The following is a 57,671-nucleotide window of genomic DNA, read 5'->3' on the forward strand; positions in this document are numbered from 1 at the left end:
TCGCATGGGCCAATATGCGACTGGTCGCCCCGGCCGTTATCAGCTGGCTGCTGGCCAAAACTCTGCTGTTGCTGTTTGCGCCGAATTTTGCGGTGTTAACGCCAAACGTCGGAGCGGTTGTCGCCAATACGCTGAGCAATCTGATTTCAGCCGTGCTGCTGGTCTATTTGTTCCGCCTGTACATGTTAATTCGTCAGTAACTGGGATCGCAGAATGAAGCAGTTTCTTGATTTTTTACCGCTGATCGTATTTTTCGCTTTTTATAAGCTGTACGACATTTATGCCGGCACGCTGGCGCTGATTGTGGCAACGGCTGTGGTGCTGATTTACAGCTGGGTTCGCTATCGCAAAGTTGAAAAGATGGCGCTCATCACCTTCCTGATGGTGGCGGTGTTTGGTGGTCTGACGTTGTTCTTCCACAATGATGAATTTATCAAATGGAAGGTCACGGTGATTTACGGCCTGTTTGCGGGCGCACTCCTCATCAGCCAGTGGGTGATGAAGAAGCCGCTGATCCAGCGCATGCTGGGGAAAGAACTGACCCTGCCGCAGGCTGTGTGGGGGCGTCTGAATATCGCCTGGGCACTATTTTTTATTCTGTGTGGTCTGGCGAATATCTATATCGCATTCTGGCTGCCGCAGAATATCTGGGTCAACTTCAAGGTGTTTGGCCTGACGGCGCTGACTCTTATCTTCACCCTGCTCAGCGGCGTTTATATTTATCGCCACATGCCGCAGGATGACAAGCACTGATCCTTCTGGCCAGATCGCCGCGCGGTCTGGCCTCTTTTCCCGCCTTCTCTTTTCTCTACATCCTTCCTGCGAAAATGTCTGAATCATGAAGATTTTATGGAGATTGCTGTCACTTTATTGTAATGAGAATGACTATCATTAATATTCGTCATCGCATTTTAACAAATGGAAATGAGTTGATGAATAACATAATAAGATTTGCCCCGGCTACACTTACGCTCGCCATTCTTTCAACGCTTTATCAGAGCGCACACGCAGCGGAAGATCCTCTCGCCGATGGTGAAACAATGGTTGTTCAGGCCACCGCTGAAGAGGCGCTGAAGCAACAGCCGGGGGTTTCCATCATCACGGCAAAGGACATAGAAAAGGATCCACCGGTGAACGATCTTTCTGAAATTATTCGCAAAATGCCCGGGGTTAACCTCACCGGAAACAGCGCGACAGGCAGCCGCGGTAACAACCGCCAGATCGACATCCGCGGTATGGGGCCGGAGAACACGCTGATTCTGATTGACGGTGTGCCGGTGTCGTCACGTAACTCGGTGCGCTACAGCTGGCGCGGGGAGCGCGACACCCGCGGGGATACCAACTGGGTTCCGCCAGAGATGGTTGAGCGCATTGAAGTGCTCCGGGGACCTGCTGCCGCCCGCTATGGTTCGGGGGCGGCCGGCGGCGTCGTCAACATCATTACCAAACGCCCGACCAACGACTGGCACGGCTCGCTCTCCCTGTACACTAACCAGCCTGAAAATGATAAAGAGGGAGCGACGAAACGCGCTAATTTTGATCTGAGCGGCCCCCTTGCGGGCGATGCGTTAACGATGCGCCTGTACGGGAATATCAACAAAACTGACGCAGATGCTCAGGACATCAACACCGCGCAAAACGGCTCTTACGCCGCCGGACGTGAAGGCGTGCGCAACAAGGACATTAATGCCCTGCTCTCCTGGAAACTCACGCCACAGCAGATTATCGATTTCGACTACAGCTACAGCCGCCAGGGCAATATCTACGCGGGTGATACTCAATACAGCAACAGCAACGTCAGCCCTGACGGTCTGGTGTCGTCCCTGTATGGACACGAAACGAACCGAATGTACCGCCAGTCCTATGGCATTACGCACAACGGCATCTGGGACTGGGGTCAGTCTAAGTTCGGTGTTTATTATGAAAAGACCAACAACACCCGCCTGGAAGAAGGCTCTACGGGCAAAGTTGAGGGGATGATCAATAGCGATAAATACGATACCAGCCGGCTGGAGTCATACCGTTCAACGGGTGAACTGAACATTCCTTTCTTCTGGCTGGTCGAACAGACGCTAACCGTGGGTGCAGAATGGAACCGTGATGAACTGAACGATCCGGCCTCAATGCAGGCGACAAATGTGTCGGGAGAAGTGATTAACGGCGTTCCCGGTACGGCTTCTGAGCGCAACAGCAAAAACAGCGCTGACCTCACTGGCATCTATCTTGAGGACAATATTGAAGCGCGCCAGGGCACCAACCTGATCCCAGGGCTCCGCTTTGATTATCACAATCAGTTTGGCAGCAACTGGAGTCCTAGCCTGAACCTCTCTCAGGATTTGGGTGACATGTTCAAGGTTAAAGCGGGTATCGCTCGGGTATTTAAAGCGCCAAACCTGTATCAATCCAGCGAAGGCTATCTGCTTTCCACCCGCGGCAATGGCTGCCCGAACAACGTTTCCGAAGGAAGCTGTTACCTGTTAGGTAATCCGGATCTGGATCCTGAAATCAGCGTGAACAAAGAGATTGGCCTGGCCTTCGCGCTGGAAGGCTACGAGGCTGGCATAACCTGGTTCCGCAACGATTACAAAAACAAGATTGTTTCAGGAACGGATGTGCTGGGCCAGACAAGCAGCGGCGCAAATATCCTTCAGTGGCAGAACGGAGGAAAGGCTGTTGTTGAGGGGCTGGAAGGCAACCTCACCGTCCCGGTTATCCGCGACACGCTAACCTGGCGTACCAATGCGACGTATATGATTCAGTCTGAAAGTAAGGACACCGGCAACCCTCTGTCGATTATCCCAAAATATACCGTCAACACGATGCTCGACTGGCAGGTTAACAGCAAACTTTCAGCGAACATTGGCTGGACGATGTATGGTCGCCAGAAGCCAAGAGAAAATGCTGAAATCCGCAAAGAGCAGAATGCGATGTCAGATAAAGAGATTGGCGCCTATTCCATCGTTGGGATCGGTAGTAACTATCAACTGACAAAAGATCTCCGCCTGAATGCCGGGATCAGCAACCTCTTTGATAAGCAGATTTACCGAGAAAATGACGGTGCATCGACCTATAACGAACCAGGCCGTGCGTATTACGCAGGCGTGACCCTGTCCTTCTGACCCGCTGGCGCCTGCTCTGCGGGCGCTAACCCTATTCTCTCCAGCCAGAAATCATAGTAGCATCCCGCCTGAAGTCTTCAGTTACGAGTTTAAAAACAATGACAACAAATGACGCCCCACAGGGCGAACTGGTTTTACGCACACTGGCAATGCCTGCGGATACGAATGCCAATGGCGATATTTTTGGCGGCTGGTTGATGTCGCAGATGGATATGGGCGGTGCAATCCTGGCAAAAGAGATTGCACACGGGCGCGTGGTGACAGTCCGGGTCGATGGCATGACCTTTCTGCGCCCTGTCGCGGTGGGGGACGTGGTGTGCTGTTACGCACGCTGCGTAAAACGCGGCAATACGTCTGTCTCCATCAACATTGAAGTATGGGTGAAAAAAGTCTCTTCTGAGCCGATTGGTCAGCGCTATAAGGCGACGGAGGCATTATTTATCTATGTGGCGGTGGATAGCGACGGTAAGCCCCGCCAGCTCCCACGGAGCTGATCCTCAGGTAAAAAAAAGCCTCCTTGCGGAGGCTTCTTTTATTCCATCTGTGCCCCGCCGTTCAGGCGGAAGACAATGTTCACAATCAACCCATTGCCGGGTTTACCGGCTTCATAGCGCCACCTGCGCATGGCCGATTTAACTTCGCGTTCAAACATATTCGCCGGCTGTGCGGACAGGATTTCCACGTTATCGACACGTCCATCGGCCGTAACGTCGAATTTCACCCGTACACGCCCTTCAATACGTAACGCCTGAGCACGTGCCGGGTACTGCGGCTGGTTACGGCTCAGCGCGCGCGGGCCCGCGGGCGCCGTTACCGTCGGTTTTGTCGCGGTCGTGGTGTTATTCATCAGCGGACGTGACGGGGCGGCATTTTCAACCGGCTGCGTGGCGCGTGGCTCAACCGGACGCACTTCGCGTTTCGGACGCTCTTCCACCTTTTTGACCGGCTTGGGTTTTGGCTTCGGCTTAGGTTTCGGCTCCGGCTTATGGATCACTACCGGCGCTTCTTTCGGCGGTTCAGGAACCGGCTCGGGCTCTGGCTCCGGCTCGGGTTCAACAACGGGCTGTGGCGGCGGCGGCGCAACCTGCGGCGGCTCAAGATCCGCAGGCGATACCATGGTCACAGAAATTGGCTGCGCTGGCGCCGGCATTTCAATAACCTGATGAACCGAGGTATAGAGCAGACCCGCCACGACAGCACCGTGAATAACGACGGAAAGCAGCGTCGGCCATGGAAAGCGGCGAGGTAAATCAAGGGTCATCGAAGTCATAATCATCAACGTTAAAAAACCGAACCTCGATTTTAAATGCAAATAGCAATCATATTCAATAAGACACTTTGTCCTGGCGCAATTTAAGCGTACATGAGGGCAAAAAAGGGGCATCCAGATCAGGGTTTTAACATTGTTATTATCTTTACATTGCAGTCATTTGCGCTTTCACATAACGTAATTGTCACTTTTACCGGTTAAGGAGCTTTGCCGTGCTTTACGTGATTTACGCTGAAGATGTACCTGATTCTCTGGAAAAACGTCTTTCCGTTCGCCCTGCTCATCTGGCGCGTTTACAGTTGCTACAGGATGAAGGTCGGTTGCTGACCGCAGGCCCGATGCCTGCCGTTGACAGCAACGATCCGGGCGCGGCGGGTTTTACCGGCTCCACGGTGATTGCCGAGTTTGAATCTCTGGAAGCCGCGCAGGCCTGGGCAGAAGCAGACCCGTACGTCGCAGCCGGCGTGTACGAGAAAGTCACGGTTCGTCCGTATAAAAAAGTATTCTGAAACGAAAGGCTCCCTCGGGAGCCTTTTCTTCATTCAGTGCAGCGACGCCAGCCTCGCCGCAAATCCGACAAACAGCAGCCCTATCAACCCGTTCCCCAGCTTCGCCAGTTTCTTTTTGGTTTTCAGGTAACGCGTGACAAACGCGCCTGAGAAAATCAGGAAGCTCATGTACATGAAGCTGATCAGCTCAAGCGTTGTGGCGAGGATCAGGAACGACGTGCCGGTATTCTTCGCATTGACATCAATGAACTGCACGAAGAACGACACGTAAAAGAGAATCGCTTTCGGGTTCGTCAGGCTCAGCACCAGCGAACGCTTAAGGATTGCGCTTGCCGGTTCGGCGCTACTTTCGTGCGCATTTTTTTGACGCGTCATAACGGACCAGAGCATTTTTCCGCCCAGCCACAGCAGATAAAACGCGCCCAGATAGCGGACAATATTAAATAAAACCGGAGTGGTCTGGATCAACGCGGCGACGCCCGCCCAGGCCAGAAACATCAGCACGGCATCACCAATAAACACACCGGTGGCTGCCAGATAGCCTTTCTTAACGCCGTGGCCAATCCCTGTTTTCAGCACAAACAAGGTGTTCGGTCCTGGAACCAGCACGATAAAAAATGCGCCGACAACATAGGTCCAGAAATTCAGTACACCAAACTCCGCAAACACGTCTCACTCCTTTCGCTCAAAAACAGCGGGGATACCGGTAATTACGGTATCCCCTGAATCAGTTGCGCTATTGTACGCCGTTATAGCCATCAAGATAAGTCGCGGCCAGTTCGTTACCAAATAATATGGCGTCTTTACTGTCCATGTCCGAAGACCATTTATCCTTCGCGTTGCCTGCGAACAGTTCCTGCGACTTCGCATTTTCTTTTAGCTGATCGCGAATGCTTTGCGCGTATTCACTGGCTTCAGCCTGAGTCCGCCCTTCCGCGCGGTCAGCTTTGCCCCGGGCATAAAGCTCGCGGAACTGCGCCACGTTCAGCTGATAATTTTTCTGCACGCTGGAGGTGTAATTGCCGCCAGTAAAGCTGGACTGATGCGACACGAAATAAAACGCGTGCCGTTCGGGTGAGGTTTTGCTACTGGCACAACCGCTTAATATCGCAATCCCAAAGAGTGCTGCCATTACTTTTCCGTTCATCCTTTTTTCCTTTAATAAAAATGTATTCCCCATGCGAAAACATAATCTGCCAATGAGGAAAATGACGAAAGTCCTAAATCTTCCCTGAGCGCATCCAGCGCCAAAAGTACAATAAAAATCCAGAGATAAGGATTCATCTTTTAATATCATGACGTTATGGGGACTTAGTATATCGCGGAAAGCAGATGGGAAGAGACTGCAAAAATTGATAGCCTGGATATTTAATGGGCACCTTTACGGTGCCCTTCATGCTTTTCAGATGTCCTGGACCGCGAACAACAACGCGTTACGGTGTCTGTTCAGGCCACATTTTCTGATGGCGTGGATACGCATATTGCGGCGGGATTGTGCTTCCAGCCAACGAGCCTTACGACGACTCACCTGTCGCAACATGCGCCAGCGCCCAACTTCAGTTCTACTGCGCTTCATGTCTACAACTCTTTCTCTAACAGAGATGCCATTATATGCCTAAGCAGGCGGCAAACCAGCGCTTTTATCTGCCGTTTTTATTTGCCAGATGAATCCTGATGCGTAAACTCATAACAATACGCTTTCAAAAGGATTTTTTATTTATGACAACCTTCTACACCGTGGTGAGTTGGCTGGTCATTTTAGGATACTGGCTGTTAATTGCCGGGGTGACGTTGCGCATTCTGATGAAACGCAGAGCGGTACCTTCCGCCATGGCCTGGCTTCTGATTATCTACATTCTGCCGCTGGTGGGCATCATCGCCTATCTCTCTTTCGGTGAACTTCATCTGGGTAAACGCCGCGCCGAACGCGCCCGCGCCATGTGGCCCTCCACGGCGAAATGGCTTGCCGACCTTAAAGCCTGCAAGCATATCTTCGCTGAAGAGAACAGTAGCGTGGCCGCATCTCTGTTCAAGCTGTGCGAACGCCGCCAGGGGATTGCTGGGGTAAAAGGCAATCAGCTGCAACTGATGACCTCTTCTGATGATGTGATGCAGGCGCTGATCCGTGATATCCAGCTCGCCCGGCATAATATCGAGATGGTGTTTTATATCTGGCAGCCGGGCGGCATGGCGGACCAGGTCGCCGAATCGCTAATGGCCGCTGCACGTCGCGGTATCCACTGCCGCCTGATGCTGGACTCCGCCGGCAGCGTGGCCTTTTTCCGTAGCCCGTGGGCAGGCATGATGCGCAACGCCGGTATCGAGGTGGTCGAGGCGCTGAAAGTGAATCTTTTCCGCGTCTTTCTGCGTCGCATGGATCTCCGCCAGCACCGGAAAATGGTTCTGATCGATAACTATATCGCCTACACCGGCAGCATGAACATGGTTGACCCCCGCTTCTTCAAGCAGGAATCCGGCGTGGGGCAATGGATCGATCTGATGGCGCGGATGGAGGGACCGATCGCGACCTCAATGGGCATCGTCTACTCCTGCGACTGGGAAATTGAAACCGGGAAACGCATTCTTCCCCCGCCGCCGGATGGCAATATCATGCCGTTTGAGGAAGCCAGCGGGCACACTATCCACACTATCGCCTCCGGTCCTGGCTTCCCGGAAGATCTGATCCATCAGGCACTGCTTACCGCCGCCTACTCCGCGCGGGAATATCTGATCATGACCACGCCCTATTTCGTTCCCAGCGACGACCTTCTGCATGCCATCTGTACAGCGGCACAGCGCGGAGTGGATGTGAGCATTATTATGCCGCGCAAGAACGATTCGCTGCTGGTCGGGTGGGCAAGCCGCGCGTTCTTTAGTGAGCTGCTGGCCGCAGGCGTTAAAATTTATCAGTTCGAAGGCGGCCTGTTACACACCAAGAGCGTGCTGGTGGACGGAGAGCTGAGCCTGGTGGGTACTGTCAACCTCGATATGCGCAGTCTGTGGCTGAATTTTGAAATTACGCTGGTCATTGATGACGCCGGGTTCGGTGGCGATCTGGCAGCGGTTCAGGACGATTATATCTCCCGCTCACGCCTGCTGGACGCCAGACTGTGGGCGAAACGTCCGCTGTGGCAGCGAATTGCCGAACGACTGTTTTACTTCTTTAGTCCGTTGCTGTAAAACGTGCCCAACGATGTTTAACAGGTAGTCATCATGGAAATGGATCTGAACAATCGCCTGACCGAAGACGAAACGCTCGAACAGGCCTACGATATTTTTCTCGAGCTGGCGGTCGATAATCTCGACCCTGCTGACGTCATTCTTTTCAACCTGCAATTCGAAGAGCGTGGCGGTGCTGAGCTGTTCGATCCGGCTGAAGACTGGGCCGAACATGTCGATTTTGATCTCAACCCGGACTTCTTCGCCGAGGTGGTGATTGGCCTTGCAGATGAAGACGGCGGAGAAATTAACGACATCTTTGCCCGCGTCCTGCTGTGCCGCGAGAAAGATCACAAACTGTGCCATATCCTCTGGCGCGAATAATAAAAAAGGCTGCCCGCGCAGCCTTTTTATTTAATCCGGTAAGGCATTTCCACAGCGGTGACAAAACCGCGCGCCGGGTTCATGATTCCCCTGCTGACAATTCGGACATTTGCGTTGCTGCTTACTGTTCTGGAAGGCGCTGCTCATATGGGTGGTAATTAACCCCGTCGGAATCGCTATCACCGAATAGCCGATCAGGATAAGAACCGATGCCACAATACGTCCGAGCGGCGTATGCGGGGTAATATCGCCATAGCCCACGGTGGTCACCGTGACGATAGCCCAGTAAACAGACGCATTAAGCGTGGTAAACCCGTATTTCGGCCCTTCGATTAAATACATAAGGGAGCCAAAAACGATCATCACGATAGCAATAAACGAATAGAAGAGAATCAGCTGGTGGCGGGCGCTGACAATGGCAACCCAAAAAACCCGCAGCGACGGCATAAAGCGCAGCAGTTTGAGAATCCGTAACACACGAATCGCCCGCATTGCACGCCAGGCAAACACATAATTCAAGCTGATCTCAGGCCACAGCCACATGACATACAGCGGCAGGATGGTGGCTAAATCAATAAATCCCCAGAAGCTGAAAACGTATTTCGCCGGATTTGGCCAGCTAATGACCCTCAGCACATATTCCGCAGTAAACACCAGCGTGACAATCAATTCCAGCCAGACGAAAACGTGCCACTCCTCATACGTCATGTGGTACTGCGTTCCGGCGCCGGATTCGATAAAGATAATAATGACGCTAATCAGCGCAAATAAACCACACAGACCTTCGAAGCGGCGACCGGAAACCGTTTCAGGATCAAATAAAAGGTGATACAGCCGCTGGCGGGCCGACGTGAATAATCGCGACACATTAACCTCGAAAAATAAGGGCTGACATCATGTCAGCCCTTGCGATTATAACGGGTCTACTTTCAGGCAGGAAACCGCATGTCGGAAACTGCCCTCCAGAACCGGCCGTGTTTTCGCACATTCCGGCCCGGCTATTGGGCATCGAGTACGGAATACGCAGCCTGAAGGCGGGTTGATTGGCGAAGGCAGTTCACCTTCCAGAAGCTGAATGGTTTTATTTTTTTCCAGATCGGGGTCCGGAACGGGAACCGCAGACATCAGCGCTTTGGTATAAGGGTGCAGAGGATTGTGGTACACCTCATCATACGTGCCCAGCTCTACGGCGTGGCCCAGATACATGACCAGCACACGGTCCGAAATGTGTTTTACCACCGCCAGATCGTGGGCGATGAAGATCAGCGACAGCCCCATTTCCCGTTGCAGTTTCTGTAGCAGGTTAACCACCTGGGCCTGGATGGAAACGTCCAGCGCCGAAACCGGCTCATCACAGATAATCAGTTTTGGTTCAAGGATCAACGCGCGTGCGATACCGATACGCTGGCACTGACCGCCGGAAAACTCGTGTGGGTAGCGGTTGATGAGGTTAGGCAGCAGACCCACCTTGAGCATCATCGCTTTCACCCGATCGCGAATTTCCTGGCGCGGCATCTTCGGATGATAGGTGCGCAGCGGCTCGGCAATGATTTCGCCAATGGTCATACGCGGGTTCAGGGACGCAAGTGGATCCTGGAAAATCATCTGGATGTCGCTGCGCACGTCGCGCCATTCATCCGGCTTCATCCCCAGCAGATCTTTGCCAAGCCAGGCCACTTTCCCGTCGGTGGCCTTCACCAGGCCGATGATCGCACGCGCAAACGTCGATTTGCCGCAGCCGGATTCGCCTACCACGCCCAGGGTCTCGCCTTCGTACAGGCGTAGCGTGACGCCATCCACCGCTTTCAGGGTTTTGGCAGGCTGCCAGAACCACTGTTTACCGTCTTTGATATCGAAATGGACCTTCAGGTCAGCGATTTCGAGCAGCACATTTCTTTTTTCGTCGATCGCGTTCATACCAGCTCCTCCAGCGGCTTAAAGCAGGCGCGCAGACGGCCTGGGGCAAACGCTTCCAGCGGCGGTGCGCTGTTACAGATTTCCATCGCATGCGGACAACGCGGCTGGAACGGGCAGCCTTTTGGCAGACGCAGCAGGTTTGGCGGGTTACCCGGGATAGTCAGCAGCGACTCCCCTTCCGCATCAAGACGCGGAACGGCATTCAACAGCCCGATAGAGTACGGATGGGCTGGCTGGTAGAACACATCGCGAGCATTACCGTATTCCATCGTGCGGCCTGCATACATGACTAACACTTTGTCGCAGATCCCGGCAACGACGCCTAAATCGTGGGTAATCATGATGATGGCGGTGTTGAACTCGCGCTTCAGCTCATTCAGCAACGTCATGATCTGCGCCTGAACGGTCACGTCCAGGGCGGTGGTCGGTTCATCAGCGATCAGCAGTTTTGGCCGGCAAAGCAATGCCATCGCGATCATAACGCGCTGACGCATACCGCCGGAAAACTCGTGCGGATACATGCGCATGCGCTTGCGTGCTTCAGGCATTTTCACCGCATCCAGCATTTTGACGGACTCTTCAAACGCTTCGGCTTTGCCCAGCCCCTTGTGGAGCATCAGCACTTCCATCAGCTGTTCACCCACCCGCATATAGGGGTTCAGGGACGTCATCGGATCCTGGAAAATCATTGAAATCTGCTCGGCGCGCAGCTTGTTCAGCTCATGTTCCGGCAAATTCAGGATCTCTTTCCCGTTAAACGTCGCCGAACCGCCGATCACGCCGTTTGACGCCAGCAGGCCCATCAGCGCGAATGCGGTCTGGGATTTACCGGAACCGGATTCGCCCACAATGCCCAGCGTTTCACCGGCACGCAGGTCGAAGTTGAGATCGTTAACGGCAGTAACATCACCGTCGGGGGTTTTAAACGTCACGCGGAGGTCTTTAACGTCCAGCAGTGCGCTGGTCCGCTGTTGCGCCTGTGGCGCGGTTGCCGTTTCAATAATGGTCATGACGGCGCTCCTTAACGGTCTTTCGGGTCGAGGGCATCACGCAGGCCATCGCCGATAAAGTTGAAACAGAACAGGGTGACGACCAGGAAGCCCGCCGGATACAGCAGTAACCACGGTGACACTTCCATGGAGTTTGCGCCATCACTTAACAGAGCGCCCCAGCTACTCAACGGCTCTTGCGTACCTAATCCCAGGAAGCTCAGGAAAGATTCAAACAGGATCATACTTGGCACCAGCAGGGAGGCGTACACCACCACCACGCCCAGCACGTTAGGAACGATATGACGCACCACAATATTGGCGGTAGAAACGCCGCCAACATGTGCGGCTTCGATAAACTCCTTACGTTTGAGGCTCAGCGTCTGGCCGCGCACAATACGCGCCATATCCAGCCAGGACACCATCCCGATCGCCACGAAGATTAGCAGGATATTTTGACCAAAGAAGGTCACCAGCAGAATGACGAAGAACATGAACGGGAAGGAGTTCAGGATTTCTAGCAGACGCATCATCACGGAGTCCACTTTCCCGCCGAGGTAACCGGAAAGCGAGCCGTAAAGCGTGCCGACAATCACCGCCACCAGCGCCGCCGCGATGCCAACCATCAGGGAGATACGGCCGCCAATCGCCACACGCACCAGCAAATCACGCCCGGAGGAGTCGGTGCCGAAATAGTGCCCGGATTCCATATCCGGCGCGCTGGACATCATGCCCCAGTCCGTATCGAAATAGGTGAACTGAGAGAGCATTGGTGCCAGGGTTACGAACAGCGCGATAAGCACCAGCACGACCAGGCTGGCAACGGCGGCACGGTTATGCATAAAACGACGGCGGGCGTCCTGCCAAAGGCTACGACCTTCGACCTCCAGCTTTTCACTGAAGTTTTCCAGCGCCTCGCTGTTTTTCTTACTCAACATCATGGCGTGCTCCAGTTAGTAACGGATTTTCGGGTCGATAACGGCATACAGCACATCGACAACGGCATTAAACAGAATGGTCAGCGCGCCCACGAGGATCGTCAGGCTCAGCACCAGCGAATAGTCACGGTTAAGCGCCCCGTTAACAAACAGCTGCCCGATGCCCGGCAGACCATAAATGGTTTCAATCACCATTGAACCCGTGATAATGCCGACGAAAGCCGGACCCATATAGGAGAGTACCGGTAACAGTGCAGGCTTGAGGGCATGACGGAAAATAATCCGGCGCATCGGCAGCCCTTTCGCACGGGCGGTACGGATGAAGTTCGAGTGCAGGACTTCAATCATTGAACCGCGGGTAATACGGGCGATGCTGGCGATGTAGGCCAGAGATAATGCCACCATCGGCAATATCATGAACTTCAGCGCCCCGCCGTTCCAGCCGCCCCCGGGAAGCCATTTCAGGGTTATGGCGAATATCATGACCAGCAACGGCGCGACAACGAAGCTGGGGATAACCACCCCGGTCATTGCGACCCCCATTACGGCGTAATCCCATCGGGTATTTTGTTTTAGCGCAGCGATAACGCCCGCAGTGACACCGAGAACAACGGCCAGGATAAATGCAGCAGCCCCTAATTTAGCCGATACCGGGAAGCTGGACGCCACCAGGTCGTTAACGGAATAGTCTTTATATTTAAATGACGGACCAAAATCACCGTGTGCAAGTTGCTTCAGATAGTTGAAGTACTGCGTGGTGATAGGATCGTTTAAATGGTATTTCGCTTCGATGTTGGCCATAACTTCTGGCGGAAGCGTGCGTTCACCGGTAAAAGGACTGCCCGGTGCAAGACGCATCATGAAGAAGGAAATTGTAATTAGAATAAATAACGTTGGAATCGCTTCAAGACAGCGACGCAGGATAAATTTCAACATTGCCCGTACCTTCTGGCGTGTGCCTGATGAATGTTACAAAATAGACACAGTGGGGCAAGCTCGCTCGCCCCACGTATTGCCATTAATGCTTGATAATATAAAGATTCTTAACGGAAATATTATCCAACGGGTCTTTACCGGTATAACCCCCTACCCATGGTTTCACCAGGCGGGCGTTAACGTAGTAGTAAACCGGAACGATCGCAGAGTCTTTATCGAGCTGTTGTTCTGATTTCGCGTACAGATCGGCGCGCTGGGCGTCATCTGCCACCTTCAGGGTTTCGCCAATCAGCTTATCAAACGCCGGGCTCTTATAGTGTGCGGTATTGTTCGAACTGTCGCTCAGCATGGTGTTCAGGAATGAGGTCGGTTCGTTATAGTCCGCACACCATCCTGCACGTGCCACGTCAAAGGTTCCCTGGTGGCGCGTATCGAGGAAGGTTTTCCATTCCTGGTTTTCCAGCTTCACGTTCACGCCGAGGTTTTTCTTCCAGATTGACGCGACGGCAATAGCCAGTTTTTTATGCAGATCGGAGGTGTTGTACAGCAGGCTAAAGGTCAGCGGCTTGTCGGCGGTATAGCCAGCCTCAGCCAGCAGTTTTTTCGCTTCTTCGTTACGTTTTTCCTGGGACCATTTGAACCATTCAGGTTCAACCAGCTTCATACCGTCGGTGTAAGGCGGGGTGTAGCTGTAAGCCGGCAGGTCGCCCTGATTCTTCACTTTATTCACGATAATGTCGCGATCCAGAGCCAGCTTCAGTGCGGTACGAACACGTACGTCGGTGAACGGTGCTTTCTGGTTGTTAATTTCGTAATAGTAGGTGCACAGATACGGATCGACGTGAACTTCTTTAGGGATCTCTTTTTTCAGCTTCTGGAACAGTTCAATCGGCATATTGTTATAGGTCATGTCGATTTCACCGCTGCGGTAGCGGTTTACGTCCGTCACTTCAGAAGAGATTGGCAGGTAGGTGACCTGATTGATAACGGTCTTCGCATTATCCCAATACTGCGGGTTGCGCTCCAGCACCATACGTTCGTTAACGACCCAGTCCTTCAGTTTATATGCACCGTTGGTCACAATATTCGCAGGCTGCGTCCATTTTTCACCAAATTTTTCTACTGCGGATTTTGGTACCGGGGAGACGGACGGGTGAACCAGCAGCTTATAGAAGTACGGAACAGGTTCGCTCAACGTCACTTCAAAGGTGTTGGCATCGATGGCTTTTACGCCCAGGTCGGTAACTGGCTTTTTACCCGTGATGATGTCATCGATATTGGCAATATGGCCATACTGGAGGTAACTCGCATACGGGGAGGCGGTATTCGGATCCGCCAGACGCTGCCAGCTATAGACGAAATCTTCGGCGGTAACCGGCGTACCGTCGGACCATTTCGCATCTTTACGCAGATGGAAGGTCCAGACTTTAAAATCTTTGTTGTCCCATTTTTCCGCCACGCCCGGAGCCGGGTGGCCGTCTACGTCAGTCACCAGCAGACCTTCAAACAGATCGCGGTTAACGTTAGACTCTGGAACACCTTCAATTTTGTGCGGATCAAGAGACTGCACTTCCGCACCGTTATTACGTACCAGCGTTTGCTTCTCAGCCAGCTGAACACCAGCAGGAACGTCCGCAGCCATTGCAGCGTTGCCCGCGATTAGCGCAGTTAAAATCCCCGCCGCTACCAGATTTTTTTTTGTGATGATGGACATTGTGTTGATACTCCACTCATTATAATGACCGGCCTTCGCCAGTTGTGTAATCCCCTGTTGGGGCCTGTACAGCGCAGGAGTTTTTTTTGCTACTGTCAGGTTCTTTTTTTACTTCTTGCTATCACCGACTTCATTATTACTGACCGCTCGTACGGCGGTCTTGCGTCGATTCTTTACACCTCTCCCCTGTCAGAGAGATGCGTTGGATATCTTATGTGAGGGCTATATGAAAATAGTTCTCATCAACTTGTTTAATGCTGCAAAATATAAGGCCGGAAAGTACCAAATGGTGCCAACTCTCGCCAATACATTTTGCAAATTTGTTAAGCATTTCTCTTTTACGATGGCTGGCATAACTATGGTGCCAGCCCTGGCTTACGCCGAAATCAACAAAAAGAGATGTAATTCATACAGATAAGAAATTTTGTTGCTACAAACGCGACGACAAAGCTTGGCTGAACGATTTTTCACGATAATTTAACAATTGATTATTATTTAGCACATTCGTCTGAGTCAGCGTCGAAATTACTAATATCATTTCGGTTATCTGTCAGCAAGCCCCAGAGTATCATGTGAGTAAAATAACAGAGGGTTTGAGGGATTTATGCGCGGCAAGGGGAAATGAAAATAAACAACCCCTTGAAAAACAACAAAAGAGGATTATTAGTAGAACTTATTATGACTGGCGCCTATTTCAACTTTATTTATATGATTTGCAGATAATCACGTAAAAAAAACGGAGCCGCTGGCTCCGCTCTTTCAAATGAAAGTCAGTGTACTAACCCGGGGAATATACTTTTTATACCGGTAACGATAAATTCGATGCCCAACGCCATTAACAACAGACCCATGATACGGGTAATCACGTTGATGCCCGTTTGTCCCAGCAAGCGAACCAGCCATGGCGCCATACGAAATACGCCCCAGCAGCACAGCGCGAACAGCGCAATGGCAACAGAAAAGCCAATCAGGTGCATCAGGCTGTGGTAGCGCGTTCCCCAGACAATAGTGGAACTGATCGCCCCCGGGCCCGCCATCAGCGGCAGCGCCAGTGGCACAACCCCGATGCTCTCGCGGATAGCTGTCTCTGATTTTTCCTGCTTGTTCTGTTTATCCTCCCCCAGCTTGCCGCTGATCATCGACATGGCAATCGTCACCACCAGGATCCCGCCTGCTATACGGAACGAATCAATTGAGATGCCGAAGACCTGAAGAATGGCGTCTCCGAGATAAAGAGAGGTAAGTAGGATGATCGCCACCGACAGGTTTGCCGTCAGGTTGGTTTTATTTCGTGCCGCAGCCGTCTGATAGCTGGTCATACTAATGAAGACAGGGATGATCCCTACCGGGTTAACCAGAGCAAACAAGCCGATAAAAAACTTGAAATATGTAGGGAAATCAAAGAGCGTTTGAATCACATTAAGCTCCGCAATTGAGCATGGCCAGGGAGAAACTGCATGTCATGATAAATCCGCGCTGAAGATACGCTTTTTAGCCGCATACTTCACCAGAAATCTGTTCTTAAACGTTATCAATTCATGATGTTAAACATTTGTGTAATCAATGATATCGCTGCTTCCAATAGTTACTTAATTATTTAACAGTAGAATAATTAGCACAAAATAACCCTGCTGAAAGGTATCAGCTTAGGACAAAATTGATCTCGATCATAATTTTCGTACTCAGAAGTGAGTAATCTTGGTTACGCCGCCAGGGAGATCACCTATCAAAAAGGTATGATGCTAAGGTAAGGCTCTTTTAGTAAATTAGTGAGCTGGAGCAGTGAGTAATCCTTTGTTTTACTGTGTGTTACGCAAGTGGGATCGGCTCTGACTATACTGTCAGACGTATCGAGCGCTGGTTTACTAAAAGAGTTTAAACATTATCAGGAGAGCATTATGGCTGTTACCAATATCGCTGAACTGAACGCCCTCGTCGAGCGCGTAAAAAAAGCCCAGCGTGAATATGCCAATTTCACCCAAGAACAGGTTGATAAAATCTTCCGCGCGGCCGCTCTGGCTGCTGCTGATGCTCGAATCCCTCTCGCTAAAATGGCCGTTGCCGAATCCGGCATGGGTATCGTTGAAGATAAAGTGATCAAAAACCACTTTGCTTCAGAGTATATCTACAACGCCTATAAAGATGAGAAAACCTGCGGTGTGCTGTCAGAAGACGATACTTTCGGCACCATCACCATCGCAGAACCGATCGGCATCATTTGCGGTATCGTTCCAACCACTAACCCAACCTCTACCGCCATCTTCAAATCTCTCATCAGTCTGAAGACACGTAACGCAATCATTTTCTCCCCGCATCCACGTGCGAAGGACGCCACCAACAAAGCAGCAGATATCGTGCTTCAGGCTGCCATTGCGGCGGGTGCGCCAAAAGATCTCATCGGCTGGATCGACCAACCTTCTGTTGAACTGTCCAACGCACTGATGCATCACCCGGACATTAACCTGATTCTGGCGACCGGTGGTCCTGGTATGGTTAAAGCTGCGTACAGCTCCGGTAAACCAGCCATCGGCGTAGGCGCAGGTAATACCCCTGTGGTGATCGACGAAACGGCTGATATCAAGCGTGCTGTTGCCTCTGTGCTGATGTCTAAAACCTTCGATAACGGCGTTATCTGTGCATCTGAACAGTCTGTTGTCGTGGTTGATTCGGTATACGACGCCGTTCGTGAACGTTTCGCCAGCCACGGCGGCTACCTGTTGCAAGGTAAAGAACTGAAAGCCGTTCAGGACGTGATTCTGAAAAATGGTGCGCTGAACGCGGCTATCGTAGGTCAGCCTGCGTATAAAATCGCTGAGCTCGCTGGCTTTAGCGTCCCTGCTACCACCAAGATTCTGATTGGTGAAGTGAAAGTCGTTGATGAAAGTGAGCCGTTTGCTCACGAGAAACTCTCCCCGACGCTGGCAATGTACCGTGCGAAAGATTTCGATGACGCGGTAGATAAAGCAGAGAAGCTGGTGGCGATGGGCGGTATCGGCCACACCTCTTGCCTGTACACCGACCAGGATAACCAGCCTGAGCGTGTTGCTTACTTCGGTCAGAAGATGAAGACGGCACGTATCCTGATCAACACCCCTGCTTCTCAGGGTGGTATCGGTGACCTGTACAACTTCAAACTCGCACCTTCCCTGACTCTGGGTTGTGGTTCCTGGGGTGGTAACTCCATCTCTGAAAACGTTGGTCCAAAACACCTGATCAACAAGAAAACCGTTGCTAAGCGAGCTGAAAACATGTTGTGGCACAAACTTCCGAAATCTATCTACTTCCGCCGCGGCTCTCTGCCAATCGCGCTGGATGAAGTGATTACTGATGGCCACAAACGTGCGCTCATCGTGACCGACCGTTTCCTGTTCAACAATGGCTATGCAGACCAGATCACCTCTGTTCTGAAAGCGGCTGGCGTCGAAACTGAAGTCTTCTTTGAAGTTGAAGCTGACCCAACCCTGAGCGTTGTACGTAAAGGCGCTGAACTGGCGAACTCCTTCAAACCTGATGTGATCATCGCACTGGGTGGCGGTTCCCCAATGGACGCCGCGAAAATTATGTGGGTGATGTACGAACATCCGGAAACTCACTTCGAAGAACTGGCGCTGCGCTTTATGGATATCCGTAAACGTATCTACAAGTTCCCGAAAATGGGCGTGAAAGCGAAAATGATCGCCGTCACCACCACTTCCGGTACTGGTTCAGAAGTGACGCCATTTGCCGTTGTGACTGATGACGCAACCGGTCAGAAATACCCGCTGGCTGACTACGCACTGACGCCAGATATGGCTATCGTTGACGCCAACCTGGTCATGGAAATGCCGAAATCACTGTGTGCGTTCGGTGGTCTGGATGCGGTAACTCACGCTCTGGAAGCTTACGTTTCCGTACTGGCTTCTGAGTTCTCTGACGGTCAGGCTTTGCAGGCGCTGAAACTGCTGAAAGAAAACCTGCCAGCTTCTTACAACGAAGGTTCGAAAAACCCTGTTGCGCGTGAACGTGTACACAGTGCGGCAACCATCGCGGGCATTGCGTTTGCTAACGCCTTCCTGGGTGTCTGTCACTCCATGGCGCACAAGCTAGGTTCACAGTTCCACATTCCTCACGGTCTGGCGAACGCCCTGTTGATCAGCAACGTTATCCGCTATAACGCCAACGACAACCCAACCAAGCAGACTGCATTCAGCCAGTACGACCGCCCACAGGCGCGCCGTCGTTATGCTGAAATCGCAGATCACCTGGGTCTGAGCGCACCGGGCGACCGTACTGCCACGAAGATCGAGAAACTGCTGGCATGGCTGGAGAGCCTGAAGGCTGAACTGGGTATTCCTAAATCTATCCGCGAAGCAGGCGTTCAGGAAGCTGACTTCCTCGCTCACGTAGATAAGCTGTCTGAAGATGCATTCGATGACCAGTGTACTGGTGCTAACCCGCGCTACCCACTGATTTCCGAACTGAAACAGATCCTGCTGGATACTTATTACGGTCGTAACTTCACTGAAAGCGATGTCGCTGCCGTAAAAGTTGAAATCCCCGAAGTTGTAAAGGCTGACAAGAAAGCGAAGAAAAATGCTTGATTGACAGTATGATAAAAAAACCCGCCGCTGGCGGGTTTTTTTATATCTGAGGATCCGTAAAACATTCTTATTATTTTCGATTGTCGCCCTGTAACGCCGTCAGCGAGCCTACAGCCAGCGCCTCTTTATAATGCTTGCGGCAGACCGAGACATAACGTTCATTGCCTCCTATCACCACCTGCTCGCCATCAGCATAGGGTTTACCCGACTGGTCCAGGCGAAGAACCATACTTGCCTTGCGGCCACAAAAGCAGATTGTTTTCAGCTCAACCAGCTTATCCGACCAGGCGAGCAGATACTGACTGCCGGCAAATAACTCCCCACGAAAATCGGTACGTAATCCATAGCAAAGAACGGGAATATCCAGCTCATCAACGACCTCTGAAAGTGCATGGACCTGCTCTCGGGTCAGGAACTGGCTTTCATCTACCAGCACGCAATGGACAGGCTTAGAGGCATGCTCGGCACGAATGTCCTCCAGCAGGTCCGTTTCAGGGTTAAACAGCCTTGCAGGCGACGAGAGCCCTATTCTTGAGCTCACCTTCCCTGCCCCAAAGCGATCGTCGATTTCGGCGGTATAAACAACGGTACGCATCCCCCGCTCCTGATAATTGTATGAGGATTGCAGTAACGCCGTCGATTTCCCTGCATTCATTGCCGAATAGTAGAAATAAAGTTGTGCCATTGGCCGAAGAACCCTAATCAATGTGTAATATTCCCGATGGATCATTGTACCATATTTTGTACCGTCATCAGCGGCGGGCTGCGCTCTCCAGCCTGCCATGCATCAGTAAATCCTTCGCGAATAGCGCAAAATAATGCGTTAAAACAGGCAGTAAAGGCATTAAACACTGACAATAAGGTGAGTCCGCAACCAGAGATAACACTTCTTTTTATAGTGTCTTCTTCGTTCATTAAAATTCACTATTTATTAACTATTCTTGTCTTCGCTGCGCTTACTCGGGGTAATACAAAAGGCTGATATTTATCAACCGCAACTATAATTCCTGAGGTAAAAGTCACAAAACATACACGCAAATGACGCGCTTTTGCCGTTTGAAACGATATCTCACAGACCCAACAAACAATGAAATTTAAGTTAGCGTAATTAATAATAGCGTCGTTTATTTTGTATTTTTTGAATTCCTTACATTCCCACCTATTGCACAAGTGAAATTAAGGCTCTATTATTAGGACAACAAACCCACCCCCATTATAAGTTTGAGATTACTACAATGAGCGAAGCACTTAAAATTCTGAACAACATCCGTACTCTTCGTGCGCAGGCAAGAGAATGTACCCTTGAGACGCTTGAAGAAATGCTCGAAAAATTAGAAGTTGTAGTTAACGAACGTCGTGAAGAAGAAAGCGCTGCTGCGGCTGAAATCGAAGAACGTACACGTAAACTGCAACAGTATCGTGAAATGCTGATTGCCGATGGTATCGATCCAAACGAATTGCTGAACAGCATGGCTGCGGCTAAAACCGGTACCAAAGCAAAACGCGCGGCACGTCCTGCTAAATATAGCTACATCGATGAGAACGGCGAAGAGAAAACCTGGACCGGCCAGGGCCGTACTCCTGCTGTAATCAAGAAAGCAATGGACGAACAAGGTAAACAACTGGATGACTTCCTGATCAAGGATTAATCTGGAAAGATTCTGAAAAATCCCGCTTAATGCGGGATTTTTTATGCCTGTAATATTTGCCCGAACATCTCCTTACATTCTGTCATATTGTGAGGCTCCCTATTTAACGTCCCTGACAATCCCCCGCCAATTACGGAGCGACAGGCATAAAAAAACCGGTGGGCATCGCTCCACCGGTCTTGTTCACTGGGCTGTGAGTTTATTACTTAATACCCACGCTACCTTTGAGCCAGGCTTTAAATTCTTCACCCAGGCTGTTATGGCGAATACCATATTCGACGAATGCCTGCATATAACCGAGCTTATTCCCGCAGTCATGGCTCTTACCTTTCATATGGTAGGCTTCCACGGTCTCTTTCTCGATCAGCATATCGATAGCATCCGTCAGCTGGATTTCATCGCCCGCACCCGGAGGCGTTTTCGCCAGCAGAGCCCAAATTTCAGCGCTCAGTACGTAACGACCAACGACAGCAAGGTTAGACGGCGCGACGTCCGCTTTAGGTTTTTCAACAACGCCAACCATCGGTACGCTTTCGCCAGGTTGCAGGTCAACGCCTTTGCAGTCAACCACGCCGTAAGCGGTCACGTCGTCGACTGGCTCAACCATAATCTGGCTGCTGCCGGTTTCGTCGAAGCGTTTAATCATTTCCGCCAGGTTTTCCTGGGAAAGATCGGACTCGTACTCATCAAGAATCACGTCAGGCAGAATAACCGCGACCGGCTCATCACCCACTACCGGGTGTGCACACAATACTGCGTGCCCCAGGCCTTTCGCCAGGCCCTGACGAACCTGCATAATGGTAACGTGTGGAGGGCAAATAGACTGCACTTCCTCCAGCAACTGGCGCTTAACGCGTTTTTCCAGCATTGCTTCGAGTTCGAAACTGGTATCGAAATGGTTTTCGATAGAGTTTTTAGATGAATGCGTCACCAGCACAATTTCGGTGATACCTGCTGCAATACATTCATTCACGACATACTGGATTAATGGCTTATCAACCAGAGGCAGCATCTCTTTTGGGATTGCCTTCGTCGCTGGCAACATCCTGGTACCCAATCCCGCCACCGGGATAACGGCCTTTCTGACTTTCGAATTAAGGGCAGCCATTGAAATTCTCCTGAACTGTTCAAGTTTTGAACTTTTATGCATTGAATAACGCGTTGAGTATACAGTCTCAGCCACTAATACGGGTCTGAAAAGAACGCGTTGCCGATCAATTAAGACAAATACGCATGAAACTTGCAGCGATAGTAGCACTGCCAGCAAAAACACAGGTAAAGCAATCTGAAAAATAAAATCTGACTGCTTACTCCGTGGACAACATTAAGCGTAACCGCCCTCCGGCACCCCAAATTTGGCACTGCCAGGAGGTGCAGCGATGGCTAATTTGATTAAGGTAAGTATTTCCCAGCGTACCCAACGGCACACCGTTACTCACCTGAATATGGTGTTCGCCAGTATTCAGCGTGGCATTTAAACCCGCAGAGACCAGAATAAGGTTATTCAACCCGCTGTGATAATAGCCAACCAGAAGCGGGAACTGCCCCGGCAAATTGGCCTGGCGAAAAAGTTGGTTGACCTGTTTTAGTAAACTGCCTAACTCAGGAAGTCGTTGCCCCTGATGGGATAAATGTTCCTGTAGCAATCCATTAAACAGCGCACGGAGTAATAAGGCCGCCAGAACGCCGTTATCTCCCGCCCGGGTAACATCCAGGCAATAAAAAGCGAGGTCAGAATCTGATAGCGGCGCAATATCCAGCACCAGTCCAGGCTGGTCAGCCGCTACCAGCTGGCGATAATTTACTCTGCAATGAGAGATATTTTGCTGCACCGGCGGCTGAAGTTCCTGAAGCAGCTTCGCGGCCGCGAGCGGATTACTGACTAAAGCATCCCAGTCCTGGAAAAGACGTTCTTCTTCTTCCACCCGGGAATTAAACATATTGGGATACAGGCAGGCCAACACCGTTTCACGCAGACGGTTCAAATCTTTAACCGGTTTGAGCAGAATATCCTGCACACCTAAACGCAACGCCTTAGCAATATCCGCCATATTTTCGGTGGCCGAGATCACCAGTATCGGTGTCTGATAACCTTCATTACGCAGGTTTTCCACCAGCATTAATCCGTCCATGCGCGGCATCTCAAGGTCGCAGATCATCAGATCAGGCGCCATGCTGGCCATTTTTTCCAGTGCCTCGACGCCATCTTCGGCAAGGGACGTGGTTGCACCCAGTGAGGATAACCACGAATCCAGTAGCGATCGGAAAACGGGCTCGTCTTCTACTATCAAAATATGTTTTCCGGCCAATGGCTGTGTCATGGTTCCTCCCCTGGCTGACAGTTACTCAATAGTGGCATGCTATTGGTACTATCGCCTGTCAGATTTTGCTGAAGTAATCAAAAAAGTGCTCAACGTGCTGTACGCACAAAAGGCAACAGTTCATCTATTTTCTTTTCGACGGCTAACGAGCCCGCTGCTATGGCGGCCTCAGCCCGGTGGAAATCAAGGGTAGAGATTTGTGGACAATAGGGTTGAATAAGAATATCCGGAGGATCGCCAGCCATACGGTTTCGCTTCAGGCGATTCTCAAGGATCTGAATAGAGGTCGTCATGATTTCAATGGCGTTCGGCGCGGTCACCGCGCGACGGGCGGTCAGGCGCCCTATTCTGCCGCGTAATCGCGCATGCCAGGCAAGTTTCTCTTCTTCCGCGTCATCGCTCTGAAGATTAACCGGCATCAAATCTTGCTGCATAAGGTGTGCGTCGTGCTGTAAATCCACGGCAATAACGATATCCGCCCCCAAGGCGCGGGTCAGAGAGATGGGTACAGGATTCACTACGCCCCCATCAACGAGCCAGTAGCCGTTGTGAGGCACAGGCGCCATTAACCCCGGCATGCTACAGGATGCGCGAACGGCGAGATGAATATCCCCTTCGGTGAGCCATAACTCCCTGCCCGTACTGAGGTTGGTTGCAACGGCACCGAAAGGCATTTGGCAGTGGCTGAAGTCAGCGAGGGGCATTATCTTACGAAACTGATTGAACACGCGTTCGCCGCGCAGCAGGCCGCCACGCTGCCAGGAGAGATCCATCAGGCGCAGCACATCCCAGTAACTGAAGGAGCGCACCCAGCTTTCAAGCTCCGGGAGCTTACCGCAGGCGTACGCGGATCCGACCAGCGACCCGATAGAACATCCTGCGACAATATCAACGTCAATCCCCATCTGGTTTAAGGTATTGATAACGCCAATATGTGACCAACCCCGGGCTGCACCTGAGCCCAACGCCAGTCCAATTTTTACCTTTCTCATTAGCCCTGTTTTACTTCCCCTGGATTCCCGACATAGCGTCAACGCACCTGCTCAGTTAACATATTGCTACCTTAAGCGTTTAACGCCTTATTTTTTGTTCCAGGAAGAGAATCGTGTCTCAACTCTGCCCCTGTGGTAGCGCTCTGGAGTATAGCCTATGTTGCCAGCGATATCTTTCTGGCGAGCAGGTTGCACCAGAGCCGTCACACCTTATGCGCTCGCGGTATACTGCTTTTGTGATCAAAAACGCAGACTACCTGATTAAAACCTGGCATCCGTCCTGCCATGCTGCCGATTTTCGCCAAGAGATTGAAGCCGGATTTGCCAACACCGTCTGGCTGGGCCTCACCATCTTTGAAGCCGCTCCCGGCCGCGATGCCAACGAGGGCTATGTCAGTTTTGTCGCCCGCTTTAGCGAACAAAACAAGCCCGGCGCCATCATTGAACGCTCACGGTTCTTAAAGGACAGCGGGCAATGGTATTATATTGACGGCACACGTCCGCAATTCGGTCGTAACGATCCCTGCCCCTGTGGTTCAGGAAAAAAATTTAAAAAGTGTTGCGGCAGTAATGCCTGACAACTCAGACTTCGCAAATACATAAACAGGATTTCCCGGCGATGCAATCATTACAACGTAAAGTTCTGCGCACTATCTGTCCCGATCAAAAAGGGCTGATCGCACGAATTACCAACATTTGCTACAAGCATGAACTGAATATCGTGCAGAACAACGAGTTCGTTGACCACCGTACCGGTCGCTTCTTTATGCGTACCGAACTGGAAGGCATTTTCAACGACACAACCCTGCTTGCCGATCTGGACAGCGCCCTGCCGGAAGGCTCGGTGCGCGAGCTGAACCCGGCGGGCCGTCGCCGCATTGTCATTCTGGTCACCAAAGAGGCACACTGCCTGGGCGATCTGCTGATGAAAGCCAACTACGGTGGCCTGGACGTCGAAATTGCCGCCGTCATTGGCAACCACGAGACGCTGCGTACGCTGGTTGAACGTTTTGACATTCCGTTTGAGCTGGTCAGTCACGAAGGCCATACCCGTGAAGAGCACGACAACCTGATGGCAGCTGCGATTGAAGCGCATAACCCGGACTACGTGGTGCTGGCGAAATATATGCGCGTGCTGACGCCATCCTTCGTGGCGCGCTTCCCGAACAAGATTATCAACATCCACCACTCCTTCCTGCCCGCCTTTATTGGCGCGCGTCCGTATCACCAGGCATACGAGCGTGGGGTGAAGATCATTGGCGCAACCGCGCACTACGTGAATGACAATCTGGACGAAGGTCCAATCATCATGCAGGACGTGATTCACGTGGATCACACCTATACAGCAGAAGATATGATGCGTGCTGGCCGTGACGTTGAGAAGAATGTACTGAGCCGTGCGCTGTATCAGGTACTTGCTCAGCGCGTCTTTGTGTACGGCAACAGAACGATTATTCTTTAATCCCTCGGAAAATGAATTGATTAGCTTTACGCCTTTACGAATAAAAAGCAGGCAAACAGCTTCATTTTCCTAAAGGAATGCTTTACAGGGGCGTCTCATTTGATATGATGCGCCCCGCTTCCAACAGGAAGCAGGCCAGTTAAAAGCATTACCCCGTGGTGGGGTTCCCGAGCGGCCAAAGGGAGCAGACTGTAAATCTGCCGTCATCGACTTCGAAGGTTCGAATCCTTCCCCCACCACCATCTCCAGCTTTACCTCAAAATATGAATTACCCCTGGTGGGGTTCCCGAGCGGCCAAAGGGAGCAGACTGTAAATCTGCCGTCATCGACTTCGAAGGTTCGAATCCTTCCCCCACCACCATCACTTCCAGATTCTTAAGCACTCACTCAAGCACAATGCTCCATATTTCTCGATGCCGGGAGTAATCCTTCCCTGCCTGTTTTCCCCGGTGGCGCTTCGCTTACCGGGGCTACGAATAGGGTCTGTAGGCCGGGTAAGGCGCAGCCGCCACCCGGCATCCGCACGCCCCCCTGGATCGGGGACAAAAAAAACCCCGCAAATGCGGGGTTGTATTAATACAGCGAATCAGCGACGGGCACGCACAACCTGATATTTGCGCGTCAGGTACTCCACCGGCGCACTCCAGATGTGCACCAGGCGAGAGAATGGGAACAGCACAAACAGGGTCATACCCAGCACCAGGTGAACGCGGAAGATAAACGCCACGCCGTCCAGATGCTCAGAAGCGCCCCCGCGGAAGGTCACGACAGACTGCGCCCATCCAACCAGCTTCATCATCTCGCTGCCGTCCATATGCTGCGCAGAGAATGGAATGGTCAGCAGACCAAGCGCACACTGCACCATCAGCAGGGAGAGGATCAGGATGTCCGCTCCGGTCGTGGTAGCCCGCACGCGTGGGCTGAACAGACGTCGTTTCAGCAGCAGCAGACCACCCACCAGGGTCATCACGCCACAGGCGCCGCCGGCAATCATCGCCATCTTCTGCTTCACGTCAATCGGCAGCCACGCTTCGTACATCCAGTGCGGGGTCAGCATCCCCAGGAAGTGGCCGGCGAAAATTCCCAAAATCCCGATGTGGAACAGGTTTGACGCCAGGTTCATCCCTTTACGATCCAGCATCTGGCTGGAGGCAGCACGCCAGGTGTACTGGCCATAGTCATAACGCAGCCAGCTTCCCACCAGGAACACGGTGCCCGCGATATACGGGTAAATGTCAAAGAAGAACATATTCAGGAAGTGCATTAGTGCTGTCCTCCGTTAGAGATATTCAAATATTGCGGAGCCACCGCTCCGGCAAAACGACGCTGATGCGCGGAGATTTCAGATTCGCCACAGCTCTGGTCAGCAAAGAATTTCACCTGCTCTTCTTCCCAGACGGCATCCAGTGCTTGTGGGGTATCGTCACGGGCTTCATCCGCAATTTTTTCCGCCACTTTTTGACTGTCAACCGAGGCGTTAGCCAGTTTCACCAGCAGATCGAACAGGACTGCATAGCTGCTCTCACGTTGCTGGAGACGCGCGCCGAGCAACGCCAGAATGGGAGCAATGTTCTGCAACCCGCCCAGCGCTTCCTCTTTCGGCAACTGCGCCAGATATTCCAGATACAGCGGCAGGTGATCCGGCAGCTCGCGGCTGTCGAGTTGCAAACCGTGCTGCTCGTACTGGCCCATCAGATCCACCATCGCCTGACCACGGTCGCGGGATTCACCGTGAACGTGTTCGAACAGCAGCAGAGACGTGGCACGGCCCCGGTCAAACAGCTGGCTGTAGTCCGCCTGCGCATCAAGAAGATCGCGTGCCAGCAGATCGCGGAGGAAAACGCCCAGCTTCTGGGCATCCTCTTTATCCAGGTTTTCAGATGACGCGAGTGCATCAAAGAGTTCCTGTTGATGCTGCACAAGCGCAGCATCAGGGTACTCGAGCAGACGCGAAACAATGACGAGTTCAATCATTGGTGCGGCTCCGTTTTGCTGGTCACATCCATCGCGTCAATGCGGCGGCTGTTGAACAGGTTGAATTTGCTGTCTGACCCGTGGCAACCGTCGCCAAAGGTAAAGCCACACCCACTTTTCTCCGGGAAGGCCTCGCGAGCCAGTTCACGGTGGCTGCTCGGCACCACGAAACGATCTTCGTAGTTAGCGATTGCCAGATAGCGGTACATCTCCTGCGCCTGCGCCTCGGTCAGGCCGACCTCCTCCAGCGCGCGGGTATCGTTAACGCCGTCAACGGTTTCCGCACGTTTGAAGTGACGCATCGCCAGCATACGTTTCAGCGCGAGCAGTACCGGCTGGGTATCCCCTGCGGTGAGCAGGTTGGCCAGATACTGAACCGGGATACGCAGGCTTTCCACGTCCGGCAGAATGCCGTTGCTGCCCAGTTCACCCGCGTCCGCCGCAGACTGAATCGGAGACAGTGGCGGCACGTACCAGACCATCGGCAGCGTGCGGTATTCCGGGTGCAGCGGCAGGGCCAGCTTCCAGTCCATCGCCATTTTGTACACCGGGGACTGCTGTGCGGCGTCAATCACGCTCTGCGGAATACCGTCTTTCAGCGCCTGCTCAATAACCTTCGGATCGTTTGGATCGAGGAAGACGTCCAGCTGACGCTGATACAGATCTTTCTCGTTCTCGGTGCTTGCGGCATTTTCAATCGCGTCCGCGTCGTACAGCAGCACGCCGAGGTAGCGGATACGACCTACGCAGCTTTCTGAGCAGACTGTCGGCATACCGGCTTCGATACGCGGGTAGCAGAAGATGCACTTCTCAGACTTACCGCTCTTCCAGTTGAAGTAGATTTTTTTGTACGGGCAGCCGGTGATGCACATACGCCAGCCGCGGCACTTGTCCTGGTCGATCAGCACAATGCCATCTTCTTCACGCTTGTAGATGGCGCCGCTTGGGCAGGTCGCCACACACGCCGGGTTAAGGCAGTGTTCGCACAGGCGCGGCAGGTACATCATGAAGGTGTTTTCGAACTGGCCGTACATCGCCTTCTGCATGTTCTCGAAGTTCTGGTCTTTGGCGCGTTTTTCAAACTCGCCGCCCAGAATCTCTTCCCAGTTTGGACCGCTGGTAATTTTGTCCATGCGCTGGCCGGTGATCAGCGAGCGAGGACGGGCGATCGGCTGGTGTTTGCTTTCCGGCGCGTTGTGCAGATTCTGGTAGTCGTAATCAAACGGCTCGTAGTAATCATCAATGCCCGGCAGATGCGGGTTAGCGAAGATTTTTCCCAACAACATGGCACGGTTACCCATGCGCGGTTGCAGTTTGCCGTTGATTTTACGGATCCAGCCGCCCTTCCACTTCTCCTGGTTTTCCCAGTCGGTCGGGAAGCCGGTGCCCGGCTTACTTTCCACGTTGTTGAACCAGGCGTACTCCATACCTTCACGGCTGGTCCAGACGTTTTTACAGGTGACTGAGCAGGTATGACAGCCGATGCATTTATCCAGATTCAGCACCATGCCGACTTGTGAACGAATTTTCATTTTACGCTCTCCTGTACCTGGTCATTACCTTCGCCATCTAACCAGTTAATATTCTTCATCTTACGTACCACCACGAACTCATCGCGGTTCGATCCTACGGTGCCGTAGTAGTTAAAGCCGTAGGCCAGCTGGGCATAACCACCGATCATGTGGGTCGGCTTCGGCGTAATACGGGTCACGGAGTTGTGAATACCGCCGCGCTGCTCGGTGATCTCAGACCCCGGCAGGTTAACGATACGTTCCTGCGCGTGGTACATCATGGTCATCCCGGCCGGTACACGCTGGCTCACCACCGCACGTGCCGTCAGGGCGCCGTTGCTGTTGAACACTTCGATCCAGTCGTTATCTTCGATACCCAGATCTTTGGCGTCCGCTTCGCTCATCCAGACGATTGGCCCCCCGCGCGACAGCGTCAGCATCAGCAGGTTGTCGCTGTAGGTGGAGTGGATACCCCACTTCTGGTGCGGCGTCAGGAAGTTCAGCGCCTTCTCAGGGTTACCGTTCGATTTCGCGCCCATCACCGCTTTCACGGAGCGGGTGTCGATTGGCGGACGGTAAACCAGCAGGCTTTCACCGAAGTCACGCATCCACTGGTGATCCTGATACAGAGACTGACGGCCAGAAAGCGTGCGCCATGGGATCAGCTCGTGAACGTTGGTGTATCCGGCGTTATAGGACACATGTTCATCTTCGAGGCCAGACCAGGTCGGGCTGGAGATAATCTTGCGCGGCTGGGCCTGAATATCGCGGAAGCGGATTTTCTCTTCCTCTTTATTCTTCGCCAGGTGCGTGTGGTCACGACCGGTAAACTCGCTCAGGGCCGCCCACGCTTTCACCGCCACGTGGCCGTTGGTTTCCGGGGCCAGGGTCAGGATCATCTCTGCCGCATCAATTGCCGTGTTCAGCATCGGCTGGCCTTTCGCCGGGCCGTCTGCTTTGGTGTAATTGAGCTTGCGCAGCAGGTCCATTTCGCTCTGGGTGTTCCAGGCGATGCCTTTACCGCCGTTACCGATCTTCTCTATCAGCGGGCCGATAGAGGTAAAGCGCTCGTAGGTTGCCGGGTAATCGCGTTCAACCGGAATAATGTGCGGCGCGGTCACGCCCGGGATCAGGTCGCACTCGCCTTTTTTCCAGTCCTTCACGTCCAGCGGCTGCGCCAGTTCGGCAGCGGAGTCGTGCTGGATTGGCAGCGTCACCACGTCGGTCTCTTTGCCCAGGTGCCCTACACAGACTTCAGAGAATTTCTTCGCGATGTCTTTGTAGATTTCCCAGTCGCTTTTTGATTCCCATGCCGGGTCAACGGCCGCAGACAGCGGATGAATAAACGGATGCATATCCGACGTATTCATATCGTCTTTTTCGTACCAGGTGGCAGTAGGCAGCACGATGTCGGAGTACAGGCAGGTACTGGACAGACGGAAGTCCAGCGTCACCACCAGATCCAACTTGCCGTCGAGACCGTTGTCTTTCCACTCCACCTCTTCCGGCTTTACGCCGCCCTGCTTGCCGAGATCTTTACCCTGAATACCGTTTTCGGTACCGAGCAGGTATTTCAGCATGTACTCGTGGCCTTTACCGGAAGAACCCAGCAGGTTAGAGCGCCAGATGAACAGGTTACGCGGATGGTTTTTACCGTTCTCCGGCTGTTCTGCCGCGAAGCGGATTGAGCCGTCTTTGAGGGATTTAACGGTGTAGTCCACCGGTGACATGTCCGCTTTCTTCGCCGCTTCCGCAATACGCAGCGGGTTCGTACCCAGCTGCGGCGCAGACGGCAGCCAGCCCATACGCTCAGCGCGCACGTTGAAGTCAATCAGGTGGCCGCTGTAGCGGGATTTATCCGCCATCGGCGACAGCAGTTCCTGGGCGGTAACCGTCTCGTAGCGCCACTGGCTGGAGTGGTTATAGAAGTAGGAGGTGCTGTTCATGTGACGAGCCGGACGCTGCCAGTCAAGGGCAAACGCCAGCGGTTGCCAGCCGGTCTGCGGACGCAGTTTTTCCTGGCCCACGTAGTGCGCCCAGCCGCCGCCGCTCTGCCCGACGCAGCCGCAGAAGATCAGCATGTTGATCAGGCCGCGATAGTTCATATCGAGGTGATACCAGTGGTTCAGACCGGCACCGACGATGATCATGGAGCGACCGTGGGTTTTGTCGGCGTTTTCCGCAAATTCGCGGGCGATACGGGTGATCTGGGCGCGTGGCACACCGGTGATCTGCTCCGCCCAGGCTGGGGTATAAGCCTTCACGTCATCATAGCTGGTCGCGCAGTTTTCGTCGTTCAGGCCGCGCTCCAGGCCGTAGTTCGCCATGGTCAGATCGTAGACGGTAGTGACCAGAGCAGTAGAACCGTCCGCCAGTTGCAGGCGCTTCACCGGCAGCTTGTGCATCAGAACGTTTTGCAACTCAACCTTGTTGAAGTGCTCGGAACCTTCACCACCAAAGTACGGGAAGCCGACATCGGCGATCTCGTCCTGGCTGCCCAGCATGCTGAGACGCAGCTCCGTCTCCTCACCCGTGGTGCCGTTACGCTGCTCCAGGTTCCATTTGCCTTTTTCGCCCCAGCGGAAGCCGATAGAACCGTTTGGCGCCACCAGCTCGCCGTTGCTGTTGCAGGCGACCGTTTTCCACTCCGGGTTGTTTTCCTGACCCAGCGCATCCACCAGATCCGCGGCACGCAGCATACGGCCTGCGGCGTAATAGCCGTCACGCTCTTCGAGCATCACCAGCATTGGCATGTCGGTATAGCGACGCACGTAATCGGTGAAATACTGGCTTGGCTTGTCGAGGTGGAATTCACGCAGCATGACGTGGCCCATCGCCAGCGCCATTGCGGCATCGGTACCCTGTTTCGGCGCCAGCCACAGGTCGCACAGTTTGGCGATTTCGGCGTAGTCCGGGGTCACGGCGACGGTTTTGGTCCCTTTGTAACGTACTTCGGTAAAGAAGTGCGCATCCGGGGTACGGGTCTGCGGAACGTTAGAGCCCCAGGCGATGATATAGCTGGAGTTGTACCAGTCAGCGGACTCCGGCACGTCGGTCTGCTCACCCCAGGTCTGAGGCGACGCTGGCGGCAGGTCGCAGTACCAGTCGTAGAAGCTCAGGCAGGTACCGCCGATGAGTGACAGGTAGCGCGCGCCGGAGGCGTAAGAGACCATCGACATCGCCGGGATTGGCGAGAAGCCTGCCACACGGTCAGGACCGTAGGTTTTCACGGTGTAGACGTTAGAAGCCGCAATCAGCTCGTTCACCTCTTTCCAGGAAGAACGAACGAAACCACCGCGACCACGCGCCTGTTTGAAGCTTTTCGCTTTGTCGGCATCTTCAATAATGGAGGCCCAGGCATCAACCGGATCGCTGTGCTGCACTTTCGCTTCACGCCACATTTTCATCAGGCGTTTACGCATCAGCGGGTATTTCAGACGGTTGGCGCTGTAGAGATACCAGGAGTAGCTGGCCCCACGCGGGCAGCCGCGCGGCTCGTGGTTCGGCATATCCGGACGGGTACGCGGATAATCGGTCTGCTGCATTTCCCAGGTCACCAGACCGTTTTTAACGAAAATCTTCCAGCTACATGAGCCAGTGCAGTTTACGCCGTGGGTAGAACGGACAACTTTGTCATGCTGCCAGCGTTGACGGTAACCGTCTTCCCAGTCCCGGTTGGTATCCAGAACCTGGCCGTGCCCATCGGCAAAAGTTTCACCCTTCTGTTTGAAGTAGCGAAACCGGTCCAAAAATTTGCTCATCGGGTATCTCCTGTGTGGAGCCTGTGGCTCTCTAAATCGACATTGCTGATTTGCAGCGAAGGTAACGCTATGAAAGATGGTGAGAATTGATAACGATCAAGACGAAGGGGGTCTCTGAAGGGGGGTATTAGATCAAATACCACCAAAGCGGTAGCCGTTAATATTTTTTAACTTTATGATTTATATAGATATATTTTATTTATCGTACAATAGTCGAGGCAAAATTTAACATCTTAGGTATTAAGGGGTAGACACACCTGTAAAGCGATGGCGATCACAGCGTTACCTGCGGGTGATCACGGGTAACGTCGATAGTATGTTGTAACTATTCAGTGTTTAAAAAAAGCGCGGCACTCAGGCCGCGCAAACGGATAATCAAGCTTACTTGTTTTTCTTGGTATTACGGCCATATACCAGCCACGTGATGACCACGCAGGCGATATAGAAGACGAGGAATACCTTCATCGCACCCGCCGGAGAGCCGGTCAGATCCAGTGAGATACCGAACGCTTTTGGAATAAAGAAGCCGCCAATCGCGCCAATCGCAGAGATAAACCCAAGCGCCGCAGCGGTATCGGTGGCGGCTTCACGCATTGCCTGCTCGTCGCTCCCGCCCTGCGCTTTCACGCGGTCCATGGTCAGCTTGCGGAAGATGACAGAGATCATCTGGAAAGTAGACGCACTGCCCAGCCCGGCGGTCAGGAACAGCACCATGAAGACGCCGAAGAAGGCAAAGAAGTTACCCCCCTCACCACCCGCAGGCAGCGTCAGGAACAGCAGCGCACAGAAGATGGCCATCACAACAAAGTTCACCAGCGTAACGCGCGTTCCCCCCAGACGGTCGGAGATCATCCCGCCCAGCGAACGTGCCAGCGCGCCGATAAACGGACCGAAGAAGGCAAACTGAAGGATCTGCACGTCCGGGAACTGGGTTTTAGACAGCATGGCAAAGCCTGCGGAGAAACCGATGAACGAGCCGAAGGTCGCCAGATACAGCAGCGCCATCACCCACAGGTGGCCACGCTTCAGCACTGGCAGCTGCTCGCTCAGTGACGCTTTGGACGCGGACAGATCGTTCATGAAGAACCACGCCGCCAGGGTAAAGACCACCAGGAACGGTACCCAAATCCAGGAGGCGTTTTGCAGGAACAGCACGGAACCGTCGGGCTGCGTCACACCGCCGCCGCCAAAGGCCGCAAAGATGGAGACAGAGATCGCCAGCGGGGCAATCAGCTGCATCACGCTCACGCCCATATTACCGAGGCCGCCGTTAATGCCCAGCGCACCACCCTGCTTCGCTTTCGGGAAGAAGAAGCTGATGTTTGCCATACTGGACGCAAAGTTCGCCCCCGCAAAACCGCACAGCAGAGAGATAATCACGAATACGCTAAACGGTGTGGAGGTATCCTGCACCGCAAAACCGAGCCACACGCACGGTACGATCATGATCCCGGTACTGAAAGCCGTCCAGCGACGACCACCAAAGACCGGCACCATAAACGCGTAAGGAACGCGCAGCAGTGCGCCTGAAAGCGACGGCAACGCGGTCAACATAAACAGCTGATCGGTGGTAAAGGTAAAGCCCACTTTTGGCAGGTTAACCGCAACCGCACTGAACAACATCCAGACGCAAAACGCCAGTAACAGACATGGAACGGAAATCCACAGATTACGACTTGCTACACGATGGCCGCGCTGTTGCCAGAACGCCGGATCCTCTGGACGCCAGTCTGTAATAACGGCACCAGTTTCCCTTTCGGGAGCGGAAGAGTGACTCATAGACACCTCTGATTCTCGAATGATGCTGCAAACATTAGGGCTTTAGAGCGGCGGTAAGTTGATATAAATCAAAGGAAAAGTGGGAGGTTTTGCGGCGAAAAAAAAGCCATCACTCTTAATGAGTAGATGCAAAACGTAAAAAAGGTGTGGTTTTTCACGGTGCTGACGCATCCCTGCTTCGTCCACCCACTAACCGTTACCCCTCTGGCAATTTAGAGGTAATCCTTTATTGGTATGGGTATACTCCAGGGTATGCACCAGAATAGCGCCATTCCTGCAATCAGGTCACGTCAGGAGCCCGGCAACTCTATGTTAAAAAGATGTTTATCTCCGCTGACGCTGGTTAACCAGCTGGCGCTTATTGTTCTGCTGTCCACCGCTATCGGTGTGACCGGCATGGCTATTTCTGGCTGGCTGGTACAGGGTGTACAGGGTAACGCGCATGCCATCAACGAGGCAGGCTCGCTACGTATGCAGAGTTACCGGCTGCTGGCGTCGGTGCCGCTGACGCAGGCTGACCAACCGCTTATCGACGAAATGGAGCGTACCGCATTCAGCCCTGAACTGGAAAGAGCCGCCATCCGTGACGGTCAGCAATCTCAGCTTAAGGCGCTTCAGGGCTACTGGCATACCCAGCTGGAGCCTGGGTTAAAGCGGGCGGAAGACCGGGAAACGGTCGCCCGGGACGTCGCCGGGTTTGTGTCACGCATCGATCATCTTGTCTCCTCATTCGATCGCACCACAGAGTTACGCATTGACCGTGTGGTGATGGTTCACCGCGCAATGGCGCTGTTTATGGGTTTGCTGCTGATTTTCACGGTTATCTGGCTACGCGCGCGGTTGCTTAACCCCTGGAAACAGCTCCTGGCGATGGCCCGCGCCGTCACACAGCGCGATTTTACCCAGCGCACGCACATCAGCGGGCGCAACGAAATGGCGATGCTCGGCGAGGCGCTCAACACCATGTCGGCAGAGCTATCAGAAAGCTACGCGGTACTGGAACAACGCGTCCAGGAGAAAACCGCCGGGCTTGAGCAGAAAAACGAGATCCTCTCTTTCCTCTGGCAGGCGAACCGTCGCCTGCATATGCAGGTCCCGCTTTGCGAACGTCTCTCGCCGGTACTGAACGGCCTGCAAAATCTGACTCTGCTCCGCGATCTTGAGCTTCGGGTTTACGACGTTGAAGATGAGGAAAACCATCAGGAATTTACCTGTCAGTCGGACATCTCCTGCGACGATAAAGGGTGTCATCTTTGCCCGCGCGGCTTGCCGCCGCTTACCACCAGCGGCACGACCCTCAAGTGGCGGCTGATGGACAGCCATACCCAGTACGGTATTTTGCTGGCCACCCTGCCCGCCGGACGTCACCTGAGCCACGACCAGCAGCAGCTGGTCGATACGCTTGTTGAGCAGCTCACGGCCACGCTGGCGCTCGACCGCCACCAGGAGAAACAGCAGCAGCTGATCGTGATGGAGGAGCGTGCCACCATCGCCCGCGAGCTGCACGACTCCATCGCCCAGTCACTCTCCTGCATGAAGATGCAGGTGAGCTGCCTGCAAATGCAGGACGAAGGCATGCCCGAGAGCAGCAAACAGCTGCTCAGCCAGATCCGCAACGAGCTTAACACCTCGTGGGTTCAGCTTCGCGAGCTGCTGACCACCTTCCGTTTGCAGCTCACCGAGCCGGGGCTGCGCCCTGCGCTGGAATCCAGCTGTCAGGAGTTTAGCGCCCGGCTGGGCTTCCCGGTGAAGCTGGATTACCAGCTGCCACCGCGTTTTGTCCCCTCTCACCAGGCGATCCACTTGCTGCAAATTGCCCGCGAAGCCCTGAGCAACGTGCTCAAGCATGCCGAGGCGACGGCCGTCACGGTCACCGTCAGCTGCCAGGATAATCAGGTGAAGCTCAGGGTTCAGGATAACGGCCGCGGCGTGCCGGAAAATGCCGAACGAACGAACCACTATGGTTTAATTATTATGCGAGACCGCGCGCAAAGCCTGCGCGGTGATTGCCAGGTTCGCCGGGGAGAGTCAGGTGGCACCGAAGTTGTGGTCACCTTTATACCCGAAAAGCCCCTCATAACTGCTCAAGGAGAAAACCATGACTAATCAGGAACCGGCATCTATCCTGTTGATTGACGATCATCCGATGCTGCGCACTGGCGTTAAACAGCTTGTCAGCATGGCGCCAGATATCACCGTCGTCGGGGAAGCCAGTAACGGCGAACAGGGTATTGAACTTGCCGAATCGCTCGATCCTGATTTGATCTTGCTCGATCTCAACATGCCGGGCATGAATGGCCTGGAAACCCTCGACAAGCTGCGGGAGAAATCCCTCTCTGGCCGGGTGGTGGTCTTCAGCGTCTCAAACCATGAAGAAGACGTGGTCACCGCCCTCAAGCGAGGGGCAGACGGCTATCTGCTGAAAGATATGGAGCCGGAAGATCTGCTCAAGGCGCTGCAACAGGCTGCCGCAGGCGAGATGGTGCTGAGTGAAGCGTTAACGCCGGTACTGGCCGCCAGCCTGCGTGCGAACCGCGCCACGTCTGATCGTGACGTCAGCCAGTTGACCCCGCGCGAGCGTGACATTCTGAAGCTGATTGCCCAAGGGCTGCCGAACAAAATGATCGCCCGCCGTCTGGACATCACCGAGAGCACGGTCAAAGTGCATGTCAAACACATGCTGAAAAAAATGAAGTTAAAATCCCGCGTCGAAGCCGCCGTCTGGGTGCATCAGGAGCGCATTTTTTAACTTACTCATCCGGCAGCAACTTCCACCGTGGATCGTCGGCAGGCATTGCGACGAGCGGTTGCACCACGGAAAGCGTGATCTCATTGGAGGAGACACGCTGCCCATCCTTATCTTCCACCACGGCCGTAAGCCGCCATGTATTTTTCGCCCCTTCCGAATCATCCCATGCAGGCATGATCACACTCCAGCCATCGCTGCTGTTGCCGTTTGCCGGTGAGGTCAGGCTGAGCGCCTGGGTATCACCCAGCCAGTGGATCTGCCGGATACCGTGCGTGCTGCGAATTTGCAGCTTCAGCATCACCGTTTCGCCTGGCTTAAGATCCCACGGCGGCGTGGCCAGATATACCGAGAGGGTTTTGCGCTGACGGAATTCCATCACGGGCAGATTATCGCGATCGGGTGAATCATAGCGGCTGCCCCGCAGCGAGCGCGTCGCCGCCACTTCCCCGGCGGAAAGCTGTTTCGCCAGCGGCACGCCAAAACGATAGTTGAGCTTCAGCCCGAGGTTATTCTGGCTAACGCCGCTCTCCCCCTGCTTATGGGCAGCCGTCAGGGTGACCAGCGGTACGGGGGTATAGTTCAGCCCCAGGTTGACCGCAACCGGGTTGTGATACCCCGTACCGCTGTTAAACAGATCGACGTTATCGCCAAAATACTGTTCAAAGCTGACGCTGGTGTTGAGGTGGTGAAACCAGGGAAGCCAGGCTTTGGCCGTTACGTCGTATCCGCGCGCCATGCGCTGCTCGCGGATGTCGGAACGCGGCTGCCAGCCAGCGAACGGCTGGTAGTAATTGGCCGACAGGCGCAGGTTTTCACCCCACGCCTCTGCGCCCAGCCCGGCACGTTGCAGGTTGTCTTCCAGCAGGTTGTCGTAAAAAGTGTTGTAGCCCAGCAGCCAGTTTCCGGCAACCCAGCGCTGACCTGCCCCGACGTTACTCACCAGCCCGTCTGTCTGCTGCGTCAGCCCAAGCTGGCTCCAGCTCAGATAGCGGGTGTTGTCGTTCCAGGGGATAAACCAGCTTCCGCTGCTGCCGTTAAAGTTGCCGTCGTCATCCACCAGCACATTGACGTTGGCGTTTCCCCAGGGTGAAAGCCAGGATTCAATCTGCTCGTTGACTTCCCCGCTCACGGCATCCCGCACCTTGCCAAACGCGAACTGTCGCGCCTGCTGCCCGGCCGTCAGGCCGTTATCGGTCATACTGGCTTCACCGAAGGCCTTAGCCATTTCAGCCAGATGCTTTTCGCCTTCGCTGGTCGGTTGCGCCATGCCGAGATCCGGCAGACTATCGCCGTTGTTATCAAACGGATTTTGCGCCTGCTGCACGAAGGATTTCGGCGCACCATGAACGGCTCCAGCCGTAAAAAGGGGGAGTAACAGCAAAAAACGGATGCGGGACGATACAGCCTTCAACGTCGTCAATCAGAACCTGTGTTTATGAACAAACACTTATTATGTTAACGCCATAAGCCCTGAAAACCAGTCTTAAGAGAAATTTCAGGAATATCCTGAAAAGATTTGTCGGGTGGGGTCTTCGCCTTACCCGACCTACAAATTCGTACCGGTGCGAAGCCGCCACCCGACGCCCTTACACTATTATCCCAACAGCGCTTTCAGCTCCGGCACGCAGGAACCACAGTTCGTGCCGCAGCGCAGCTTCACGCCCAGCGCTGGGGCAGAATCACAGCCTCCGGCTATTGCCTTACGTATCGTATTTTCACCCACGCTGAAGCAGCTACAGATAATTCGCCCGGGATCGGCATCTTCGTCCGGCCGTTGCCCGTGCAGCAGCGCATGGCGTTCAGCAAGTTGGACGGGCGCAGCAGCAAAGGCTTCTTCAATAAACGCATGCGCCAGCGCCGGCAGCGTATGGCCCTCCCAGTAGCCCAGCATCAGCTCACCGTGATGCCAGGCGAGCACGCTGCTGCGTTCTCCCGTCTGTGCCACCTGTAACTGCCAGCCCCGACCGCTGGCGTACGCCATGATCCACGACAGCAACGGCTGCTCCCCCGCCACCGTCAGACGTGAGGCTTTACGCCACCAGCAGACCGACGGCGGCAGCGCTGGCAGCTCGAGGGCATACAGTTCACCCTGCCAGGCGGGTAGCCAGGGCATGATCCTCACCGCGGTTTGTTTACTCTCCGGCTGGCCGGACCCGGCATCAACCCGCCCTTCCACCAGCGCATTGACCTTACCCTGGCGGGCAAATTGCGCGTTCCAGTGCATCGGCGCAAACAGCTCGCCTGCACGCTGCGCGGTGGAGATACGTACTCTGGCAACCATCACTCCGCGCGGGGAGCTTACCCGCGCCAGCTGGCCGTCAGTCAGCCCGGCGCGCGCCGCATCGGTTGCGTTCATCTCAACAAAAGGCTCATCGATATGCTGCATCAGACGCGGAACATACCCCGTGCGCGTCATGGTGTGCCACTGATCGCGGATCCGCCCGGTATTCAGTATCAAGGGGTACAATTCGTCGACGCCTGCCCCATGCGGGGAGGGGTCAACCGGAACAAGCGTTCTTTGCGGGAAATCACCGGCATGCCACTGATACGGCGCCAGCTCGTCCCACGCCTCTCGCGACAGCGACGCCAGTTCGCGCAGGTTTAGCGCCCGTTCGCCGTTATTTTCAAACGCCGTTAGCGCCGCATGTTCACAAAATATCTCCTGAGGGTGTTCCCAGGCGAAGGCATCGCCATAACCGAGCTGGTCTGCGATCCGGGCGATGATCCACCAGTCCGGTCTGGCCTCGCCCGGCGCAGGCAGAAAGGCGCGCTGGCGGGAGATACGGCGTTCTGAATTGGTCACCGTGCCGTTTTTCTCGCCCCAGCCCAGGGCGGGAAAACGGATATGGGCAAACCGGCTGGTGTCCGTCTCCTGCATCACCTCAGATACCATGACCAGCGGGCAGGCCGCCAGCGCCTGGCACACCGCGTGGCTGTCGGGAAGTGACACGGCAGGGTTGGTGCCCATGATCCACACCGCCTTCACCTCGCCGCGGGCAATAGCGTCAAACAGTTCCACCGCCATCAGGCCCGGGGTCTGCGCCAGCCGTTCCGTTCCCCAGAAACGCGCCACGCGCGAGAGATCGTCCGGCTCGAAGTTCATGTGCGCCGCCAGCTGGTTCGCCAGTCCCCCCACTTCCCGCCCGCCCATGGCATTTGGCTGTCCGGTCAGCGAAAACGGGCCGCAGCCAGGACGGTTGAACTTCCCGCTGGCAAGATGCACGTTAATGATGGCGTTGCACTTGTCGCTGCCGCTGGAGGACTGGTTGATCCCCATGGTGTAGAGCGTGATCGCGCGTGGCGCGGTGACAAACCAGTCGTAGAAGGTGCCAATCTCGTCTGAAGGCAGATCGCAAAACGCCGCCACGCGAGGGATCGGCCACTCGCCGCGCCCCTGAATCAGATTGAGCAACCCCACAAACAGCCCGGCGTCACTGCCGGGTCTGAGCGCGAGGTGGAGATCGGCGATATCGCAGGTGGCGGTTTTACGCGGATCGATCACGACCACTTTCATCTGCGGATTGTTGTGTTTTGCCTGCACTAGCCGCTGATACAGCACCGGATGCGTCCAGGCCGCGTTCGAGCCAACGAGTACCACCAGATCGCTGTTTTCCACGTCCTCGTAGCTGCACGGCACCACGTCTTCACCGAAGGCGCGTTTGTAGCCCACCACCGCCGATGACATGCACAGCCGCGAGTTGGTATCAATGTTCGCCGCCCCGATAAAGCCTTTCATCAGCTTGTTGGAGGCATAGTAATCCTCGGTCAACAGCTGGCCGGAGGCATAAAACGCCACCGCCTGCGGCCCCCATTCGTTGATAATGTTCCGCAGCCGCTCGCCCGCTTCGCCCAGCGCCTGCGGCCATGCCACCTCCCGGCCATCGACAACCGGGCGCAGCAGTCGTCCCTGTAGCCCCGTGGTTTCCCCAAGGGCGGATCCTTTTACGCACAGACGACCGAAATTCGCCGGATGAGTTTCATCCCCCCGAATGCTCACCTTTTCACCGTCTGCGCTGGCGACCACGCCGCAGCCCACCCCGCAGTAAGGGCACGTTGTCCGGGTTTCCGTCATGAGGCCTCCGCGCGCATCACCAGCTCTTCATTTCCAACCCACACCTTGCCGTTTTCGATTTTTACCGGCCAGGCACGCACCGCAGGCGCCCCGCTCTCAGCCTGACACCCGTCGCGCAGACGAATACGTTGCTTGTAGAGCGGCGAGATCACCACCGGTTCCCCCGCCGCATCGCCGAGGATGCCGCGTGAAAGCACGTTCGCGCGGCTGCCCGGCTCCCGATCGTCGAGGGCATAAACGGTTTTGCCAAAGCGGAACAGCGCAATCGGTTTGCGCCCAAGATGCGCGCCAATGCCCGCCTGCTCCGGGATCTCGTCGATATTACAAATTTCCTGCCAGCGCTTGTTCCCCTCCGCGGCGGGGACGTTTAGCGCGGTGCGGAACAGCGCCAGGCGGTCAGGATCGTTAAGGGTGGTTTGCCATTCGCACTGGTAGGTCTCCACCACCCGGGCTATCTCCTGCTCCAGCTCGTGGGCGATCCCCAGGCTGTCGTTGAGGATCACCTCGCGCAGATAGTCGAGGCCGCCTTCCAGGTTATCCATCCAGGTACTGGTGCGTTGCAGACGATCTGCCGTGCGAATGTAGAACATCAGGAAACGGTCAACGGTGCGGATCAGCGTTTCGTCGTCCAGATCGCTGGCGAAGAGATCCGCGTGGCGCGGCTTCATCCCGCCGTTGCCGCACAGATAGAGGTTCCAGCCTTTGTCCGTGGCAATCACCCCTACGTCTTTGCTCTGCGCCTCTGCGCACTCACGGGTACAGCCGGAGACCGCCATTTTGATTTTGTGCGGCGCGCGCAGCCCCTTGTAGCGGTGCTCCAGCCTGACCGCGAGGCCGGTGGAATCCTGCACGCCGTAGCGGCACCAGGTCGACCCGACGCAGGATTTCACCGTGCGCAGGGATTTCCCGTAAGCATGTCCGGTCTCAAACCCGGCCTCTACCAGCGCCTGCCAGATTTCAGGCAACTGCTCGAGCGTGGCGCCAAACAGGTCAATACGCTGCCCGCCGGTAATTTTGCTGTAAAGGCTATAGCGTTTCGCGATCTGGCCGATGGCGATCAGCCCATCAGCCGTCACTTCCCCGGCGGGCATCCGCGGGACGATGGAGTAGGTTCCGTCCTTCTGAATATTGGCGAAATAGCGGTCGTTGGTGTCCTGCAACGGCAGATGCGCCGGTTTCAGCAGATACTCGTTCCAGCAGGAAGCCAATACCGACCCCACCAGCGGCTTACAGATCTCGCATCCGTGCCCCTGACCGTAGCGGCTGATAAGCTGGTCGAAGGTGCGGATATGGTTGACGCGCACCAGGTGGTAAATCTCCTGACGCGAGTACGGGAAGTGTTCGCAGATATCTTTCTTCACCTCCACGCCCTGCTCCGCAAGCTGGAACTCCATCACCTGCTTCACCAGCGCGCTACAGCCTCCGCAGCCGGTCGCCGCTTTGGTGCACTGCTTAATGGCGCCGATATCCGTCGCACCCGCGCTTACCGCCTGGCAGATATCCCCTTTGCTGACGTTATGACACGAACAGATCTGCGCGCTTTCCGGCAGCGCCGCCACGCCCAGCGCTTTCGGCGCGCTGCCTGACGATACGGGTAAGATCAGCGTTTCCGGTTCTTTTGGCAGGCTGATGCCGTTGAGCATCATCTGCACCAGCGTGGCGTATTCGCTGGCATCGCCCACCAGCACGCCACCCAGCAGGGTTTTGCTGTCGTGGCTGACCACAATCTTTTTGTAGATTTGCTGCGGCCCGTGCGTCCACTGGTAGCTCAGCGCGCCCGGCGTGCGCCCGTGGGCATCGCCAAACGACGCCACATCCACGCCCAGCAACTTGAGTTTGGTACTCATATCCGCGCCGGTGAAGCGCTTCTCCTCACCCGCCAGCACAGCGGCGGCCACGCGCGCCATCTGGTAGCCCGGTGCCACCAGGCCAAAGATTTTCCCCTCCCACAGCGCGCATTCACCGATGGCAAGCACATCCGGATCCGAGGTCCGGCAGCCGTCGTCAATGCAGATCCCGCCGCGCTCGCCGACAGCCAGCCCGCTGCTGCGCGCCAGCGCGTCTTGCGGCCGAATACCGGCAGAGAAGACCACCATGTCCGTTTCCAGCTGTTCACCATCGGCAAAGCGCAGCACCAGCCCGTCGTCTGCGGTGGCAATCTCCGTCGTCGATTTACTGGTGTGTACCCCTACGCCCAGCGCCTCAATTTTCTTACGCAGCATTGCCGCGCCGTCGCTGTCGAGCTGCACCGCCATCAGGTTAGGCGCAAACTCCACCACGTGGGTTTCCAGCCCGAGCTGCTTAAGCGCATTCGCAGCCTCCAGCCCCAGCAGGCCGCCGCCAATTACCACGCCGCGGCGAGAGCCTGCCGCATGGGCCGCAATGTTGTCCAGATCGTCGAGGGTGCGGTAGACAAAACAACCCGGCAGATCGTTGCCCGGAACGGGTGGTACGAACGGGTACGAGCCGGTCGCCAGCACCAGCTTGTCCCAGTGAGTCTCATGGCCACTGGCGGTACGCACTACGTGTGCATCACGATCGATAGCGACGATCTGCTGCGAGAGGCGCAGCTCAATGCCGTTATCGGCAAAGAACTCCCCCGCCACCAGCGAGAGCGAGTCCGCGCTGCGTCCGCCAAAATATTCCGACAGATGCACGCGGTCATAGGCCGCATAGCGCTCTTCGCCAAAAACAATAATCTGATATTGCTGATGCAAATTGCGGTTAACGCAGTCTTCGAGGAAATGATGGCCGACCATACCGTGCCCAACCACCACCAGAGTAGGTTTTGTCATAGCGTTCTGTCCTGCAACCTGCGGTTGCGTTGTGAAACGATCGAACAGCCAGTCCGCGTAGGCGGGCGCAGCCGTTGCCAGTAAATCGGTAAAGGTTGCCGCGCTGCGGCAGTCACCCAGCAGCAGCACGCCAGCCAGCGCCCCCTGATGGATCAGTAAACGTCGATAGTGACGGGTCAGCGGGTCCCATGAACTCCAGACCACATCGTCCGCCTGCGCCGTCGCGCGTCCGAGGCTGAACAGCTCCACGCCGGTTACCTTAAGGCACACGCCGTTGTCGGTCAGGGTAAACGGCGCGGTGACCTCCCCGGCCAGCCGCGCGGCAAGAATATCCGCCTGCGCCAGACAGGGGGCCACCAGGCCAAACGTCTGGCCGTCAATTTCGCAGCACTCGCCGATGGCGTAGATATCCGGCACGGAGGTTTGCATCTGCTGATCCACCACGATGCCGCGCGCGCAGCGAATGCCGCTGGCTTTTGCCAGCGCGACGTTGGGCTGCACGCCCGTGGCCAGCACCACGCGCGTGGCGGCGATGCGGCGTCCGCCGAGCAACGTCACGGCATCGTCAGTGATGGCCGTGATGCCGGAGGCGAGTTCACAGCGTACGCCCCGCTTCGCCAGCGCCTCGTCAAGCAGCAGTCCCGCCTGCTGATCCAGCTGCTGTTCCATCAGCCACGTGCCGCGATGGATAAGCGTGACGTTGTCACCGTTTCGCGCCAGCGCTGCCGCTGCCTCCACGCCGAGTACGCCGCCGCCCAGCACTACCGCCGGCCCGGAGATATTCTGGATGGCGCGGGTCTCTGCCAGGGTGCGAAAGGTGAACACATGCGGTGCATCGCCGCCGGGGATCGGCGGCACTACAGGGGTAGACCCGGTGGCAAACACCAGCGCATCCCAGCCCAGCGTGCGAGCAGAGGTATGTACTTCACGCGCGTTGACGTCTACTGCGAGCGCCTTTTCTCCTCGCAGCACCGTCACGCCTCGTGCCGTGTACCAGTCTTCATCGTGCAGACAGATGTGCTCCGCCTGCTTTTCACCACCCAGCACCGGTGAAAGCTGGATGCGGTTGTACGCCTGCTCAGGCTCGTCACCGATGACGGTGACAGCGAAACGACCGTGAACACGCCCGGTGAGCGACGCAATCAGCCGGGTTGCCGCCATACCATTACCGATAATGACCAGTCGCATCGTGCCCCCTCATTACGCCGCTTTCGGCTGTTTTTCGTAGAGGAAATGGAGGATCTGCTGGCGCATGTGGTGATAGCGGCTGTCGTCCGCCAGCTGCACCCTGTTGCGCGGGCGCGGCAGATCGACGCGCAGGATCTCACCCACGGTGGCCGCCGGGCCGTTGGTCATCATCAGTACGCGGTCAGAGAGCAGTACCGCCTCGTCCACATCGTGGGTGATGAGCACGATGGTGGTGTTCAGCGCCTGCTGGATCTGCATCACCGAGTCCTGAAGATGGGCGCGCGTCAGCGCATCGAGCGCGCCAAACGGCTCATCCATCAGCAGCACTTTCGGCTTCATTGCCAGCGCCCGGGCAATCCCGACGCGCTGCTTCATACCGCCGGAGATCTCCCCGGGGCGCTTATGCAGCGCGTGGCCCATCTGCACGCGGTCGAGGTTGTGCTCAATCCACGCTTTGCGCTCGGCCTTACTCATGGTGTGACGGAAGACCTGATCCACCGCCAGCGCCACGTTGTCGAAGCAGGTCAGCCACGGCAGCAGCGAATGGTTCTGGAACACCACCGCGCGCTCGGGCCCCGGCCCGGCGATTTCGCGGTTGTCGCAAATCAGCCCGCCTTCCGTCGGCAGCGTGATCCCGGCGATCAGGTTTAACAGCGTCGACTTGCCGCAGCCGGAGTGACCAATCAGACTGACGGTTTCGCCCTCGTGGATATCAAAAGAGACGTTTTGCAGCGCCAGAAACTCGCCGCTGGCGGTGGAAAAACGCTGGCTCACGGCCTGGACCTGAATTAACGGTTTCATCTTCACTCCTTATTTTTCCTGCCAGCTAAAGCGACGGGCGATCAGCATCAGCCCCTGCTCCAGCAGCAACCCGACCACGCCAATGATGACGATGGCGATGAGAATGTTTTCGACGTTGAGGTTGTTCCACTCATTCCAGATCCAGAATCCAATGCCTAAACCTCCGGTGAGCATCTCGGCGGCGACAATCACCAGCCAGGCAATGCCAATGGAAAGACGTACCCCGGTCAGCACCGCAGGCAGCACGGCGGGGAAAAGAATGCGGCGCATGATGGTCCACTCTGAGAGTTGCAACACCCGGGCCACGTTGAGGTAGTCCTGCGGAATACGGCGTACCCCTTCAGCGGTGTTGATCACCATCGGCCAGATGGAGCAGATAAAAATGGTCCAGCTCGATGCAGGCTCCGCTTTCTGGAACAGCAGCAGGCCGATAGGCAGCCAGGCCAGCGGGCTGACCGGACGCAGGAGCGCGATCAGCGGGTTGAACATGCGCGAGAAAAAGGTGAAGCGGCCAATCAAAAAGCCCAGCGGAATGCCCGCCATCGCTGCCAGACCGAAGCCGATGGCGACGCGCTGCAACGACGCCAGCACGTTCCAGCCAATGCCCATATCGTTTGGCCCGTCGCGATAAAACGGATCGGCAAACAGGGTCATGGCCGAATCAAGCGTGCTGAGCGGCGTCGGAAAGCCTTTACTGTTTATCGCCGCCAGCTGCCAGAGCACCACCAGCAGGCCGAGACCGAGCAGCGCCGGGATGACGCGCTGTAAAAAATCATTCATCCGACGCGTAAACGCTGGCGTACGACGGCGAACCTGTAGCGGAGGCAGGACAATCACTTCCCCGCTCTCTGACGTCTCTTGTGGTTTTGTATTTTGCAGATGCTGCATACTCAGGCCCCTTTACGGTGAATGGCGAAGCGGTTGGCGTACCCTTCCGGATCGGTGCCGTTCCAGACGGTGCCGTCCATCAGGGTGCTGCTGCGATACGGTGATGACGGTGTGGACATGCCGCCCACGGCGGTCGCGGCATCCTGCCAGACCGCGGTCTGGTTAATGCGCTGTGCAATCCCCGCGTAATCTGGCGCGGCGTTGAGCAAGCCCCAGCGGCGGAACTGGGTTAAGAACCACATCCCGTCGGAGAGATACGGGTAGCTCACGGCACCCTCGTTGAAGAAACGGATCGGGTGCGCATCCTGCCAGCGCTGACCGACCCCGTTGTCGTACTCGCCGAGCATGCGTCCGGTGAGATACTGTTCCTTGCAGTTGAGCCAGGCGCGGCGCGAGAGGATCTGCGCGGTTTCGCGTTTGTTTTCCGCTGACGCCTCGATCCAGCGCGCGGCTTCCATCACGGCGCTCACCAGCGCCCGTGCGGTGTGCGGATTTTTCGCCACCCAGTCGCGTCGGGTGCCGAGGATTTTTTCCGGGTGATCGGCCCAGATGGACTGCGACGTGGCGGCGGTAAACCCGATTCGGTCGTTAATCGCCCGCGCATTCCACGGCTCGCCGACGCAAAACCCGACCATGTTGCCAATGCGCATGTTCATCACCATCTGCGGCGGCGGCACCACCACAGTGCGCACATCGTCAAACGGGTTAATCCCCGCGCTGGCCAGCCAGTAGTAGAGCCACATGGCGTGCGTCCCCGTCGGGAAGGTATGCGCGAAGGTGTAGGTTCCCGGCGCCTGCTGCGCAATCAGCTTTTTCAGCCCGTCGAGGTCACGAACGCCCCTCTCCGCCAGATCGCTGGAGAGCGTAATGGCCTGTCCGTTCTGATTGAGGGTCATCAGGTTCGCCATCTGCTGTGGCTTGCCCGCGATCCCCAGCTCCAGACCGTACAGCAGGCCGTAAAGAATGTGCGCGGCGTCCAGTTCGCCCGCCACCAGCTTGTCGCGCACCGCTGCCCAGCTCGCCTCTTTGGTCGGCACAATAGTAATGCCGTGTTTTTTATCGAACCCTTTCAGGGCCGCGATAACCACGGGCGCGCAGTCGGTCAGGGGGATAAACCCGATACGCACGGTATCCTGCTCCGGCTTATCTGACCCCGCCGCCCATGCGGCCTGCATGACACCCGGCAACAGCATCGCACCACTCGCCAGCATGCTGGCCTGCAATAACCGCCGTCTCGACAAATCCGCCATAATTGCTCCTGAAAAAAGGCAAAAAAAAGCGCCCGACGGTGCTGAAGCACCGCTGGACGCCTTTATCCTGAAGACGCATGCACCGCCGTTGGCGCATCGTCGAAAATGGTTAATCTGTTAATGCAAAGGTAATGCCAGCTTTTCATCCCCGGCGTTACGGGGTTTCTGCAAGAAGAGCGCTGTTTTACGCACCTCAATCAGGCATAAAATGCCCACTGACTGTGCAACTACTCCCCAGGGGGTATCTTCCACAGATTTTTCACCGTAAGCAGCGCACGGGCGATATCCACCATGCGTTGGTTTTTATCCATCGCCATTTTGCGCAGCGCGGTCCACGCCTGCTCCTCGCTCATGTTCTGGTGCGTCATCAGCACGCTTTTGGCTTTGTCGATGGTCTTACGCTCCTCCAGCGTGTCGCGCAGGGAAGCAAGCTGACGGGAGAGTTGCTCAATTTCACGCGCCTGCTGGCGCACCAGCGGCAGCAGCGGTTTATCCGGAAATCGCGCCAGGATATCGTCGTGCTCATCGTCTGCGTGCAGGTTTTCGCTATAGCGACGCTCCTCAACTGCCGTCATCAGATCGGCAATTGCCACCTCCTCCAGCGTGCGCAGGTGCTCAAGGCGCGCGGTTTGCAGGGCAAACCATTTGAGGGCGGTATCGCCGTTATCTGCCGGAGGCTGGCGGGTGCACGCTTCACGCCTGAGTTTTTCAGTCTCCAGACCCGGCTGGCAGTTGAGGATAAACGTCTCCTGCACGTCTGGAGTGCAATGGGAGATAAAAACCTCAAAGCAGGCCTGCTGGCCATCAATGCGATCCACCAGCCGCTGGCGGGTTTCATCGTCAAAGAATCCCTGGGTGAAACCAATAGCCCCCAGCGCCCGCTCTTGTCCCACAAGTTCTTTGCCCTGCATCAGGCTGTAAAGGGCCACAAATCGGCCCGCGATGTGCGGATCGTCAATGCTGTCGCTGAGTTGGGGTACGATACTGAGCAAATGTCGCAGTATGCGGCTGTAATGTTCCATCGCCTGCGGCGCGGTGACGCATTGACCTGTAACGCCATCACGCAGCGCCGTTAGCGTCTCAAGGCCGTGCAGTGCGCTGGCAATACGTTCGCACAGGGCGCTGCCCGGCAGCGGTTCGTTAAACTGAAGGTGCAATGCGGCGAGGTTTTCATCCACCAGGGCCCTGCTGGCCTTGCATTCAGGCGCGTACAATTTGCCCTGCGAGCAGAGCCAGACATTTGACGCACCGCGCTCGCACTGTAGCATATGCACCAGTCGACTGATGCCGTTCACCAGTGCGCCCAGCTGCGCCAGTCTGCCGAGCTGTTCCTCGCGCAACATTCTCGCACGCTGGAACCATTCGGTTGCGCCAGGGGAACTGCCAGCCACTATCGTCATCGTTTCTCTCCCCGATACGTATTCTTCGGTACGAGAAGCAATATTCGTGCCTTTTCAAAGAACAGGAGTCAACATGCAGAAGATTGTGATCGTCGCCAACGGTGCGGCCTACGGCAGTGAATCCCTTTTTAACAGCCTGCGCCTGGCAATCGCGCTGCGCGATAAGGAGAGTGAGCTGGAGCTGCGCCTCTTTTTGATGTCCGATGCCGTCACGGCCGGGCTGAAGGGGCAGAAACCCGCAGAGGGCTACAACATTCAACAAATGCTGGAGATCCTGACCGCGCAAAACGTTGCGGTCAAACTGTGCAAAACCTGTACCGACGGGCGCGGCATTACCGGGCTGCCGCTGATTGATGGCGTGGAAATTGGTACGCTGGTGGAGCTGGCTGAATGGACGCTTTCCGCCGATAAAGTATTAACTTTTTAATAATAACCCGCTAAAAATATTATTTTCTTATGGACGCGGTTTCAGCATCAAGTTTACCTGCACCGTTGCCGATAGGCATGGAAACAACACAGCAGGTATTACACTTATGTTCAGATCCATTCGCGCCCGCATCATTGCCGCGACGACAGGCTGTCTGGTCGTCGCCCTTCTTCTTAATACCATTATTAACTTTCAGGTCACGCGCCAGGATAATCAGCAGTCGCAGCGCGATATTCTGACCAGCACCAGCGCCAGCCACAACATGGCGATTGCCGACTGGGTGAACAGCAAAATGACCGTCATCACCTCGGCGCAGCCAGTCGCGCTCAGCGACGATCCGGTTCCGGTGTTTAAACAGCTTGCGCTGGCGGGTGGATTCACCAACGTCTACGTGGGTTATGCCAGCAAAACGGCTAAATTTTCTGACCCAACCGGGGTACCCGCTGATTACGATCCCACCCTTCGCCCGTGGTATCAGCAGGTCGTCAGCGCTGATGGCCCGGTAGTGACTGCACCCTATGTGGACGCGGGCACCGGGAAACTGGTGGTGACGTTCGCGGTACCCGTTAAAGAGCAAGGTGCCCTGAAAGCGGTGGTGGCGGGCGATGTGGCAATGGACAGCGTGGTGGCTAACGTGCGCGGTATTCACCCGACTCCGGCCAGCAGCGGACTGCTTCTGGACAGCAACGGCACCGTTATTGCCGGCAGCGATCCTGCGTTGACGCTTAAGCCTTTTACGGAGACGATCAAAGGGACCGATTTTGCCACCCTGAAAAGCGGCAACCTGGTTGACGGAACGTTTAACGGACGCGAAAAAACGTTCCTGGCCACCGCCGTACCGGGGACGCACTGGCTGCTGGTTGTGGCGCTCGATAACGTCGATGCCACCGCCGGGATGCGGTCATTGCTAAAAGCATCTGCACTGTCTCTGGCGATCCTCGCCCTGCTGAGCGGAGCCCTCATGCACCTCCTGATTGCCCGCCTGCTTAAGCGGCTGTCCGGTATCCGTGACGCGATGAACAGCATTGCCAACGGTACTAACGATCTGTCGCAGCGTCTGCCGGATAAGGGGGGCGATGAAGTGGCGCAAATTGCGCAGGCGTTTAACGCCTTCAGCGATAAGCTTTCTGTGGTGATGGTCCAGCTGCGTGATGCCAGCGCCTCAGTGAAAAACGCCGCGCATGAGATTGCGGCAGGTAATCAGGATCTTTCCGGGCGTACCGAGCAGGCGGCATCAAGCCTTCGCGAAACCGCCAGCGCCGTGGAAGAGATCACGGCCTCCGTTACGCAGTCAAACGAGTCGGCAGCAGAAGCGAACGAACAGGCGATCAAGGCCTCTGCCGCCGCATCCCGCGGAGGCGACGTCGTCGCTCAGGCCATCAGCACCATGCAGTCCATCGAACTGGCTTCCGCGAAAATCGGCGATATCACCAGCGTCATTGACGGCATCGCCTTTCAGACCAATATTCTGGCGCTTAACGCCTCGGTGGAAGCGGCGCGTGCCGGGGAGCAAGGCCGTGGGTTCGCGGTCGTTGCAGGGGAAGTACGTAACCTGGCCAGCCGCAGTGCTCAGGCGGCGAAGGAGATCAAATCCCTTATTGATTCCACCACCGAAAGCGTTGCAACCGGCTCCCGGTTTGTGCACCTTGCGGGCGACAGCATGGATGAGATCCGCGCCAGCGTCGGGAGCGTGTCTGGCATTATGCGTGAAATATCCATTGCCACCCGGGAGCAGATGAAAGGGATCCATGAGATTAACCACGCGGTGACTCACCTGGATCGCATGGTGCAGCAGAACGCCGAGCTTGTTGTACAGTCTGCTGCGGCGGCCAGCGCGCTGCAAAGCCAGGCGGGCGACCTTGCTGAGACCGCTGGCCGTTTCCGCATATAATTTTTCCCGGGCGCGCGTTAAGCAGGGTAAACGCGCGTCCGCTGAAAGGTTTCAGGGATTTTGTCATTTTTGTTTAATCGTTGCGCCATTTTTTGATCGAAATCAGCATCCCACCCCTGCCCCTTTGGTGTTATGCAATGAGTAAATTGTGAACAACATCACGCTCGGGATGGGCAAAAACGACGGGGTATAAAATGGCACGAGTTAAAACGAGTCTGAAACTGTTTGGCGGGGATACGGTAGTGGTACGTTGCTCAGAGCGTTGCCGCATCCATCTGATGAGTACAAAAGGACAGAAGCAATCGCAGGCAGATATCCTTACCGTCCAGGACGATAAGGCCTGGCTGACGGTGCCTTACACCGGCACCTGGGATGTGCTGATCGACAGCCACAGCCAGTCGCTCGAACATTCCGTAAGTTACGTGGCGGCATAACAGTAAACGCCCGGCCAGCCGGGCGTATTATCAGGCAAAACCCGGCCGCAGCGTATTGCTAAGCGGGTTCCCTTCCAGCAGCGCTTTCACCTTCACCACCAGCTCACTCAGACAGTCGTCCTGCATGCCGAGACGCGTCAGCTCCTGATCTAGCGAGAAAAGGTACTGGGCGTTAGTGCCCAGCGGTCCGCTGGCGGCGGCAATCAGCGGGGCAATCACCTGGGTTCGGGTATCGGCTTCATACAGCGGGTGGCGCGGATCCATAATGAACACCAGCGCGTTGACGGTGCGCCCGTCATCCAGTTCCAGCTTGCACCAGCTGGGCATATAGCAGCCCGTGATCATCTCGCGCTTCCACAGCAGCGTCAGCTCATCTTCCAGCGTGGTATCCGGCAGCCGGTATGCCACGCCCGTGGTGCGCCCGCCCTCTTTTAGTGCAAGCATGCGGCCAGGCTGACAGGCGCTGCCACGTCCGGCGGTCAGGCGCAAACAAAAGGCGCGGTGCCACCCAGGCAGCGTTCCGGTTGCTGATTCAACAAATTCGAGCGCCGGGTTCCACATCAGCGAGCCGTAACCAAAGATCCAGACCGGGCCATCATCCGGGCGGCAGGCCAGCGTTGCCGCAAGCGACGCCGCACGTTGTTCAGCCGACCACAGAAGCGATTCCTCAATAGCACCAAATGCCGTCTTACAATCTGCCTTCATCAAGAAATCACGCGTTAACACATTCCACCTCCGCCACTGCATGCTTCCTTGCGACATCTGTAATTCGCCTTCCCGGCATTCTGTGCTGTTCATTTTAACAGCAGTTGAGCAACGATAAGCAATTCGCGGGCCAGATGCAATACAGCGGCAGGTCAACCGCCTGAAATGTCAAAATGGAGGCAGCGTGTTATTTGGCGGCTATTTCTTTTTGTGCCATTTATCATCGTCCCCTTTCTCATAGTCATTTTTCACGGCGGCCCAGGCCACCTTATGCGCCGTCTCTTCACGGCTGGCATCGTCCCGGCGATCTTCTTTATCTTTGTACTGATCCCAGGCGCTGTTAAAGGCTTCTTTGTAGATATCCTGGGCGTGGGCAGGCAATACGTTTTGCACGTTATCCGGTAATTCGCTTTTCGATTTGTATGGCATCGTTAACCTCTCTTTTGGCTAAAAGATAAGTGTGGACGACGATACGCGAGGGTGCCACCCGACAGAAAGAAATGAACAATATAAAAATGTAATTCATTGTTATTAAAATAATATTTAACAGAGATAAGGCATTATAAGCCTCAGACATAAAAATTATAATAAAGGGTAAAATTAAGTAAAAAATACAGGGTATTTAACAGATTTCTGTTAATTTAATACCTTTAAAATCTATCTATAATTACAAGCACCTGCATTGTTGGAGAAACACATGACAGCAACACACGAGGCGGTAAAAACCCGCCACAAGGAGACCTCTCTCATTTTCCCGGTTCTGGCACTGGCTGTGCTGCTCTTCTGGGGAAGCAGTCAGTCATTGCCAGTGGTTGTGGGGATCAATATTCTGGCTCTGGTGGGTATTTTAACCAGTGCATTTAGCGTGGTACGCCATGCGGATGTGTTAGCCCACCGTCTTGGAGAGCCGTATGGGTCATTAATTTTAAGCCTTTCGGTTGTGATTCTTGAAGTCAGTTTAATTTCCGCATTAATGGCCACCGGCGACGCCGCGCCAACGCTAATGCGCGATACGCTCTACTCCATCATTATGATTGTTACCGGCGGCCTGGTCGGTTTTTCACTTTTATTAGGTGGTCGCAAATTTGCCACCCAGTACATGAACCTCTTTGGCATTAAACAGTACCTGATCGCCCTGTTCCCGCTGGCGATTATTGTGCTGGTGTTCCCGATGGCGCTGCCGGGTGCAAATTTCACCACCGGCCAGGCGCTGCTGGTGGCGCTGATTTCCGCGGCGATGTACGGCGTGTTCCTGCTGATCCAGACCAAAACGCACCAGAGCCTGTTTGTTTACGAGCATGAAGACGACGGCGACGACGATGACCCGCATCACGGTAAGCCGTCGGCGCACAGCAGCGCGTGGCATACGGTTTGGCTGATCGTGCATCTGATTGCCGTTATTGCGGTCACCAAGATGAATGCGAACCCGCTGGAGGCGCTGTTAACTGAACTGAACGCGCCGGTCGCCTTTACCGGTTTCCTGGTGGCCCTGTTGATCCTGTCGCCAGAAGGCCTGGGAGCGCTGAAAGCGGTGCTCAATAATCAGGTGCAGCGTGCGATGAATCTGTTCTTCGGCTCGGTTCTGGCGACCATCTCCCTTACCGTTCCGGTGGTGACGTTGATTGCCTTTATGACGGGAAATGAATTGCAGTTTGCGCTGGGTGCGCCAGAGATGATTGTGATGGTGGCATCCTTGCTGCTGTGCCAGATATCCTTCTCCACCGGCCGCACCAATGTGCTGAACGGCGCGGCGCATATGGCGCTGTTTATTGCGTATCTGATGACTATATTTGCGTAGCCTTTTTGCCCAGCGGCGCTTCGCTTGCAGGGCCTACGGGTTTTGTAGGCCGGGTAAGCGCAGCGCCACCCGGCAATATGCCCCATAAAAAAACCCGCCGAAGCGGGTTTTTTTATTAGTTGCTGGTATCCAGCTCGTCGAAGCTCTTCACCAGATCGTCAATCGCTTTGATCTGTTTCAGGAACGGCTCCAGCTTATCCAGCGGCAGCGCGGATGGACCGTCGCATTTCGCGTTAGCCGGATCCGGGTGCGCTTCAATGAACAGACCCGCCAGGCCGGTTGCCATACCGGCGCGCGCCAGTTCGGTCACCTGCGCACGACGCCCGCCAGACGCGGCGCCAAACGGGTCGCGGCATTGCAGGGAGTGGGTCACGTCGAAAATCACCGGAGACTGGTTAGAGACGTTCTTCATCACGCTGAAGCCCAGCATATCTACAACCAGGTTGTCATAACCGAAGTTTGAACCACGGTCGCAGAGGATCACCTGGTCGTTACCGCCTTCGATAAACTTGTCGACGATGTTACCCATCTGGCCAGGGCTCACGAACTGCGGTTTTTTCACGTTAATCACGGCACCGGTTTTCGCCATCGCTTCTACCAGGTCAGTCTGGCGAGCGAGGAACGCCGGAAGCTGAATCACGTCTACCACATCAGCCACGGGCTGTGCCTGAGACGCTTCGTGCACGTCGGTGATCACTTTCACGCCAAACGTCTGTTTCAACTCCTGGAAAATCTTCATCCCCTCTTCCAGGCCCGGGCCACGGTAGGAGTGAATGGAGGAGCGGTTGGCTTTGTCAAAAGAGGCTTTAAACACGTACGGGATGCCCAGCTTTTGGGTCACGGTCACGTAGTGTTCGCAGATGCGCATAGCGAGATCGCGGGATTCCAGAACGTTCATACCGCCAAACAGTACGAACGGCAGGTCGTTTGCCACGTTGATATCACCAATGCTAACCACTTTTTGTTTCATAGGATCGCCTTATTCAGGTGTGAATCGGAATTAAGATTAATGCAGTGTAATGTGTTTATGCGCGATCGCGTTAATCTGCGCGCGGATCATCTCGCTGATCGGGTCTTCCGGACATTGCTCGACGAAATAATTCAAATCATTCAGCGCCACGTGCTCGCAGTCGAGCTGCGCATAAATCAGGCCGCGGTCGCGGATTTCGTACGGATCTTCCGGATTGAACTGCAACAGCACTTCGCTTGCGCGCAGAGCCAGCTCCATCTGACGCTCTTCCATCAGCGCAGACTTCAGCGTATCCAGGAGCTTACGGATCACTTCGGCGTTATCGGCTTCATCGAGATCTTCATTGAACAGCTCAGCTATCGGGCTGATGTTGCCTTTCAGCCAGACGTCCAGCGTATGCTCATCCAGCGTGTCGCCGTTAAACGGATTGATTAACCACATCTCACCGTCCAGCCACTCCGCCCGCAAAATCATCTGCGTCGGGAAAATGACCGGCACCAGTGGAATATCCAGCTCGTGCGCAACCCACAGTAAAATGGCGCCCAACGCGACGGCGCTGCCCTGACGATTTTTCAACACCTGGTCCAGCCACAGTGCGTCAGACAGGCGGTACACGCCTCGCGTGTCGCAGAAACCCCATTCGCCGTAGAAAAGCTCAATCAGCTTCTCTAATTGCCAGTCCTGCGGACGGGCCTGATTGATCTCTTCGCGCGCCAGGCTGACCAGATTCTCCAGTTCAGCGTAAACGTACTGTGACGTAAAATCGTCGCGGATCATCTCTGAAATCAGGATCATACCATCGCAGAGCGGCACTTTGTTAAATTCGAAATCGGCTAAGGACCTCATGACTTACCCCAGTAACGGTATTCTTGTGGTGGCGAGTTTAATGATGATGTACAGCACCACCAGACCCAGCAAAAAGGCGATAAACCCTGTCTGCTGGCTGCGCGGACGATGACGCCCAAGCGCGATAAAACCCAAAACGATGTAGATGATAACGCCAAACAGCTTTTCAGTCAGCCATGCGCCTTTATCAGTAAATGGCAGATAGCCGGTTTTCCACATTAACCCGGCTCCGGAAAGGAACAGCACCGTGTCGATACAGTGCGGGGCGATGCGTACCCAGCGGGCGTTAATCAGCGGATTGTTGCTGTAGCGCCACCAGTAGCGGGCAATGAAAAAGCCGATGGTCAGGGCAACGGAAACCAGGTGAACGGAGATCAGCAGCGTAAACAGGCTCATGACCACTGCCCCAGCGTCAGACGTTCATTGCCGCCGTAATCCCGGCAGGTTTCCACCGCAGCGTATCCGGCACGCGTAAACAGCGCTCGCACCGCCT

General features: G+C 55.1%; 52 protein-coding genes and 2 tRNA genes (2 of these 54 only partly in view). 19 read left to right on the plus strand and 35 right to left on the minus strand.

The window, feature by feature from the left end:
- The 4 genes from SK50_RS14650 to yciA all read left to right on the plus strand — a co-directional run.
- On the plus strand, window positions 1-200 hold the 3' portion of the coding sequence (locus SK50_RS14650; protein ID WP_045347760.1) for a YciC family protein. It extends 544 nt beyond the left edge of the window; the window shows 200 of its 744 coding nt (coding positions 545-744); its start codon lies beyond the left edge, outside the window; its stop codon occupies window positions 198-200.
- A gap of 13 nt (window positions 201-213) precedes the next feature.
- Window positions 214-753 (plus strand): septation protein A, encoded by a 540-nt coding sequence (locus SK50_RS14655; protein WP_003856762.1) that lies wholly within the window; start codon window positions 214-216, stop codon window positions 751-753.
- Between the two features lie 179 nt (window positions 754-932).
- The gene (locus SK50_RS14660; RefSeq protein WP_017693316.1) at window positions 933-3,119 is read left to right on the plus strand and encodes a TonB-dependent siderophore receptor; all 2,187 of its coding nucleotides are present in this window, start codon (window positions 933-935) and stop codon (window positions 3,117-3,119) included.
- A 98-nt stretch (window positions 3,120-3,217) separates the two neighbouring features.
- Complete coding sequence (gene yciA, locus SK50_RS14665) at window positions 3,218-3,613, plus strand: acyl-CoA thioester hydrolase YciA (protein ID WP_003856759.1); 396 nt, start codon at window positions 3,218-3,220, stop codon at window positions 3,611-3,613.
- A gap of 38 nt (window positions 3,614-3,651) precedes the next feature.
- On the opposite strand, the gene tonB is transcribed toward yciA, so the two are convergent.
- The gene (gene tonB, locus SK50_RS14670; RefSeq protein WP_017384230.1) at window positions 3,652-4,380 is read right to left on the minus strand and encodes a TonB system transport protein TonB; all 729 of its coding nucleotides are present in this window, start codon (window positions 4,378-4,380) and stop codon (window positions 3,652-3,654) included.
- A 221-nt stretch (window positions 4,381-4,601) separates the two neighbouring features.
- Between tonB and SK50_RS14675 the strand changes: the two genes are divergently transcribed.
- Window positions 4,602-4,898: a YciI family protein gene (locus SK50_RS14675; protein ID WP_003856755.1), complete on the plus strand. Its 297-nt coding sequence runs from the start codon at window positions 4,602-4,604 to the stop codon at window positions 4,896-4,898.
- Between the two features lie 33 nt (window positions 4,899-4,931).
- On the opposite strand, the gene leuE is transcribed toward SK50_RS14675, so the two are convergent.
- The 4 genes from leuE to SK50_RS23910 all read right to left on the minus strand — a co-directional run bounded on the left by leuE (window position 4,932) and on the right by SK50_RS23910 (window position 6,474).
- A complete protein-coding gene (gene leuE / locus SK50_RS14680; protein ID WP_006810877.1) occupies window positions 4,932-5,567 on the minus strand; it encodes a leucine efflux protein LeuE in 636 nt (211 codons plus the stop codon).
- A gap of 67 nt (window positions 5,568-5,634) precedes the next feature.
- A complete protein-coding gene (locus tag SK50_RS14685) occupies window positions 5,635-6,045 on the minus strand; it encodes an Exc2 family lipoprotein (RefSeq protein WP_017693314.1) in 411 nt (136 codons plus the stop codon).
- Window positions 6,046-6,056: 11 nt separating this feature from the next.
- The gene (locus SK50_RS24290) at window positions 6,057-6,182 is read right to left on the minus strand and encodes a KPN_01571 family protein (protein WP_208971014.1); all 126 of its coding nucleotides are present in this window, start codon (window positions 6,180-6,182) and stop codon (window positions 6,057-6,059) included.
- Between the two features lie 118 nt (window positions 6,183-6,300).
- Window positions 6,301-6,474, minus strand: coding sequence for a YciY family protein (locus SK50_RS23910; RefSeq protein ID WP_017384232.1), 174 nt, complete (start codon window positions 6,472-6,474; stop codon window positions 6,301-6,303).
- Between the two features lie 143 nt (window positions 6,475-6,617).
- On the opposite strand from SK50_RS23910, the gene cls reads away from it, so the two are divergent.
- On the plus strand, window positions 6,618-8,078 hold the full coding sequence (gene cls, locus SK50_RS14690; protein ID WP_017693313.1) for a cardiolipin synthase: 1,461 nt from the start codon (window positions 6,618-6,620) through the stop codon (window positions 8,076-8,078).
- A gap of 33 nt (window positions 8,079-8,111) precedes the next feature.
- Complete coding sequence (locus tag SK50_RS14695) at window positions 8,112-8,441, plus strand: HI1450 family dsDNA-mimic protein (RefSeq protein WP_003856748.1); 330 nt, start codon at window positions 8,112-8,114, stop codon at window positions 8,439-8,441.
- A gap of 30 nt (window positions 8,442-8,471) precedes the next feature.
- Here SK50_RS14695 and SK50_RS14700 read toward each other — a convergent pair whose 3' ends face one another.
- From SK50_RS14700 to SK50_RS14735, 7 genes are all read right to left on the minus strand, one after another.
- Window positions 8,472-9,308: an ion transporter gene (locus SK50_RS14700; RefSeq protein ID WP_003856745.1), complete on the minus strand. Its 837-nt coding sequence runs from the start codon at window positions 9,306-9,308 to the stop codon at window positions 8,472-8,474.
- A gap of 45 nt (window positions 9,309-9,353) precedes the next feature.
- Window positions 9,354-10,358 (minus strand): murein tripeptide/oligopeptide ABC transporter ATP-binding protein OppF, encoded by a 1,005-nt coding sequence (gene oppF / locus SK50_RS14705; protein ID WP_017384233.1) that lies wholly within the window; start codon window positions 10,356-10,358, stop codon window positions 9,354-9,356.
- The gene (locus SK50_RS14710; RefSeq protein WP_017384234.1) at window positions 10,355-11,368 is read right to left on the minus strand and encodes an ABC transporter ATP-binding protein; all 1,014 of its coding nucleotides are present in this window, start codon (window positions 11,366-11,368) and stop codon (window positions 10,355-10,357) included. Before SK50_RS14710 ends, oppF begins: the two co-directional genes overlap by 4 nt.
- An 11-nt stretch (window positions 11,369-11,379) precedes the next feature.
- Entirely contained in the window at window positions 11,380-12,288 is a 909-nt protein-coding gene (oppC, locus tag SK50_RS14715) for an oligopeptide ABC transporter permease OppC (RefSeq protein ID WP_048229602.1), read from the minus strand.
- 12 nt (window positions 12,289-12,300) lie between these two features.
- Window positions 12,301-13,221 (minus strand): oligopeptide ABC transporter permease OppB, encoded by a 921-nt coding sequence (gene oppB, locus SK50_RS14720; RefSeq protein WP_003856738.1) that lies wholly within the window; start codon window positions 13,219-13,221, stop codon window positions 12,301-12,303.
- Between the two features lie 82 nt (window positions 13,222-13,303).
- Window positions 13,304-14,935, minus strand: coding sequence for an oligopeptide ABC transporter substrate-binding protein OppA (gene oppA, locus SK50_RS14725; RefSeq protein ID WP_017693312.1), 1,632 nt, complete (start codon window positions 14,933-14,935; stop codon window positions 13,304-13,306).
- A 770-nt stretch (window positions 14,936-15,705) separates the two neighbouring features.
- The gene (locus SK50_RS14735; RefSeq protein ID WP_017384236.1) at window positions 15,706-16,353 is read right to left on the minus strand and encodes a YchE family NAAT transporter; all 648 of its coding nucleotides are present in this window, start codon (window positions 16,351-16,353) and stop codon (window positions 15,706-15,708) included.
- Between the two features lie 480 nt (window positions 16,354-16,833).
- Here SK50_RS14735 and adhE point away from each other — a divergent pair, with 480 nt between their 5' ends.
- Window positions 16,834-19,515, plus strand: a complete 2,682-nt coding sequence (gene adhE, locus SK50_RS14740; protein ID WP_048229604.1) for a bifunctional acetaldehyde-CoA/alcohol dehydrogenase — start codon at window positions 16,834-16,836, stop codon at window positions 19,513-19,515.
- A gap of 70 nt (window positions 19,516-19,585) precedes the next feature.
- Here the strand turns inward: adhE and tdk are convergent, their stop codons facing one another.
- Together tdk and SK50_RS23915 are read right to left on the minus strand one after the other, a co-directional pair.
- Window positions 19,586-20,200: a thymidine kinase gene (tdk, locus tag SK50_RS14745; RefSeq protein WP_003856726.1), complete on the minus strand. Its 615-nt coding sequence runs from the start codon at window positions 20,198-20,200 to the stop codon at window positions 19,586-19,588.
- A 41-nt stretch (window positions 20,201-20,241) separates the two neighbouring features.
- Window positions 20,242-20,430, minus strand: a complete 189-nt coding sequence (locus SK50_RS23915) for a hypothetical protein (RefSeq protein WP_123912598.1) — start codon at window positions 20,428-20,430, stop codon at window positions 20,242-20,244.
- A gap of 320 nt (window positions 20,431-20,750) precedes the next feature.
- Here SK50_RS23915 and hns point away from each other — a divergent pair, with 320 nt between their 5' ends.
- The gene (hns, locus tag SK50_RS14750) at window positions 20,751-21,164 is read left to right on the plus strand and encodes a histone-like nucleoid-structuring protein H-NS (protein ID WP_003856724.1); all 414 of its coding nucleotides are present in this window, start codon (window positions 20,751-20,753) and stop codon (window positions 21,162-21,164) included.
- Window positions 21,165-21,366: 202 nt separating this feature from the next.
- On the opposite strand, the gene galU is transcribed toward hns, so the two are convergent.
- The 3 genes from galU to rssA form a co-directional block, all read right to left on the minus strand.
- Entirely contained in the window at window positions 21,367-22,272 is a 906-nt protein-coding gene (galU, locus tag SK50_RS14755) for a UTP--glucose-1-phosphate uridylyltransferase GalU (protein ID WP_003856723.1), read from the minus strand.
- 199 nt (window positions 22,273-22,471) lie between these two features.
- The gene (gene rssB / locus SK50_RS14760; RefSeq protein WP_045345084.1) at window positions 22,472-23,485 is read right to left on the minus strand and encodes a two-component system response regulator RssB; all 1,014 of its coding nucleotides are present in this window, start codon (window positions 23,483-23,485) and stop codon (window positions 22,472-22,474) included.
- Window positions 23,486-23,574: 89 nt separating this feature from the next.
- Window positions 23,575-24,477, minus strand: a complete 903-nt coding sequence (rssA, locus tag SK50_RS14765) for a patatin-like phospholipase RssA (RefSeq protein ID WP_017693310.1) — start codon at window positions 24,475-24,477, stop codon at window positions 23,575-23,577.
- Between the two features lie 113 nt (window positions 24,478-24,590).
- On the opposite strand from rssA, the gene SK50_RS14770 reads away from it, so the two are divergent.
- The 4 genes from SK50_RS14770 (at window position 24,591) to SK50_RS14785 (ending at window position 26,300) form a co-directional block, all read left to right on the plus strand.
- Window positions 24,591-25,055, plus strand: a complete 465-nt coding sequence (locus SK50_RS14770) for a YchJ family protein (RefSeq protein ID WP_032104495.1) — start codon at window positions 24,591-24,593, stop codon at window positions 25,053-25,055.
- Between the two features lie 41 nt (window positions 25,056-25,096).
- Window positions 25,097-25,939 (plus strand): formyltetrahydrofolate deformylase, encoded by an 843-nt coding sequence (purU, locus tag SK50_RS14775; protein WP_003856715.1) that lies wholly within the window; start codon window positions 25,097-25,099, stop codon window positions 25,937-25,939.
- 157 nt (window positions 25,940-26,096) lie between these two features.
- Window positions 26,097-26,181: transfer RNA gene (locus tag SK50_RS14780), tRNA-Tyr, on the plus strand.
- 34 nt (window positions 26,182-26,215) lie between these two features.
- Window positions 26,216-26,300: transfer RNA gene (locus SK50_RS14785), tRNA-Tyr, on the plus strand.
- A gap of 225 nt (window positions 26,301-26,525) precedes the next feature.
- Here SK50_RS14785 and narI read toward each other — a convergent pair.
- The 5 genes from narI to SK50_RS14810 all read right to left on the minus strand — a co-directional run bounded on the left by narI (window position 26,526) and on the right by SK50_RS14810 (window position 34,964).
- Window positions 26,526-27,203, minus strand: a complete 678-nt coding sequence (narI, locus tag SK50_RS14790; protein WP_017384241.1) for a respiratory nitrate reductase subunit gamma — start codon at window positions 27,201-27,203, stop codon at window positions 26,526-26,528.
- Complete coding sequence (narJ, locus tag SK50_RS14795; RefSeq protein WP_048229606.1) at window positions 27,203-27,913, minus strand: nitrate reductase molybdenum cofactor assembly chaperone; 711 nt, start codon at window positions 27,911-27,913, stop codon at window positions 27,203-27,205. The genes narI and narJ overlap by 1 nt, the downstream gene beginning before the upstream one ends.
- On the minus strand, window positions 27,910-29,445 hold the full coding sequence (narH, locus tag SK50_RS14800; RefSeq protein WP_017384243.1) for a nitrate reductase subunit beta: 1,536 nt from the start codon (window positions 29,443-29,445) through the stop codon (window positions 27,910-27,912). The genes narJ and narH overlap by 4 nt, the downstream gene beginning before the upstream one ends.
- Complete coding sequence (locus SK50_RS14805; protein WP_048229608.1) at window positions 29,442-33,185, minus strand: nitrate reductase subunit alpha; 3,744 nt, start codon at window positions 33,183-33,185, stop codon at window positions 29,442-29,444. Before SK50_RS14805 ends, narH begins: the two co-directional genes overlap by 4 nt.
- Before the next feature lie 381 nt (window positions 33,186-33,566).
- Window positions 33,567-34,964 (minus strand): NarK family nitrate/nitrite MFS transporter, encoded by a 1,398-nt coding sequence (locus SK50_RS14810; RefSeq protein WP_017384245.1) that lies wholly within the window; start codon window positions 34,962-34,964, stop codon window positions 33,567-33,569.
- 309 nt (window positions 34,965-35,273) lie between these two features.
- Between SK50_RS14810 and narX the strand changes: the two genes are divergently transcribed.
- Together narX and narL are read left to right on the plus strand one after the other, a co-directional pair.
- A complete protein-coding gene (narX, locus tag SK50_RS14815; protein WP_033486844.1) occupies window positions 35,274-37,070 on the plus strand; it encodes a nitrate/nitrite two-component system sensor histidine kinase NarX in 1,797 nt (598 codons plus the stop codon).
- Window positions 37,063-37,713: a two-component system response regulator NarL gene (gene narL / locus SK50_RS14820; protein WP_003856701.1), complete on the plus strand. Its 651-nt coding sequence runs from the start codon at window positions 37,063-37,065 to the stop codon at window positions 37,711-37,713. The genes narX and narL overlap by 8 nt, the downstream gene beginning before the upstream one ends.
- A gap of 1 nt (window position 37,714) precedes the next feature.
- Here the strand turns inward: narL and SK50_RS14825 are convergent, their stop codons facing one another.
- The 7 genes from SK50_RS14825 to nasR form a co-directional block, all read right to left on the minus strand.
- Window positions 37,715-39,133: a YchO/YchP family invasin gene (locus SK50_RS14825; protein ID WP_017384247.1), complete on the minus strand. Its 1,419-nt coding sequence runs from the start codon at window positions 39,131-39,133 to the stop codon at window positions 37,715-37,717.
- A gap of 174 nt (window positions 39,134-39,307) precedes the next feature.
- A complete protein-coding gene (locus SK50_RS14830; protein ID WP_048229610.1) occupies window positions 39,308-41,785 on the minus strand; it encodes a nitrate reductase in 2,478 nt (825 codons plus the stop codon).
- Window positions 41,782-45,768: a nitrite reductase large subunit NirB gene (gene nirB / locus SK50_RS14835; RefSeq protein WP_075553103.1), complete on the minus strand. Its 3,987-nt coding sequence runs from the start codon at window positions 45,766-45,768 to the stop codon at window positions 41,782-41,784. The genes SK50_RS14830 and nirB overlap by 4 nt, the downstream gene beginning before the upstream one ends.
- Window positions 45,769-45,780: 12 nt before the next feature.
- Window positions 45,781-46,569 carry an ABC transporter ATP-binding protein gene (locus tag SK50_RS14840; RefSeq protein WP_015570359.1) on the minus strand — a complete coding sequence of 263 codons (789 nt, stop codon included), beginning with the start codon at window positions 46,567-46,569 and terminating at the stop codon, window positions 45,781-45,783.
- A 9-nt stretch (window positions 46,570-46,578) separates the two neighbouring features.
- On the minus strand, window positions 46,579-47,457 hold the full coding sequence (gene ntrB / locus SK50_RS14845) for a nitrate ABC transporter permease (protein WP_015570358.1): 879 nt from the start codon (window positions 47,455-47,457) through the stop codon (window positions 46,579-46,581).
- Window positions 47,458-47,459: 2 nt separating this feature from the next.
- A complete protein-coding gene (locus SK50_RS14850; RefSeq protein WP_045345075.1) occupies window positions 47,460-48,707 on the minus strand; it encodes a CmpA/NrtA family ABC transporter substrate-binding protein in 1,248 nt (415 codons plus the stop codon).
- 227 nt (window positions 48,708-48,934) lie between these two features.
- Window positions 48,935-50,107: a nitrate regulatory protein NasR gene (gene nasR, locus SK50_RS14855; RefSeq protein ID WP_033486841.1), complete on the minus strand. Its 1,173-nt coding sequence runs from the start codon at window positions 50,105-50,107 to the stop codon at window positions 48,935-48,937.
- A gap of 73 nt (window positions 50,108-50,180) precedes the next feature.
- Between nasR and SK50_RS14860 the strand changes: the two genes are divergently transcribed.
- The 3 genes from SK50_RS14860 (at window position 50,181) to SK50_RS14870 (ending at window position 52,859) form a co-directional block, all read left to right on the plus strand.
- On the plus strand, window positions 50,181-50,534 hold the full coding sequence (locus SK50_RS14860; protein WP_017384253.1) for a DsrE/DsrF/TusD sulfur relay family protein: 354 nt from the start codon (window positions 50,181-50,183) through the stop codon (window positions 50,532-50,534).
- A gap of 106 nt (window positions 50,535-50,640) precedes the next feature.
- Window positions 50,641-52,425, plus strand: a complete 1,785-nt coding sequence (locus SK50_RS14865; protein ID WP_048229611.1) for a methyl-accepting chemotaxis protein — start codon at window positions 50,641-50,643, stop codon at window positions 52,423-52,425.
- Between the two features lie 194 nt (window positions 52,426-52,619).
- Window positions 52,620-52,859 (plus strand): hypothetical protein, encoded by a 240-nt coding sequence (locus SK50_RS14870; protein ID WP_015570352.1) that lies wholly within the window; start codon window positions 52,620-52,622, stop codon window positions 52,857-52,859.
- A gap of 30 nt (window positions 52,860-52,889) precedes the next feature.
- On the opposite strand, the gene SK50_RS14875 is transcribed toward SK50_RS14870, so the two are convergent.
- Window positions 52,890-53,585 (minus strand): gamma-glutamylcyclotransferase, encoded by a 696-nt coding sequence (locus SK50_RS14875; RefSeq protein ID WP_017384255.1) that lies wholly within the window; start codon window positions 53,583-53,585, stop codon window positions 52,890-52,892.
- A 177-nt stretch (window positions 53,586-53,762) separates the two neighbouring features.
- On the minus strand, window positions 53,763-53,993 hold the full coding sequence (chaB, locus tag SK50_RS14880; RefSeq protein ID WP_003856674.1) for a putative cation transport regulator ChaB: 231 nt from the start codon (window positions 53,991-53,993) through the stop codon (window positions 53,763-53,765).
- A gap of 268 nt (window positions 53,994-54,261) precedes the next feature.
- Between chaB and chaA the strand changes: the two genes are divergently transcribed.
- The gene (chaA, locus tag SK50_RS14885; protein WP_003856672.1) at window positions 54,262-55,362 is read left to right on the plus strand and encodes a sodium-potassium/proton antiporter ChaA; all 1,101 of its coding nucleotides are present in this window, start codon (window positions 54,262-54,264) and stop codon (window positions 55,360-55,362) included.
- Between the two features lie 115 nt (window positions 55,363-55,477).
- Here the strand turns inward: chaA and kdsA are convergent, their stop codons facing one another.
- The 4 genes in view from kdsA to prmC are tightly spaced (at most 36 nt apart) and all read right to left on the minus strand, a layout consistent with a single transcriptional unit that may run on beyond the window.
- Window positions 55,478-56,332, minus strand: coding sequence for a 3-deoxy-8-phosphooctulonate synthase (gene kdsA, locus SK50_RS14890; protein ID WP_003856671.1), 855 nt, complete (start codon window positions 56,330-56,332; stop codon window positions 55,478-55,480).
- A gap of 36 nt (window positions 56,333-56,368) precedes the next feature.
- Window positions 56,369-57,178, minus strand: a complete 810-nt coding sequence (gene sirB1, locus SK50_RS14895; protein ID WP_006810913.1) for an invasion regulator SirB1 — start codon at window positions 57,176-57,178, stop codon at window positions 56,369-56,371.
- 3 nt (window positions 57,179-57,181) lie between these two features.
- Window positions 57,182-57,574: an invasion regulator SirB2 gene (gene sirB2 / locus SK50_RS14900; RefSeq protein ID WP_017384257.1), complete on the minus strand. Its 393-nt coding sequence runs from the start codon at window positions 57,572-57,574 to the stop codon at window positions 57,182-57,184.
- Window positions 57,571-57,671, minus strand: the final stretch of a protein-coding gene (gene prmC, locus SK50_RS14905; protein WP_045345071.1) for a peptide chain release factor N(5)-glutamine methyltransferase. 730 nt of this gene lie beyond the right edge of the window; only the last 101 of its 831 coding nucleotides appear in the window; its start codon lies off the right edge, out of view; the stop codon is at window positions 57,571-57,573. Before prmC ends, sirB2 begins: the two co-directional genes overlap by 4 nt.

The sequence above is a fragment of the Enterobacter sp. BWH64 genome (assembly GCF_001037645.1).
Lineage (GTDB): Bacteria > Pseudomonadota > Gammaproteobacteria > Enterobacterales > Enterobacteriaceae > Enterobacter > Enterobacter hormaechei_C.

Coding starts and splice junctions, on each gene's coding strand:
- ntrB (WP_015570358.1), bottom strand. CDS start 47,457: ATGCAGCATCTGCAAAATACAAAACCACAAGAGACGTCAGAGAGCGGG.
- narL (WP_003856701.1), top strand. CDS start 37,063: ATGACTAATCAGGAACCGGCATCTATCCTGTTGATTGACGATCATCCG.
- adhE (WP_048229604.1), top strand. CDS start 16,834: ATGGCTGTTACCAATATCGCTGAACTGAACGCCCTCGTCGAGCGCGTA.
- SK50_RS14695 (WP_003856748.1), top strand. CDS start 8,112: ATGGAAATGGATCTGAACAATCGCCTGACCGAAGACGAAACGCTCGAA.
- oppC (WP_048229602.1), bottom strand. CDS start 12,288: ATGATGTTGAGTAAGAAAAACAGCGAGGCGCTGGAAAACTTCAGTGAA.
- SK50_RS14860 (WP_017384253.1), top strand. CDS start 50,181: ATGCAGAAGATTGTGATCGTCGCCAACGGTGCGGCCTACGGCAGTGAA.
- hns (WP_003856724.1), top strand. CDS start 20,751: ATGAGCGAAGCACTTAAAATTCTGAACAACATCCGTACTCTTCGTGCG.
- nasR (WP_033486841.1), bottom strand. CDS start 50,107: ATGACGATAGTGGCTGGCAGTTCCCCTGGCGCAACCGAATGGTTCCAG.
- tdk (WP_003856726.1), bottom strand. CDS start 20,200: ATGGCACAACTTTATTTCTACTATTCGGCAATGAATGCAGGGAAATCG.
- cls (WP_017693313.1), top strand. CDS start 6,618: ATGACAACCTTCTACACCGTGGTGAGTTGGCTGGTCATTTTAGGATAC.
- narI (WP_017384241.1), bottom strand. CDS start 27,203: ATGCACTTCCTGAATATGTTCTTCTTTGACATTTACCCGTATATCGCG.
- yciA (WP_003856759.1), top strand. CDS start 3,218: ATGACAACAAATGACGCCCCACAGGGCGAACTGGTTTTACGCACACTG.
- oppA (WP_017693312.1), bottom strand. CDS start 14,935: ATGTCCATCATCACAAAAAAAAATCTGGTAGCGGCGGGGATTTTAACT.
- kdsA (WP_003856671.1), bottom strand. CDS start 56,332: ATGAAACAAAAAGTGGTTAGCATTGGTGATATCAACGTGGCAAACGAC.
- SK50_RS14655 (WP_003856762.1), top strand. CDS start 214: ATGAAGCAGTTTCTTGATTTTTTACCGCTGATCGTATTTTTCGCTTTT.
- SK50_RS14850 (WP_045345075.1), bottom strand. CDS start 48,707: ATGGCGGATTTGTCGAGACGGCGGTTATTGCAGGCCAGCATGCTGGCG.
- SK50_RS14805 (WP_048229608.1), bottom strand. CDS start 33,185: ATGAGCAAATTTTTGGACCGGTTTCGCTACTTCAAACAGAAGGGTGAA.
- oppB (WP_003856738.1), bottom strand. CDS start 13,221: ATGTTGAAATTTATCCTGCGTCGCTGTCTTGAAGCGATTCCAACGTTA.
- SK50_RS14685 (WP_017693314.1), bottom strand. CDS start 6,045: ATGAACGGAAAAGTAATGGCAGCACTCTTTGGGATTGCGATATTAAGC.
- sirB1 (WP_006810913.1), bottom strand. CDS start 57,178: ATGAGGTCCTTAGCCGATTTCGAATTTAACAAAGTGCCGCTCTGCGAT.
- oppF (WP_017384233.1), bottom strand. CDS start 10,358: ATGAACGCGATCGACGAAAAAAGAAATGTGCTGCTCGAAATCGCTGAC.
- sirB2 (WP_017384257.1), bottom strand. CDS start 57,574: ATGAGCCTGTTTACGCTGCTGATCTCCGTTCACCTGGTTTCCGTTGCC.
- galU (WP_003856723.1), bottom strand. CDS start 22,272: ATGGCTGCCCTTAATTCGAAAGTCAGAAAGGCCGTTATCCCGGTGGCG.
- SK50_RS14865 (WP_048229611.1), top strand. CDS start 50,641: ATGTTCAGATCCATTCGCGCCCGCATCATTGCCGCGACGACAGGCTGT.
- narX (WP_033486844.1), top strand. CDS start 35,274: ATGTTAAAAAGATGTTTATCTCCGCTGACGCTGGTTAACCAGCTGGCG.
- SK50_RS24290 (WP_208971014.1), bottom strand. CDS start 6,182: ATGAATCCTTATCTCTGGATTTTTATTGTACTTTTGGCGCTGGATGCG.
- SK50_RS14830 (WP_048229610.1), bottom strand. CDS start 41,785: ATGACGGAAACCCGGACAACGTGCCCTTACTGCGGGGTGGGCTGCGGC.
- tonB (WP_017384230.1), bottom strand. CDS start 4,380: ATGACCCTTGATTTACCTCGCCGCTTTCCATGGCCGACGCTGCTTTCC.
- chaB (WP_003856674.1), bottom strand. CDS start 53,993: ATGCCATACAAATCGAAAAGCGAATTACCGGATAACGTGCAAAACGTA.
- SK50_RS14710 (WP_017384234.1), bottom strand. CDS start 11,368: ATGACCATTATTGAAACGGCAACCGCGCCACAGGCGCAACAGCGGACC.
- SK50_RS14660 (WP_017693316.1), top strand. CDS start 933: ATGAATAACATAATAAGATTTGCCCCGGCTACACTTACGCTCGCCATT.
- SK50_RS23910 (WP_017384232.1), bottom strand. CDS start 6,474: ATGAAGCGCAGTAGAACTGAAGTTGGGCGCTGGCGCATGTTGCGACAG.
- SK50_RS14870 (WP_015570352.1), top strand. CDS start 52,620: ATGGCACGAGTTAAAACGAGTCTGAAACTGTTTGGCGGGGATACGGTA.
- narH (WP_017384243.1), bottom strand. CDS start 29,445: ATGAAAATTCGTTCACAAGTCGGCATGGTGCTGAATCTGGATAAATGC.
- SK50_RS14810 (WP_017384245.1), bottom strand. CDS start 34,964: ATGAGTCACTCTTCCGCTCCCGAAAGGGAAACTGGTGCCGTTATTACA.
- nirB (WP_075553103.1), bottom strand. CDS start 45,768: ATGCGACTGGTCATTATCGGTAATGGTATGGCGGCAACCCGGCTGATT.
- purU (WP_003856715.1), top strand. CDS start 25,097: ATGCAATCATTACAACGTAAAGTTCTGCGCACTATCTGTCCCGATCAA.
- chaA (WP_003856672.1), top strand. CDS start 54,262: ATGACAGCAACACACGAGGCGGTAAAAACCCGCCACAAGGAGACCTCT.
- SK50_RS23915 (WP_123912598.1), bottom strand. CDS start 20,430: ATGAACGAAGAAGACACTATAAAAAGAAGTGTTATCTCTGGTTGCGGA.
- rssA (WP_017693310.1), bottom strand. CDS start 24,477: ATGAGAAAGGTAAAAATTGGACTGGCGTTGGGCTCAGGTGCAGCCCGG.
- narJ (WP_048229606.1), bottom strand. CDS start 27,913: ATGATTGAACTCGTCATTGTTTCGCGTCTGCTCGAGTACCCTGATGCT.
- SK50_RS14840 (WP_015570359.1), bottom strand. CDS start 46,569: ATGAAACCGTTAATTCAGGTCCAGGCCGTGAGCCAGCGTTTTTCCACC.
- rssB (WP_045345084.1), bottom strand. CDS start 23,485: ATGACACAGCCATTGGCCGGAAAACATATTTTGATAGTAGAAGACGAG.